The organism is Shewanella sp. MSW, from assembly GCF_007636515.1.
GTDB classification, from domain to species: domain Bacteria; phylum Pseudomonadota; class Gammaproteobacteria; order Enterobacterales; family Shewanellaceae; genus Shewanella; species Shewanella indica.
Genome location: NZ_LVDR01000004.1, coordinates 57,672 through 115,342 on the forward strand (window position 1 = coordinate 57,672; position 57,671 = coordinate 115,342).

Sequence of the window (57,671 nt, forward strand, 5' to 3'; positions counted from 1 at the left end):
CGGATCACCCCGAGAATGGCGCTGTCATCGACAGTGATTTCAGTCTTCTTCAGGCCGTTACGTTCAATCTGCTTCGGCAGCAAGTGCTGCTTGGCAATATTGAGTTTCTCATCTTCGGTGTAACCGCTAAGACGGATAACTTCCATCCGGTCCAGCAAGGGGCCAGGAATATTCATCGAGTTGGAGGTGGCCACAAACATCACGTCGGACAGATCGTAATCCACTTCCAAGTAGTGATCGTTAAAGGTCGCGTTCTGCTCTGGATCCAACACCTCCAGCAGAGCCGAGGCCGGATCGCCACGCATGTCCGAACTCATCTTGTCGATTTCATCGAGCAGGAACAGTGGGTTCTTCACCCCGACTTTGGCCATCTTCTGGATAATCTTGCCCGGCATAGAACCTATATAGGTACGGCGGTGACCACGGATTTCCGCTTCATCACGCACGCCGCCCAATGCCACCCGCACATACTTACGGCCGGTTGCTTTGGCAATAGATTGCCCCAGAGATGTCTTACCTACCCCCGGCGGGCCAACCAGACACAGGATAGGGCCCTTGAGCTGTTTCACCCGGCTCTGTACCGCCAGATACTCGAGGATCCGCTCTTTAACCTTCTCCAGACCATAGTGATCTGTATCCAGCACCTGTTCGGCCTTGGAAAGGTCACGCTTAATCTTGGAGCGCTGTTTCCAGGGCACTGAAGTCATCCAGTCAACATAGCTGCGTACCACTGTGGCTTCAGCCGACATCGGAGACATCATTCTCAGCTTGTTAAGCTCGGCAGAAGCCTTCTCTTTGGCCTCTTCCGGCATGCCGGCTTCTTCAATCTTGCGGCCCAGGCTTTCAAATTCGTCATGGCCCTCATCAAGATCGCCAAGTTCCTTCTGAATAGCCTTCATCTGCTCGTTGAGATAATACTCACGCTGGCTCTTTTCCATCTGTTTCTTGACCCGAGAGCGGATACGTTTTTCTACCTGCAGCAGGTCGATTTCCGCTTCCATCATGGCCATCAGATATTCAAGCCGCTCACCGACCTTGACCATCTCAAGTACAGACTGTTTGTCTGCCAGCTTGAGCGGCATATGCGCCGCCATGGTATCGGCCAGTCTGTCGGCCTCTTCGATACCTGAGAGTGAGGTGAGCACTTCTGGAGGAATTTTCTTGTTCAGCTTGATATAGCCTTCAAACTGACTGATTGCGCTGCGTACCAGCACCTCTTCTTCCTTGTCGTCCAGCGCTTCTGACTCCAGGTAGTGTGCGGTGGCAACAAAGAACTCTTCTTCCTGGGTATAACGTTCTATGCGGGCGCGCTTACCGCCTTCGACCAATACCTTGACAGTGCCATCAGGCAGCTTCAGCAGCTGCAAAATAGAAGCGACTGTACCTACGTCGAAAATATCGTCTATGCCAGGCTCGTCCAGATCCGCATCCCGCTGCGCCACAAGAATGATCTGTTTATCCTGCGCCATGGCAGTTTCCAAACAACGGATGGACTTTTCACGTCCTACGAATAACGGAATTACCATATGGGGATAGACCACCACGTCTCTCAGTGGCAGCACGGGCAATTCGATTCGCGCTTCACGCTCTAGGGTCATAGTTCGATTCCGTTTCAGTTAAAGATTACATTGAGTATATTGGGACGCTTTCCCGGCTTTCAATGGTAAAGATAAAAAAAGGAGCCCCAGTGGACTCCTTAATTTTCAACCTGATAGCTTATTGCTCAGTTATTGGTCACCGGCAGCAGCCTGGGAGTCATTATTCTCGTAGATAAGAATAGGCGCTGACTCACCTTTCACCACAGACTCATCGATAACCACCTTGACCACATTATCCATGGACGGCAGGTCATACATGGTATCAAGCAGTATCGCTTCAACGATGGAGCGCAAACCACGGGCCCCTGTCTTACGGGACATGGCTTTTTGTGCTATCGCCTTGAGAGCGTCATCGCGAAACTCAAGTTCGACATTTTCCATCTCGAACAAAGTGGCAAACTGCTTGGTGATGGCGTTTTTGGGCTCGGACAGGATCTGCACCAGAGCCGCTTCGTCCAGTTCACCCAAGGTCGCAACCACAGGTAAACGCCCGATAAACTCAGGAATAAGGCCATACTTGACCAAGTCTTCCGGCTCAACCTGCAACAAAGTATCTGTGATGGTGGCCTTTTCAGCCTGACCTTTAACCTGAGCGCCAAAACCTATGCCACTACCCACATGGGAGCGCTGCTCAATCACCTTCTCAAGGCCTGCAAAGGCACCACCACAAATAAAGAGTATCTTGGAGGTATCAACCTGCAGGAACTCCTGTTGCGGGTGTTTACGACCGCCCTGAGGAGGCACGGCGGCAACAGTGCCTTCAATCAGTTTCAGCAGTGCCTGCTGCACCCCTTCACCGGACACGTCTCGGGTGATGGAAGGGTTATCTGACTTACGGCTGATTTTGTCAATCTCATCGATATAGACAATACCACGCTGTGCCTTGTCAACATCATAGTCGCACTTCTGCAGCAACTTCTGAATGATATTTTCAACGTCTTCCCCCACATAACCGGCTTCAGTCAATGTGGTGGCATCCGCCATGGTAAAAGGCACATTCAGGAACCGCGCCAGGGTCTCTGCCAGCAAGGTTTTACCGCTACCGGTTGGACCGATAAGCAGAATATTACTCTTGCCAAGCTCCACACCATCTTTGGGGGCGCTGTTTTTCAGGCGTTTGTAGTGGTTATAAACCGCAACAGACAACACCTTCTTGGCCTGCTCCTGACCGATAACATAATCATCCAGATGAGCGCGCAGTTCATGGGGAGTCGGCAGTTTGTCCTGATCCCGATTGGGCGAAATCTCTTTTATCTCTTCGCGAATGATGTCGTTACACAGTTCGACACATTCGTCGCATACATATACAGATGGCCCGGCGATCAGCTTGCGAACTTCATGCTGGCTTTTTCCGCAGAAAGAGCAATACAGCAATTTGCCGCTATCACCGTTGCCTTTGTTGTCACCCATTACTCTACCTCTTTTGCAGTCTGCTCTACTGCCATACACTTAAGCGTCTTCAATCTGAGCATAGCCCAGCCATAAGCAAAAATCAGCTTTAACGTTTGGTCAGAACCGAATCCACCAAACCGTATTCCATGGCTTGAGAAGCACTCATAAAGTTATCTCGGTCAGTATCCCGCTCGATGATTTCCAGTGGTTGGCCTGTGTGCTCGGCCAACATCTGGTTCAGCTTCTGTTTAATCCCCAGGATCTCTTGGGCATGGATAGCGATATCCGATGCCTGGCCCTGGAAACCACCCAAAGGCTGATGGATCATCACCCGCGAGTTCGGCAAACAGTGACGCTTACCCTTGGCACCACCGGCCAACAGGAAGGCGCCCATACTGGCCGCTTGCCCGATACATACAGTGCTGACATCCGGCTTAATAAACTGCATGGTGTCATAAATAGCCATACCAGCAGTGACAGAGCCGCCTGGTGAGTTGATATAAAGAGAGATCTCTTTATCCGGGTTTTCTGATTCCAAAAACAGCAACTGTGCCACGATCAAGTTGGCCATGTGCTCTTCAACCTGACCAACCAGGAAGATCACCCGCTCTTTCAACAAACGTGAATAGATATCGTAAGAGCGTTCTCCCTTGGCGGTTTGCTCAACCACCATAGGAACGAGTGCATTAAGTACTGATTCTGGCGCGTTATGCATCATTAACTTTCCCTAAATAAAAAACGGCCCGCATGAGGGACCTCATACGAGCCATTATAAATGGCGAACAACCAAGCAAGTCAAGCTTAGGTTATGCGCGGCCGGTAGCCTTGTTCATAAATTCTTCAAAAGCGACATCTTTCTTAGTCACTTTGGCTGATTTCAGAACCGCTTCAACAGCTTGCTCTTCCAGAGCCAGGTTGCGCATGTTCTGCATCAACTCTTCGTTACCGTTGTAGTATTCAATCACTTCTTTTGGATCTTCGTAGGCAGAAGCCATGGAAGCGATCAACGCCTGTACACGCTCTTCTTCAGCTTTCAGCTCATTGGACTTGATCACTTCGCCAAGCAGCAGACCGACTTTAACACGGCGCTCGGCTTGTTCAGTGAACAGCTCGGCAGGCAGTTCAGGCATGTTGGCACCTTGACCACCGAAACGCTGCATGGCCTGGCGACGCAGAACGTCAACTTCACCGTCGATCAGCGCTTTTGGCAGTTCGATTTCATTGGCAGCCAGCAGGCCTTCAAGAACTTGTTCTTTCACATTGGCTTTCAGAGCTTGTTCCAGCTCGCGGCCCATGTTCTTGCTGATCTCAGCTTTCAGAGCGTCGATGCCACCATCGGTGATACCGAACAGCTTGGCGAACTCGTCGTTAACTTCAGGCAGGTTGGCGCCCTTGACTTCTTTCACTGTGATAGCGAACTTGGCGGCTTTGCCTTTCAGGTTTTCAGCGTGGTATTCCTCAGGGAAAGTCACGTCGATGTCGAACTCTTCACCGGCTTTGTGGCCTTTAACGCCTTCTTCAAAACCAGGGATCATGCGACCGCTGCCCAGTTGCAGTTCAAAGTCTTCGGCCTTGCCGCCTTCAAACTCTTCACCGTCAACGCTACCAACAAAGTTGATAACCACTTTGTCACCGTCTTCGGCAGCGCGCTCAACCGCTTCGTAAGTCGCGTGTTGCTTGCGCAAGGTTTCGATCATGTTATCAACGTCGGCTTGTTGTACTTCGGCAACAGGCTGCTCAACTTCGATACCGTCCAAGCCTTTGATTTCAACTTCTGGATAAATTTCAAAGGTCGCGGTGAACTCAAACTTTTCGGCGTCAGTGGCACCTGGGGTAAAGGTAGGAGCACCGGCAGGGTTCAACTTCTCGGCAATGATGGCCTCAATGAAGTTGCGCTGCATTACTTCACCGGTAATGTCTTGGCGAATCGCTTTGCCGTAACGCTTTTCAATCACGCTTGCTGGGACTTTACCTGGACGGAAGCCTGGGATACGGGCACGCTTGGCTTCGCGTTGCAGGCTGTCTTTAACCAGTTTTTCGATCTGCTCTGCAGGAACAGAGATGGTCAGGCGACGCTCCAGGCCTTGGGTTGTTTCAACAGAAACTTGCATTGTTTTACCTCGAAATGTGTCTAACGTCCTTTGCAATAGCCGATTGTTTCAACTATTCAGGTATTCGTTTCTTGATCTTTAACTTGACTTAAATGCCCATCAGAAGTGAATTCCGGCACCGGTCGCACATTGTTGATTGTTATCAAGACGCAGCATTATATCGACCGTTCTTAGTGGAGTCGAGCCTCAATGCCACAGAAAAGGGCATAAAAAAAGCGACCTAAGGTCGCTTTTTTTAATTAAAGAGTGGGGTGACTGATGGGGCTCGAACCCACGACAACCGGAATCACAATCCAGGGCTCTACCAACTGAGCTACAATCACCACCGAAAGTGGTACGCCCGGCAGGATTCGAACCTGCGACCATCCGCTTAGAAGGCGGATGCTCTATCCAACTGAGCTACGGGCGCAGGACCTGCAAATTCAATTTGCATCCTAAGCGGTACTGACAATGCTATCCACACTGCCCTTGAAATCTGGTCGGTGATAGAGGATTCGAACCTCTGACCCTCTGCTCCCAAAGCAGATGCGCTACCAGGCTGCGCTAATCACCGAAAATTTTCTCCAAGCGCGGTTACAACCGGCTCGCCTCGAGAACGGAGCGCATCTTAGCCCCTCACCCGACAAGCGTCAACGATTTTTTTAAGCACTTTATCTGCTTGGCGAAATTACGTGCTGCTTTAACGAAATTCTGTGTTCTGAACCCTGTTTGTCCATGACACTCCCAAGCCTCACTGGTAAAATGGCGCCGTTTTCAACATCATCGCGCCATACAAAGGATATCCTACACCTATGACAGCCCAACTAATAGATGGCAAAGCGATTGCGCAATCCATAAGACAACAGCTAAAGCAAAAAGTCGCTGCACGTCAAGCAGCGGGACAACGTATCCCAGGCTTGGCTGTTATTCTGGTGGGTGCTGATCCTGCCTCTCAGGTTTATGTCGGCAGTAAGCGTAAAGCCTGCGAAGAAGTGGGGTTCATCTCCCGCTCCTATGATCTGCCTGAGTCCACCAGTGAAGAAGAACTGCTGGCCCTGATAGACTCGCTCAATGAAGATGCCGCCATAGATGGCATTCTGGTGCAGCTGCCGCTGCCAGAACATATTAAAGAATCCAAGGTCATTGAGCGGATCCGTCCCGACAAAGATGTCGACGGTTTCCATCCTTATAATGTCGGCCGTTTGGCTCAACGGATCCCGGTACTGCGCTCCTGCACCCCCATGGGGATCATGACCCTTATCAAATCTACCGGTATCGATACCTATGGACTGGATGCGGTTGTGGTTGGCGCCTCCAATATCGTGGGCCGTCCCATGACTCTGGAGCTGCTGCTGGCCGGCTGCACCACAACTACTTGTCACAGATTCACCAAAAATCTCGAGGATAAGGTCAGCCGCGCCGATCTTCTGGTGGTTGCCGTCGGCAAACCCGGCTTTATCCCCGGTAGCTGGATCAAACCAGGCGCCATAGTCATAGACGTGGGCATTAACCGTCTAGACAGCGGCCGTTTGGTGGGCGATGTTGACTTTGATATTGCCTGTGAGCGCGCCAGCCACATCACCCCTGTTCCCGGTGGCGTGGGTCCAATGACCATAGCCAGCTTGCTGGAAAACACCCTGTTTGCCGCGGAGCAATATCACGACTAAGGGTAGATTGAAACCAACCTCAGTTTGGTTTCAATTTCAAGCGATAAAAAACGCCGGCTTCAACAGCCGGCGTTTTCGTTTCGATTATTAGCAAAGAAGGATTACTTCTTGCGCCAGCTGGTTCCTTGTGGGCCATCTTCCAGCACCACCCCCAGCTCATTCAATCTGTTGCGGGCAACGTCGGCAGCAGGCCAATCCTTTTCGGCACGGGCACGGTTACGCTCGGCAATAAGCGCTTCGATCTCAGCCACTTCATCGTCGCTGCCCTCGCCTTTGAAGAAGGCTTCAGGTGTAGAGCTGACAATTCCCAAAACATCGGCCAGTTGTTTCAGTGACACGCCAAGGGCCGAGGCGGCCGCCATATCCACGCCCTTGAGGCGGTTGATTTCACGCACTATCTCAAACAGCACAGAGTAGGCTTCGGGGGTGTTGAAGTCATCATCCATCGCCGCCTTGAAGCGCTCAACGTACTCTTCGGCAGGCGCGGCTGTAACACTCAGGTCAAGATCTTTGAGCGCTGTGTAAATTCGCTCAAGCGCGGCTCTGGCCTGTTTGAGGTTGTCTTCCGAATAGTTCAACTGGCTACGGTAGTGGCCGGACAACAGGAAGTAGCGCACGGTTTCGGCATCATAATGCGCCAACACATCGCGAATGGTGAAGAAGTTACCCAGCGACTTGGACATCTTCTCTTTATCGACCATCACCATGCCGGTATGCATCCAGTAGTTCACATACGGCGTGTCATGGGCGCAGCAAGACTGGGCGATTTCATTTTCATGATGCGGGAACTGCAGATCGCTGCCGCCGCCATGGATATCGAAATGCAATCCCAGGTGTTTGCTGTTCATGGCAGAGCACTCAATGTGCCAACCGGGACGACCCGGGCCCCAAGGTGAATCCCAAGTGGGTTCGCCAGGCTTGGACATCTTCCACAACACAAAGTCCATGGGATCGCGCTTATGTTCGTCCACTTCGACCCGGGCACCGGCCTGCAACTGCTCCAGGTTCTGCCCGGAAAGCTTGCCGTATTCAGGGAAAGAAGCAACGCTGAAAAGTACATCGCCATCATCGGCTACATAGGCATGACCACGGGCGATCAGCGCCTCCACCATTTCGATAATCTCGGCAATATGCAGAGTCGCCCTTGGCTCCATATCGGGGCGCAGCATATTCAGGGCATCAAAATCTTGGTGCATCTGGCCGATGAGACGCTCGGTGAGGCTATCGCAGCTCTCGCCATTTTCATTGGCGCGCTTGATGATTTTGTCATCCACATCTGTAATATTGCGCAGGAAGTTAACCTGGTAACCTGCGTAACGCAGGTAGCGTACTATCATGTCAAAGGAAACAAAGGTCCGGCCATGACCGATATGACACAAGTCGTATATGGTGACACCACATACATACATACCCACTTTATCTGGGTTAATCGGTTTAAATTCCTCTTTTTGGCGACTCAGACTGTTGTATATCTTCAACATTGACTTTCTCTTCAACAATATAGGATTAGTGGGTAAAACGAATCTGGCAGTTTAACATTGCCACAAGCTCTTGAATACTGCCCTTTATAGCCGGAGTCGGATAAGTTAGAATCCGCCAACAAAATTTATCCTGAGGATCCGATCATGATTACATTGCACACCAACCACGGCGACATCAAACTGGCGCTGGATAGTGAAAAAGCCCCTCTGACTGCGGCCAACTTTATCAAGTACGCCCAGGAAGGCTTCTATGATGGCACTATATTCCACCGCGTTATCGATGGTTTTATGGTTCAGGGTGGCGGCTTTACCGAGCAGATGTCACAGAAACCTACCAATGCCCCTGTGCGTAACGAAGCCAACAACGGTCTGTCAAACAAGACAGGAACCATAGCCATGGCCCGCACCTCTGATCCTCACTCCGCCACCGCGCAGTTCTTTATCAACGTCAACGACAACACCTTCCTGGATTTCAAAAACGAGTCAATCCAAGGCTGGGGTTACTGTGTATTCGGTGAGGTGGTAGAAGGTATGGACGTGGTTAATGCCATCAAAGGCGTAAGCACTGGCAACCGCGGCATGCACCAGGATGTGCCTCTGGAAGCCGTGATCATCGAGAAAGTGACCATAGCTGACTGATAACTTCTGAATGCGCACTCTCTTTATCGGCGATCTGCACCTAAGTGCCGATCGCCAAGATATCCTCAACGCCTTCTATCACTTCCTCGATACCTGTCTTGAACAGGTCGACGCCCTCTATATTTTGGGGGATCTGTTTGAGGTTTGGGTCAGTGATGATTTGGCTGAGCCCTTTGCCCTGGCGCTGGCCGAGCGTCTCTATGAAGTCAGCCGCACCCTGCCGGTATACTTTATCCACGGCAACCGCGACTTTATGCTGGGGAAAGAATACGCCGCCAAAGCGGGGATGACCTTACTGCCCGAAGTGTATCGACTGGAGCTCTATGGCCACAAGACAGTGCTGCTGCATGGCGACAGCCTCTGCACTCTGGACAAGGCCTACCAGCGTTTTCGCCGGTTTCGCAATATGGCATTGCCCCGCTGGATATACCGCCATCTGCCGAAAAAGACCCGCAGCAATATTGCCGCCAAGCTCAGGCAAAACAGCCAGATGCAAAATCAGCTTAAGAGTATTGAGATAATGGATGTTGAGCCGAGTGCTGTGGATGAACTGTTTGCCAGTACCGGCGCCGAGTTGATGATCCACGGTCACACCCATAGACCGGATATCCATCAATTAGTGGCTAATAGGCAGCGCTTGGTGGTGGGAGACTGGTATGAGCAGGGAAGTGTCTTGAGTATCAGTGCCGAGAACATAGAACTGACCAGCCTGCCTTTTATAGAGAAAAGCCAACAGACCCGACTTTAGTTGAGCTCATTCAGCCCCAGTTTTATCTGTGTGGCTGTGTCGACCCGCATTGAATCTGGCCTGCCCTGATAACCGATAAAACCCTTCCAATCAGTCAGCTGCCGACCCTGTCGGCATCTGCATTTACCTAGTATTGGCGCAACATCGAGTAGCTTAAAGCGGCGCGCCGCTGTGAAACCTGAATTCATCATCCGACGCTAGAATAAGCTCGGCTTCCACCTCGGCAAAATAAGCCACTCTGGCGCTGATATCCTCGCCGGCAATTGCCTCGGCCAATGAAAGATAATCCTGATAGTGACGCGCTTCAGAACGCAGCAGTGAAATGTAAAAACGTTTAAGCTCATCATCGAGCCAAGGCGCCAGCTTGGCAAAACGTTCACAGGAGCGGGCCTCGATAAAGGCGCCCACTATGAGTTTATCTATCAGAGTCGCTGGCTCATGGGTGCGAACATGCTTCATCATCCCCTTGGCATAACGACCGGCGCGGATGTTGCTGTATGGGATATTGCGCGCCAACATCAGCTCCAGCACCTGTTCAAAGTGATGAAACTCCTCTTTGATAAGGCGGATCATCTTGGCGATAAGTTCAGGGCCATGGGTGAACCCCGCCCTGGGTGTCAACTCACCAATCAACTCGTTCTTCTTCACTTCTCTGGCCAGAAATGCCGCCATATCCCTGTCGTTTCGATAAACAAACTCTTCGTAGGGCTTGGCCCAGGTGAGCAACTGCTCGCCACTTTGCTTGTCCACCGCATACTTGCGAACCAAAAACATCGCCGTCTGCGCCGCCTTAAGCTCACAATTACAGTGATCTATCAGCAATTCGGCCAGTCTATGATCCTCTTTGGCAGCTGCTATCCAGCTGTCCGGGGTTTCACAGGCCAGGAATTCTTTTACAGGGGCGAGTAACTGTTGCATTGAGGTCAAGCTTCCACAAGAGTTTTCAAGGCCGCCAAGTCTACCAGCAAGCCAATGCTATGCCCACTGCCTCTCGGCGCGCAAACTTGACGCCCCGCCATTTTTGTTCAATAAATAGACTCAGAGCGGTAAAACGCTCGTCTGCAGTTTGACGAGCAAAAGTCAAAGCGGAATAAGGATAATTATAATGGTATTGAATCACTTAATGGGGTTGTATACCCATCCTAAACAGGAATGGCAAACCATAGAACAAAACCATGAGGCATTGAAAAGTTGTCTCAGTCACCTGCTACTCATTGCGCTCATCCCTTCTATCTGCAGTTATATCGCCGCTGTGCATATCGGCTGGAATCCCGGTGCCGGCGAACCTCTTTTTCTAACGGCCCAAAGCGGCTTCTTTATGTGTGCCGGTATGTACTGTAGCCTGGTATTCGGCGTATTTGCCCTCGCCTATCTGGCCTATTGGATGGGTCAAACCTTTGATGCCCACCCGGACTTTACCCAGTGTCTGGAACTGGCTTCCTATACCGCCACGCCGCTGTTTATGGTGGGGCTGGCGGCGCTTTACCCTGAACTCTGGTTTATTATGGTGATAGGGTTGATAGGTCTTAGCTACTCCGTATACCTGCTGTATACCGGGGTCCCTATCATAATGAACATTCCCGAAGAAAAAGGCTTTATCTATGCCAGCTCTGTTGTCACCGCAGGCTTGGTGCTCCTGGTGGCGCTGATGGCCGGCAGTGTGATCCTCTGGAGCATGGGACTCGGCCCAATACTGCAATAGTAAACGCGGCTGACATGAAAAAGGCGCTCAATGAGCGCCTTTTCTATCTGTATCCTCGAAGTATTAAGCGAATGAATCTCTTAATGCCACAGTGCGGTTAAATACCAGCTTATCTGGACTTGAGTCCTTGCTGTCGGCGCAGAAGTAACCTTCACGCTCAAACTGATAGGCCTTTTCGGCCTCTGCTTGCACCAGACCGGCTTCAACCAGACCATGCTTAACCACCAAAGATTCCGGGTTCAGTACTTCATCCACCGTTTCTGCCGCGGCCGGATTAGCGTCAACGAACAAGCGATCATAGAGACGGAACTCGGCAGGTACAGCGCTGCTGGCTTCGACCCAGTGGATCACGCCCTTAACCTTGCGGCCATCGGCAGGGTTTTTACCCAGAGTCTCAGGGTCATAACTGCAGTATATGGTGGTGATCTTACCGTCAGCGTCCTTGTCGCAACGCTCGGCTTTAATCACATAGGCGTTGCGCAGACGCACCTCTTTGCCCATCACCAGACGCTTGTAGTGCTTGTTGGCTTCTTCACGGAAGTCGGCCGCATCGATATAAAGTTCACGGCCAAAGGCCAGCTCACGATTACCCAGTTCTTCCTTATTGGGATGCACCGGCGCACTAACATGCTCCAACTGCCCTTCTGGATAGTTCTCAATGATCACCTTAACCGGGTCGATAACCGCCATGGCTCTTGGGGCATTGTCGTTTAGCTCTTCACGGATACAGGCTTCGAGCATGCCCACTTCCACCAGGTTATCCTGTTTGGTCACGCCGATGCGATCACAGAACTCACGGATGGAGGCTGGGGTGTAACCACGGCGGCGCAGACCGGCGATAGTCGGCATGCGGGGATCATCCCAGCCATTAACCAACTGACGCACCACCAGCTCGTTGAGCTTACGCTTGGACATCAGGGTATATTCCAGATTCAGGCGTGAAAACTCATACTGACGGGTACGGTTGGGGATCTTGAAATCATCCAGATTATCCAGCACCCAGTCATAGAGGCGACGGTTATCCTGAAACTCCAGCGTACAAAGGCTGTGAGTGATATTTTCCAGCGCATCAGAAATACAGTGGGTAAAGTCGTACATGGGATAGATGCACCACTTATCACCCGTCTGATGGTGATGAGCGAACTTAATTCGGTAGATCACCGGGTCGCGCATACACATGAAAGGTGATGCCATGTCTATCTTGGCCCGCAGTGAACATTCGCCTTCTTTAAACTCACCGGCGCGCATCTTTTCAAACAGCGCCAGGTTTTCTTCAACGCCGGTGTCACGATAAGGGCTATTCTTGCCGGGTTCTTTCAAAGTGCCGCGATACTCGCGCATCTGCTCGCCATTGAGAAAACACACATAAGCCAAACCTTTTTTGATCAACTCAACGGCATAGCCGTAGAGGTTATCAAAGTAGTCTGACGAGTAATGGATATCACCTGCCCACTGAAAGCCCAGCCATTGCACGTCCGCTTTAATGGAATTCACATAGTCGATATTTTCCTTTTCCGGATTGGTATCGTCAAAGCGCAGATTACACTGGCCCTGATAATCCCTGGCAATACCGAAATTCAAACAGATAGATTTAGCATGACCTATGTGCAGGAAGCCATTAGGCTCTGGTGGGAAACGGGTGTGCACATTGGTGTGCTTACCGCTCGCCAAATCTTCATCTATGATATTGCGAATGAAGTTACTTGGACGTACTTCGGTGTCCACATGACTCATGAAATTCCTCTTTGCGAACAATGGCAGTCTAACGAAAAGAGGCATGATCCTACAGATCATGCCCGGTTACAATCCTTCTAGAATAAAAACTGCGGCGCACTTCGTCAAACCCGGCGCCGTGATCAAAAAAGCAGCCTCAAAGGCTGCTTTCTTGCTTGTGACTTTACTCAGTCACTATCTTGATACCCGGAATAATCTCTTGGGTCTTGCGGCCTTTGCGCTTCAGCCACATATAGAAACCAATCAGGGCAAGAACAAAGAAGCTAATCCAAGCGCTGGACTGCAATGGATGCTCGGCAAACGTCGCACCTTGATAGACCACAGTGGCACTGCCGTAAGCCAGTGCAAAGGTCCAAGTAGCCGCGAAAGTAGCCCAACGACTGCCAAACTCATTCACCAATGCGCCCATAGCGGCCACACAAGGGGTATAGAGCAAAATAAACAGCAGATAAGAGAAGGCCGCCAATTGTCCGCTGAACCCTGCCTGCAACGCCCCGAATGTTGACTGATCAACCCCCTGCTCTTCGGCAGCCAGGTTTTTATCTTCAACATGGCCCACAGACAACTTGAGCGGATCTTCCATCACTATGCCGAACAGATTGGCCGGAATGGTCGCCAGCGCCTCGGAGAAGCTGTCCATCAAAGGAGTAAGCTCACCATCACCGCCATCAGCCGTGCTATACAAGCTATTGAGCGTACCCACTACCGCTTCTTTGGCGAAGATCCCTGTCACTATCCCAACCGTGGCCGGCCAGTTGTCTTCCTCTATCCCCATAGGTGAAAACACCGGGGTGATTTTTTGACTGGCGACACTGAGCAGCGATTCCTGGCTGTCTTCATGGCCGAAGCTGCCGTCAACGCCTATGGCATTGATAAAGTTAAGCAGTGTTACTACGACCACAATGGTCTTGCCGGCGCCGAGAATAAAGCTCTTGGTACGCTTACCTGTGCGGGAAGCCACAGCTTTTAGCTTGGGCATTTCATAGCTTGGCAGCTCCATCACCACGGCACTACTGTTCCCTGGCAGCAAGGTATTACGCAACAGTAGGCCTGTGCCTATCGCCGCCAAAATACCTATAAGATAGAGACCGAACACCAGGTTCTGACCTGAGTCAGGGAAAAAAGCCGCCGCAAACAAGGCGTATACCGGCAATCTGGCACCACAGGACATAAAGGGCGCCATCATACCCGTGACGATACGTTCACGTTCACTACCCAGGGTGCGGGTCGCCATGATGGCAGGCACAGAGCAGCCGAAACCAACAATCATGGGCACAAAAGCCTTGCCGGGCAGGCCGATGCGACGCATCAAACCGTCAACCACAAAAGCGGCACGGGCCATATAGCCGGAGCCTTCCAACACAGATAAAGCCAAAAACAGCGCCGCGATAACCGGAATAAAGGTCGATACAGTCTGAATACCCTGACCTATACCACCGGCCAGCAGAGTCACCAACCAGGCAGGAGCACCTATGTTGGTCAGCAAGGCCCCGAAATGATCAACAAACAGTGCACCGGCACTGATATCGAAGAAGTCGATAAAGGCACTGCCCACGTTGATGGCAAACATGAACATCAGGTACATCACCAGCAAAAATACCGGGATACCCAATACAGAATGCAATACCAACTTATCAAGTCTGTCACTCAAGGTCAGTTGACCGTCGGCATTGACAGAACCCTTGTAAACGCGCTCGACAAAGTCAAAACGTGTTGTGGCGACCATGATCTCTATATCTTTGCCTTCGAGTGTCAATTGATCTGTCACTCTGGAGACTTGTTCATCGAGTAAATTGTTTTGACAGGAACCACAACCCAGACCATTAGCCAACATAGCCAAGGCTCGGCCACGACTCAGTTGAGCGTCACTGCCCATAATGGCAGCGACGCCGGTTTCAATAGTGGCATCATACTGCAGCATCAAAGGCGACTCTGAAACCCGCCCTTCCAGCAGTGCTATCACCTGTTCCTTGACCCGCTCGACGTCTTGGGCTTCTCTAGAAGTCACGCCTATCACAGGGCAACCCAATTCTCGACTCATGGCTTGGGTATCGACCCGAATGCCGCGCTTGACCGCCGCATCCATTTTATTGAGTACCACAACCATGGGTATGCCAAGTTCACGCAGCTGCACTGTCAGATACAGGTGACGTTCGATATTGGTGGCATCTACCAGATTGATGATGCCATCGACTTTCTGGCTGGCCAGATACTGCTGGGCAATCTGCTCATCCAGCGAGCAATCACAGTTGTTGCCAGCGGGAAGAAGATCGTAAATGCCGGGTAAATCAGTGAGAAAGACATCATCACCGTTTAGCGAAAAGTGACCGGTTTTCTTTTCAACTGTCACCCCGGACCAGTTACCCACCTGTTGATTGGCACCTGTCAGGGCATTGAACAATGTCGACTTACCGGCATTGGGGTTGCCGACAGTGACACAATGAAACTGCTTAGTCATTGGCCTTTTCCACCTCTATAATCTGTGCCAGATCCTGACGCATGCACAACTTACTGCCGCGGATGTCCAATTCCAACCCGGATCCCATGGGAGCTCGACGGATCAAAGAAAAACGGGTATTTGGAGTGATCCCCATGGACAGGAGCTTGCGTTTGACCACTGCAGGCAGATCCAGATGGCCAACTTCGGAAATCATGGCGCGATCACCGGGTTTCAATTCACTTAACTTCATTGCCTCTACCACTGAAAACAGCATGCAAGCATGCGGGTAATGATTCGATTTTACCTGAAACCGTCAAATAAGAACTTTATCTGGATCAAGCTTTTCAACTGGTAACGATAATAGTTTTCAATTGTGTTGGCTATTATGAGACAAAAGCGCTCGGGAATAAACCGCTTAAGCGCAAATAACCGAAACTGAATCCGGTATTTTTCTGCTTCAGATCCCAATTTCAGCTTAAAGAGCGGCACAACAAAATGTGGCGCAGATCACACTTTGTTGTTTTCTTTTTTAAATCAGCCTTCTTTATACATAAGCATCATTAAAAAGTTATCGCCTTGTCATTTTTTTGCTCTATTCTTTAACATTAGCAATTCAGTAAATTACTGAAGCATGCCCAATAACTATAAATCGGCAATGAACGCGCTCAGGATGGAATGATGAAAATGGATAACTCGAGTAAACCAAACCTTTGGGGGTTGGGTTGCGCTCTCCCCTTATTGTTTTTGTTGGCCTTTGTGGCCGAAGCCACCCCATGGGACGACAAGGATCCGACCGAGGTTGAAGCCATTCTGGATGCCAAGTTTGCTGAAGGAAAATATTCTCCCAAGGGTGCTGACAGCTGCCTGATGTGCCACAAAAAGAACCAGAAAGTGATGGCGCTTTTTGATGGTGTCCACGGCAACCCCAATGTTGCTCAATCTCCGATGGCCGATCTGCAATGCGAAGCCTGCCACGGCCCCATGGGAAAACACAACCGCGGTGGTAAGGAGCCGATGATCACCTTTGGTGCCGACTCGCCGGTACCGACCGACAAACAGAACAGCGTCTGCCTCAGTTGCCACCAGGATGAACAACGCCTGGGCTGGAGTGCCAGCCACCACGACACCGCCGGAGTCTCCTGTGCCAGCTGTCACCAAGTGCACACAGGCCAGGATCCCATCCAGAGCCGTGAAACCGAAGTCGCCGTTTGCAGCAGTTGTCACTCAGAGCAACGTGCCGACATTCACAAACGCTCCGCTCATCCGATACGCACAGAGCAGATGGTCTGCAGCGACTGCCACAATCCTCACGGCAGCTTGGGGGATGCCAGCTTGAAACAGATGACGGTCAACGAAAACTGTTACAGCTGCCACGCCGAGAAGCGTGGGCCCAAGCTGTGGGAACACGCTCCGGTTACAGACAACTGCGCCAGCTGTCACAACCCTCATGGCAGCGTCAACGAAGCCATGCTGCTGGCCAAACCGCCTCAGTTGTGTCAGCAGTGCCATGCCTCCGACGGCCATGCAGCCAGAGCCTACTTCCCGGCCAATGAGCAAACCGGCTTGATGCCCAACGCCTATAACGCCGGCAACTCCTGCCTGAACTGCCACACCCAGGTGCATGGTTCCAACCATCCATCCGGCAAACTCTTGCAGCGATAAGGAGCTGAGTATGGTTATCGAGAAACAGACACAGATGAAACTGTCACTGCTGGCGCTCACCATAGCCTGCGTGATGCAGCCTGCCTGGGCCGGTGGCTATTCGCTGCAACAGGTCAATCGCACCGAGCTTAAACAGGACAAGTGGAGTTGCGGCCAGTGCAAGTTGCCACAGGAAAGCCGCGGCACGCTTGAAGCCGGTGTGGCCTACAATGACGGCGACAATGCTGTGTTTGCCAATACTAGTGGCACAGATGCCGATGGCGCCACCGGGCACCTTGGCGGTGATGTCGTCTTTTATGGTGAGCGGGGTTACCGCACCCACATTGAAGCCGACAAACTGGGCTACGACACCGGCAGCGCTAGCCTGAGCATGGGAAGACCCGGCCAATTTGATATCCGTCTGGGTTATCGCGCCTTGGCCAACTTCGGCCCGGACAATGGCATGAGCCCCTATATTAATCAGGACAACAGACTGATGTTGCCGGACAACTGGCAAGCAGCAGCCCTCACTTCGCAAATGCCTGGGCTTTATGACAGCCTGACAAGTCAGCGACTGGAAATGAAGCGGGATCGCTTCACGCTGGATGCCCATTACCTGGGCAGCTTTTATAAGGCGGGGCTCAATTACCGTCACGAGCAACGCGATGGCACCCGCCAAACCAACGGCAACTTTCTTACCAACTCCATGGCATTGGCCACCCGAGTGGATGACAGTACCGACGAGCTTGAAGCCAAACTCTATTTCAAAGGAAAGGGCTGGCTGGCCGGATTCAATTCGACCCTGAGCCAATACAGTAACGACTATCAGGCACTCTATTGGGAAAACGCCTTCTTTCCCACATTCGGGGCCGCCTATAATGGCCAACTCGCCGACAATCCGGATAACAAGGCATTGAGAGTCGGCGCCGATCTGCAGTTATCCGAGGCCGGACATCAAATATTGATGCACACGGCATTCACCCGCATGACTCAGGATCAGGCGCTGTTACCGGCCACCATCAATGGTCCTTCACCTCAGTTGCCCGCAATCGATGGCGACATGCAGGTCGATGTGCTGGAACTCAAACTCAAGTATGCCGCTCGCCTCAGCAGAGGCTTGTCTGTTCGCGGTGGTTATGACTATCGCGACCGGGAAAACAAGACACAACTTAAAGAGTGGCCGCAGGTGAGCAGTGACAGCTGGCACCAGGGCAGCGCCACGCCCGCGGCCTATGACCACACCCGCCAAAGAGCCGATATCGCCTTCAACTACCGTTTTACCCGCGCCCTGTCTCTTGACGCAGGTTACGAGTATGAGCACCACAGCTATAGCGATCTGGCGCGCGAATCCCTGTTCCAATCCAGCGTGTTTGCCAAGCTGAACCTGCGTGCCAGCCGCGATTGGCAGTTGTGGTTCAAAGGTGAACTCAGTGAGCGCAGTGGCGGCAGTTATCAGACATCCGAGCTGAGCCAAAGCCCCAATAATCCTTGGATGCGTCAGTATTGGCTGGCGGATAGAAAACAAACCCTGTTGCGACTGCAAAACGATTACCGCTTCAGCGATGCCCTGTCGTTCAGCCTGGCGCTGAATCATAAGCAGCAGGACTACGATGAGACGCTTATCGGCCTGGATGAAGTCAGCAGTTGGGGCTACGGCCTCAGTGGCAACTATCAATTCTCAGCCCAGTTTGGCCTCAATGCCTGGCTCAATCAGGACTGGCAGGATACAGATCAAACCGGCTCAGCCTCTTTTGGCCCCAGCGGTTGGTACAGCCGTGCCAGCGACAGCAGCACAGTCGCCGGGTTCGGCATCTACTATAACGAATTGCTGGATAAACAACTGGATCTGGGCTTCGACTGGCAATATTCAAAAGGCGAAAGCGAGACGGATGTCAGCCAGGGGCTCACTCTGGATTACGGCGATTACTATTCACGTCGCCATACCTTCAACGCCTTTGCCAAGTATCACTTCAGCGACAAGATGGCATTGAGGCTGGATTGGTTGTTTGAACACTATCAGGACAGTGACTGGCTCAATCAGGGATTAACCCCGGATAGCATCCCCAACGTACTCAGCTTTGGAGATCTTGGCCAGGACTATAACGCCCACTATCTGGGGCTGACACTGAGTTACTCCCTATAAGAGCAAGAGGCGAAGAGCGATGTCAAAGGAATACACCCCAAAAACTCCCCTGTTTTACCTAGGCGCGCCCCTGCTGACCGCCATGTTGGCTCTCTCAGGTTGCGGTGGTGATGATGGCAACCCGGGAACCCCCGGCGAACCGGGCGGCGAACCGGCAATGAATATCAGTAAGCTCAATATTGAGGTCAAGGAAACGGCCCTCGAAGAGGGCATTACCCGGGTAGATTACCGGGTCACCAATCAGGATGATGAGCCGGTAGTAGGTATCCCCTCAGGACGCTTCATTGCCGCGCAGTTGTTGCCGGAAGGCAGCAGTGGGGCCGGCAACAGCAGTGAGTGGCAGTATTTCACTTCAGAGACCTGCTCCAGCAGCTGTCCGGGCACCTATGTTGACCATAAAAATGGCAACTACTCCTACAGTTTCAGTGCCCCTTTCGACGGTATGAATGAGATAGCTGAAATCACCGGCGCCACCCACAGAGTGGTGATCAAACTCGGTGGTGATACGCTGGCAGATGGCACCGCATTGCCGGTAACCAATGACCATTACGACTGGCAGCCACCTGCGGGTGCTCCGGCCTACAGCCGCAACATTGTCTCCATCGACACCTGTAACAGCTGTCACAATGACCTGGCGTTTCACGGCGGTAACTATAACCAGGTGGAAACCTGTGTCACCTGCCACAATGCCACTCGGGTTAGCAATCCGGAAAACATCTTCCCGCAAATGATCCATGCCAAGCACCTGGCAGGATTCCCCAAACCCTTGTCTGACTGTCAGACCTGTCATAAAGAGGACGAAACCCTCAGCGAACAACACAACTGGTTCCGGGTGCCAACTATGGAGTCCTGTGGCAGCTGTCATAACGATATCGACTTCGTCAAAGGCGAAGGTCACCCGGCGCAAGCGGATAACAGCAATTGTGTCGCCTGCCACAATCCGGATTGGACCCGTGAAGTCCACGCCAATCAGGAGAACCTGGCGGCCCTTGGGCAATTCAAGGCCGAGGTCACCAACGCCAGTGTCAGCGGCACCAGTTTGAGCTTCTCGCTCAAGCTGAGTAACCCGCAGACAGGTGCAGCCTATAACGACAGCGCCGACAAACAGATGTTTGTCAGCGATCTCAGGGTCTACGCCAACTGGGGCACCAGCTTTGATTACGCCACCCGCTCTGCCCGTTCAATTAGGGTACATGAAGTGGCGCCGCTGTCCGGCAGTAATGGTGTCTATCAGTATCAGTTGGATGGACTGACCATTCCCGCTGGCAGTGAAGCCGATGCAGGTACCCTGGCGATTCAGGGTCGCGTCTGTGCCAGCCAAGGCATGCTGGTCGACTGCAGTGACAACGCCGCCAGTGTGCTGGTTATCAAGTCGAGCCACCAGTCATTCAACATGGCCGGGCTCACCACGGCCGGGAGACGCCAGGTGGTCAGCAACGAAACCTGTGGCAGCTGTCATGGCGATCAGCAATTGAACTTCCACGGTGCTCGCAACGACTTGGCCGGTCAGTGTCAGCTGTGCCACAACCCCAATATGCAAGCCGATGCCACTGCTGCCAATCCATCAGCGAGCAGCGCCGACTTCAAACAGCTGATCCATGCGTTGCACTCGGCACGCTACGAAGGATTCGAGACGCTGCAGTTCCCGGGGAACATAGGCAACTGTGCTCACTGCCACAGCAAAGATGAAAATGGCGTGTTGAGTATGGCGCTGCCGCTCAAATCGGCGGTGCAACCCTTGAGCCTGAATGACGGCAGCTTCACCAGCCCCACGGCGGCAATCTGCAGTAACTGCCACCAGAGCGATGGTGCCCGCAACCATATGACACAACAAGGGGCCGTGTTCCAAGGCGCTGAAGCCGATGCCAAGGCAGGAACGGAAAGCTGCGCCACCTGTCATGGGCAGGGTGGCCTGGCCGATGTCACCAAGGTGCATCCTATCGCTCAGTAACAACAATAAGCCGCCCTTTAAGGGCGGCAATAACAGGAAAGAGCCGGTATTTAAACACTGGCTCAGTCGTGCAATCAAAGCAATGCAGGGAAATAATGATGAAAAGCTCAAGACTGGTTAAAGGGCATACCCGCCTGGCATTGGCCACTCTGATGTCGCTGACGCTGATGGCATGTGGCAGTGACGGCAAGGATGGCGAAGACGGTAAGGACGGCGTGATCGGAGTGAATATCGATGCCACTCCGACACTCAAGGTCAAGTTTACCGACGCCAAAGTGGAAGCAGGTAAGGTCACGGTCGACTTTATGTTGACCAACGCCAATGGTGTGGCAGTGCTGGGTCTGAACAAAGACTATGACCTCAGATTTGGTATCGCTCAGCTGACACATGTGACCGAAACCATAGGTGAAGGCGAAGAAGCCAGAGAAGCCGACTGGGGATTCCAATGGCAAGCCTATATCAATAGCCTCAAACAACCATCATCGGTTCCCGATGGGATGGACAACCTCAGTCCATCGCCTCAGTATCAGGCTGGAGTCGAAGCCGCCAGCGCCTGCGAGACCTGCCTGGTCGACAATGGTGACGGCAGTTATAGCTATAGTTATCAGGTCAATATTGCCGAAGTCACAGAGCCGCTGGCCATAGCTTATGATGCCGATGCCACTCAAAGGGCCACGCTGGAACTGAAACTGCCTCAAATTACCGCCAATGCCCATTATGATTGGCAACCGTCCAGCGGCAAGACAGAAGGCATTCAGACCCGCAATGTAGTCACCATAGATGCCTGTTACACCTGTCACCAACCGGACAGCCTGGAGCTGCACGGCGGACGGCGGATAGCGCTGGAAAACTGCGCCTCCTGCCATACTGCGACCTCAGGAGATCCTGAGTCGGGTAACAGCGTGGAGTTCACTTATTTGATCCACGCCATTCACCGCGGCGCAGAACGTCACACCTATGATGCCGACGGCAACGAAGTGCCGGCGCCATACAAGATTGTCGGTTATGGCGGCAGCGTCCACGACTATGGTGTGGTCGGCTTCCCCCGTAAACCGGCTTCAGACTGTAGCGTCTGTCACCAGGAAGGCAGTGGCGCTCCGGCCAATGCCGACCTATTCAAGGCCGAGAAAAGCAATACTGCCTGTGTCGCCTGTCACACGGAAAAACCTTCATCCCACCACTCCAGCACTGATTGTATGGCTTGCCACAACACTGACAATACCTATCACGGTACCGGCAGCGCAGCCAAACGCCACGGTGATGTGATGCAAGCTTACACTCTGGCGGCAGAGCTGAGCGTCAAGGTGTTGGAGGTCAGCAGCAACGCCGGCAAGATGACCTTTAAAGTGCAGGTGTTGGATAAAGACGGTAACGCCATGGAGCAAAGCTTTATCGATCAGAGCAGCCGTATGATAGTCGGCTGGGATATAGACAAGGACTACCCTGCCTATAACGAAGCCTCCTACAGCCAGCGCCGTATTCGTCTCAGTGAAGGCAGCTTTGACGCCACCAGCAAGAGCTATACTCTGACTCCGGCGTTTGATATGCCGGCAAGCCCGGATGGCAAGAGCTTTGAAATCTGGTCGGCACTGGAAGCCTGCTTCAATAACGGCGGTTATGGTGTTGCCGATATTCAACTGACGGACTGCGCAACCGATGGAGTTCGCTCTGTGGCTATCCAGCAGGAGCCCTACCGCTTTGTCTGGGGTAACAATGGTGTCGACAGCAGTATGGATGCCATGGCCCGCCGCGCCATCATAGATCCGACCAAGTGTCAGAGTTGTCATGGCAAGGAGATCCATCACTATGACAATGGCGTCAACTGCCAGACCTGTCATACACCTGATAAGACACTGCGAAATGACGCCGATTATCCCGGCGGAAAAATCCCTTCAAGCTTCGCCTGGAAGGCACACGAGCGTGAGGGCCACTTCCTCAAGTATGCAGGGCTTAAGTCCGGCACTGTGCTGAAAACCGATTGTGCCACCTGTCATGCCGAGTCTTCCGGCAGCGTCACAGGTATCACTCTGGGGCGGTCACCGGATCGCGTCTGGCGTTATGGTGACATCAGCAATGGCGGCGCGGATATCTGGGTTTCCTCAGATGCCGGCTCCTGTTTGAGCTGCCACCAACAGTACCTGAGTGATGCCGCCAAATCGCATATTCAGGCCAACGGCGGTATTCTGGATGGCATGGATGAAGCCGATGTCCGTAACCGTGCCAAAGAGGCCTGTGCCACCTGTCACACCCCGGCTCAGCTGATGAACGCACACGGCAATTAAACTCAACATTGCTACCAAAGGGAGGCTTTTGCCTCCCTTTTTTATGCAGCAAAATTCGTTAAAAACTCTTTCAAAAAACACGTTTTTTTGATCAGGATTAACTTTTTTTGATCTAGCGGTATACCCCTAAAGAAATAGTCGGATCTTAATCACATAACCCATCTAAAGTGACTGATTAATCCCCACCACTTGGGTAGCCTTGGCCTTGGAAAAATAATTCCACACACTTTCCATGGTTGATGAGATTTATTCTTATTTAACCTCTGGTTAGTGATGATTAAAATCACTTGCAGGGAAATATCATGATGAAACGGTTTAATTTCAATGCCGCGACGAAAGCGATGTTGGGTGCCGGTTTGCTGTCTCTGATGCTGGCCGGTTGTGGCAGCGACGGTTCAGATGGCGAACCAGGTAAGCCAGGTCCTGTCGGCACACCTATAAGCAAAGTCAACACGCTGAAATCCAAGATTAATTCCGCGTCTGTAGACACTAACGGCTTCCTGACAATCAACTTCAGCTTGTCTGATGCCAACGGCGCCGCCGTCTTTGGTCTGAAAAACACTGACATAGGTGCAGTCTCCTTCGGCCGTGTCGGCAGCGAAGATGAGATTGAAGGTCTGACCGATAAAGAAGGCCAAGCGAGAGAAATCTGGCTGAGCTACTTTAACAAAGACCAAGGTGATGGCTTCTACACTGGCTCTTCCTACTTCCAGGGTAAAAACTGTGAAGACTGTCTGACCGACAATCAGGACGGCACCTACACACTGAAACTGAACAAAGCCATAGATACTCTGGGTAAATACGACTACAAGGCCGACATGGTCAACGGTATTTATCTTGGCATCAAGACAGCCAATGCAGCCAACGTTAATCTGGTTAACAACAGTTTCTTCTACTGGCAACCCTCTTCCGATACTACTCAGGCCAAACCCAAGCCGATTATCGCCGATGAAACCTGCCAAAGCTGTCACAGACCCGGTCATGATGGCGCACTGGCTATGCACGGCGGCAAACACGTCACTCTGGAAAGCTGTACCTTCTGTCACACCGACTACAACAGCTACATGAAGGATGACAAGGACGAAAATGGCCAAGTGATCGGCAGCCACAAACTCGACGGCTCCATCAAGGGCATGGCACACGAAGTGCACAGTCATGCCTTCTACAACGGTATTTTCCCGCAATCAGCCAGCAACTGTCAGACCTGCCACCAACCAGATGAAAACCTGGCGATGGCCGATGCCTGGAAAGCCGACCAGGATTCCGCAACCTGTCTGAACTGTCACAACAGCCCATATGCCGTGCCTTCCTGGCACTGGGATGCAGAAAACAACCAGATTAAAGAAGACAAACTGAACTGTGTCTCCTGCCACAATGATCCTGATGGTGCCCGTGGTGCCGAGCGCGCTCACTACAGCAACAACGACAGTGCCCAGGCTGCCAAGACCCGCGTCATTTTCAATAGCATGACCTATGATGAGGCCAGCAAGACAATCACGGCCAATATGACGGTCAAACACGGCGACACCAATGTGACGCTGGCGCAGATAGACTCCAGCCCATATAAATATGGCGGTTTCACCAGCGCCATCGTCTTCAACGGCGTGGTCAAAGACGACTTCCTGGTTAATTACCAAAAAGTTGGCTATCGCTATTTCAGTGAAGGCGCCAACGGCAGCATAGATGTCACCTTCAGCGACGGCGACTTTAAAGTAGCCGAAGTCATGGGTACACCTGAGGTCAAAGTGGCCTTGAGCAGCCAGCTGCATGTCTGCTTCGATGGCAAAGGCGCTGTAGCCGACTGCGAGCCAATCGCAGACGGTGTTATCCCTAACTCCGGCCCTTACGTACCATCTGACACGGTTTACTTCAATCTGGATGGCAGCAAAGTCGACAAGACGCCAAGGGTGCAACATGCCGACATGACAGCTTGTCAGCAGTGTCACACTACTGCCATCAAGCACCGTTTCTCCAACGACATCGACGGTTGTGCCTCCTGCCATAACGGAACCAAAGACAAGAAGGGTGACGGCTCATCCAACCTGGCGTATATAGTGCACTCCAAGCACTACCTGTATGACAGCTCAGACAACGGCTTCTTCAAGAAGACAGACTGTCAGACCTGTCACGGTAAAGACGGCTTCTCACTGAAGAAAATTGCCGCCGATGCCGCTCCGGTTGCCTTCGGCAAGACTGACGATGGCACAGAACAGACTCTGGTATCACCACAGACTGCCGCCTGCGCCAGCTGTCACCAGCCGCCATACGGCCTGAGTGAAACCACTATCAACCACATAGTGACCAATGGTGGTGTGATAGGTACAGGCCACGGTGTAGCTGCAAGTGATTATGACGCCCAGAAAGGCCAAGAAGCCTGTTCTACCTGTCATACAGACTCCCAGCTGTTGGAAGCTCACTCCAACTGGGGCTTCAGCCACTAAAACTTAACCCTAAAGAGAGGCTGCGGCCTCTCTTTTTTTATCTGCCAAATTGTTAAAATCGAATTAAAAAACAGCGTTTTTTTGATCGAGATTAAGTTTTTCCTACCAGCTCAAATACCTCTTTATAAATAGAAAGATCCAAGTCACACATTAACACCAGTTATGCAGCTTTTCGGCCCTGCTTGAGTTAGCCTTTTCAAGGGGAAATCCTATTTCCGGTATCGGGTTAAGGGCCAATTACATAATCAATTTGGTTGACTCAAATCAACCACTCCCTAAACCAGATACTTCCACTATTGCAGGGAACAAGATGATGAACGCACAAAAAACCAGAATCGCACTGCTGCTGGCAGCCAGTGCAGCTACTCTGGCCTTAGGTGGCTGTGGTGGCGATGATGGCAACGATGGTAATCCAGGTAACCCAGGCGGCGAGCCGGCTGGCGAAATCAAAGCACTGCATTTCAGCTTTGAGCAGGCCGTTGTCAAAGACGGTATCCCAACGGTTGAATTTACCGTGACCAACGAAGACGATATGCCGGTAGTTGGCCTGCAGAAGTTCCGCTTCGCCGCCGCTCAGTTGCTGCCGGAAGGCGCAACCGGTGCCGGTAACGCCTCTCAGTGGCAGTATTTCGGCAACGAAGACTGCACTGTAAGCAGCAGCTGCGCAGGTACTTTCGTTGACCACAAAAACGGTAGCTACAGCTACACCTTCAGCAAGACACTCAATGAACTGAGTAAAGATAGCATCAGCTTCAACCCTGAGCTGGCTCAGCGGGTACTGCTGCGCGCTTACAACACACCACTGCCTGACGGCACTCTGATCCCCAACAGCAACGCCTTCGTCGACTTCAGTGCCAACTCAGGTGCTGCCGCATACAGCCGCATGCTGGTGAGTACTGATAGCTGTAATACCTGTCACGGTGACTTGGCCGACGTCAAACATAACGGTGGCTATCCTGACGTCAACTATTGCGCCACTTGCCACACTCCTGGTCGGGTTGGTGAAGGAAAAGAGTTCAATGCCCTTATTCACGCCAAGCACAAGGACCTGGGGCTGGATGCGCTTAACAGCTGCCAATCCTGTCACAACGACACCAATGTCGAGCTGACGCCCGATTGGGGCAACTGGTCCAAAGTGCCTACTGCTGCAAGTTGCGGTAGCTGCCACAGCAACATAGATTTTGCTGCAGGCCAAGGCCACAGCCAACAAACCGACAACTCCAACTGTATCGCCTGTCACAACAGCAAGTGGACAGAAGAACTGCATACAGGTGTAACCGCTGATAAGCGCGCCGTTATCGCTCAGCGCGGTCTGGCCGCCGAACTGACCGGCAGCGCCGACAACAGTGCCACTCTGACTGTGACCCTGTTGGACAAGGCCGGCAATGCGCTGGATGCCAACAAGGAACTTGCCAAGATCAAGCGTCTGGAAACCATCACCAACGTGGGCCCTAACTTCCCTGTCATGGGCTACAACGTCAGCCCTGGAAGCGGTAAAGCCAAGGTTGCCAAAGATCTGGTTAAAGACGGCCAGCTGCAGGACGCCGTGACTCTGGTTGACGGCAAGCTGCAATTCACCGTTCAGGATCTGCCTTTCGGTGCCGGTGATGCCGATACCGCCTTCAGCTTTATCGGTCTGGAAATGTGCAGCCAAGGCAGCGAGCTCATCGCCTGCGCCGATGGCGTTGCCACCACCAGCATGAAAGCTCAACTGGCCTTCGGTACCAAGTCAGGTGATGCACCTAGTCACCGTCATATCGACTCAGTGGACTTCGCTACCTGTCAGGGCTGTCACAGTGACACCTTCGAACTGCACAAAGGCCACCACTCAGGCTTTGTAATGACAGAACAGCTGGGCCGCGAAGTAAACGGCAAGCTCACCGTCGGTGTTGATGGCTGTGTGGCCTGTCATACTCCTGATGGTACATACGCCAGCGGTGCCAACAAAGGCGCATTGGAGATGAAACTGCACAAGACCCACATTGAAAAGGCTCACGGCCTGATCGGTGGCAACTGTTCAGCCTGTCACAACGACCTGAATCTTGATGCCTTCAAGAACAAAGGCGCTCTGGCCACCTCAGCAGGCAAGTACACCACGCCTATCACAGCTACCTGTACTTCTTGTCACACTGTCGGTGGCGACTACATGGTACACACCAAGGAGCAACTGGAAGCCTACGGCGCTGTGGTAGATGGTGATTACACCGCTGCCAACCAGGCTGCGCAGCTGGAAACCTGTTTCTACTGCCACAAGCCAACCGCCGCAGATCACACTCAGGTGAAGATGTAATTTGCCCAGGCCGGGGGAGTCCCCTCCCCCGTCTTTCAAGGGTTTGGACAAATTAAGGATGCCTAATATGAGAATCAGCAAAAATATACCAACACTGCTAAGCGCCCTCCTGGCGACGGCAGTGTTATCTTTTGGTATCACCCAGGTGGCTCACGCCTCCAAGTGGGACGCCAAAATGAGCCCGGAAGAAGTGGAAGCTACCTTGGATCAGAAGTTTGCCGAAGGCAGCTACTCTCCCAAGGGTGCCGACTCCTGTCTGATGTGCCACAAGAAATCAGAGAAAGTCATGGACCTGTTCAAAGGGGTTCACGGCGCCATCGACTCCAGCAAGAGTCCTATGGCCGGACTTCAGTGCGAAGCCTGTCACGGCCCTATGGGCAAACACAACCGTGGCGGTAACGAACCCATGATTACCTTCGGTAAGGGTTCAACCCTGGCGGCCGACAAGCAGAACAGCGTCTGTCTTTCCTGTCACCAGGATGACAAGCGTATGTCCTGGAACGGCGGTCACCATGACAATGCCGATGTCGCCTGTGCGTCTTGCCACAGCGTGCATACCGCCAAAGACCCAGTGCTCTCCAAGAACACTGAGATGGAAGTCTGTACCAGCTGTCACACCAAGCAAAAGGCTGATATGAACAAGCGTTCCAGCCATCCGCTGAAGTGGGCACAGATGGTGTGCAGCGACTGTCACAATCCTCACGGTAGCACCACAGACGCCGATCTGAACAAGGCATCAGTCAATGACACTTGTTACAGTTGCCATGCGGAGAAGCGCGGCCCAAAACTCTGGGAGCATGCACCCGTCACTGAGAATTGTGTCACTTGCCACAACCCACACGGCAGTGTTAACGATGGCATGCTGAAGACCCGTGCGCCGCAACTGTGTCAACAGTGTCACGCCAGCGATGGTCACGCCAGCCGTGCCTATCTGGGTAACACAGGCATGGGTTCTCAGGTCAACGACAACGCCTTTACCGGTGGTCGCAGTTGCCTGAACTGTCACAGCCAGATCCATGGTTCCAACCATCCATCCGGCAAGTTGTTCCAACGCTAAGGAGGCGGGAAGATGAAATTCAAACTTAATTTGATCACCCTGGCTCTGCTGGCTCCTGCCAGCCTGGCGATGGCCGCCGACGGTTATGACCTGGCCAATGCCAATACCGAAAAGGTTAAATTCTCGGCCTGGAGCTGTAAGGGTTGCGTCAGTGAAACCGGTGTATCCGGCACTATTGGCGCCGGAGTTGGCTATAACGACTCTGACGATATCCGTTCTGCCAACGCCTTTGCCGCCGAAGATGACTTTGCCGGCAAGGTGGACGCTGACCTGAGCTATCGCGGTGAAAACGGCTATCGAGCCAGTATCGAAGCCGATAACCTGGGGATGGAAAACGGCCGGGTCGATATCAATGCCGGTAAACTCGGGCAGTACAACATCAACCTGAACTACCGTCAGATCCACACCTATAAAACAGACTCAGCCATGAGCCCTTATCTGGGAGCAGGCAGCGGCAACCTGACACTGCCGGCTAACTGGCAGACAGCCGGTGGCAGCAGCGAAATGCCCATGCTGTATGACAGCCTGAGCCCACTGGAGCTGTCGCTCAAGCGCAAGCGCGCAGGCCTGGGTCTTGAATATCAGGGTGAGGAGCTGTGGAGCACCTATGTCACCTATATGCGCGAAGAAAAAACCGGCCTGAAAACTGCGTCCGGCAGCTTCTTCAACCAGTCAATGATGCTGGCCGAGCCTGTGGATTACACCACAGATACCGTCGAGGCAGGGATCAAACTCAAGGGTGACAACTGGTTTACCGCACTCAACTACAATGGTTCATTCTTCAAGAATGATATCCAGACCTTGAGATTCGACAACGCCTTCAACCCAACCTTTGGTGCCCAAAGGGCGGGCTATATGAGCCTGGATCCGGATAACGAGTCCCACACTGTGACCTTGAGCGGCCAATTTTCCCAGAAAGGCGCCGTGGTCAGCGGCCGTTTGTTTGCCGGACAGATGACCCAGGATGAAGCCTTTATCACCTCGGGTTACGGCTATCAATTGCCGCAGGAATCCCTGGACGGCAAGGTCGATATCCTGGGGATGAACCTCAAGGCGGTCAAACGCGCCACCCGCAATCTGCGGATCAGCGGCAGTTATGATTACTATGACAGGGACAACCAGACCCAGATCCAGGAATGGACCCAGATCAGTATCAATAACGTCAGTGGTCGTGTGGCCTACAACACCCCTTATGACAACACCAGTCACAAGGCCAAGTTGGCCATGGATTACCGGATTGCCAACGGCATGAAGTTGGACGCAGGTTATGACTACCGTCGTGATGAACGCAGCTATCAGGACAGGGAAATCACCGACGAGAACAGCGTTTGGGCCCGTTTCAGTCTCAACAGCTTTGAACACTGGAATATGTGGATCAAGGGCAGCTATGGCAAGCGCGATGGCTCAGAGTACGAAGCATCTGAGTGGACCTCTTCCGAGTCCAACAAGTTGCTGCGCAAGTACAATCTGGCCGACCGCAAGCGCACTCAGGTTGAAGCCAGGGTAACTCACAGCCCTACCGACACCCTGACCCTGGATTTCGGTGCCCGCTATGCGCTGGATGACTACAACAACACGGTTATCGGTCTGACTGAATCCAAAGACCTCAGCTATGACGCCAGTATCAGCTATTTGCTGACAGACGATCTCAGCCTGAGCGCCTTCTACAACCATCAGACCATAGACTCAGATCAGGCCGGCAGCAGCAACTTCAGCACTGTCACCTGGACAGGAACCGTGGAAGACAAGGTAGATGTCATAGGGGCCGGTTTGGCCTACGACAACCTGCTGGAGAAGAAACTGCGTCTGGGGCTGGATTACACCTACTCTGACTCGGATTCCAGCACTCAGGTACGCCAAGGCATCACAGGCGACTATGGCGATTACTATGCCAAAGTGCACAACGTCAACCTCTATGCCCAGTATCAGGCTACTGAGAAAATGGCGCTGCGTCTTGACTACAAGATGGAGAAATACGAGGACAACGACGCAGGTAACGATATCGCCCCGGATGGTATCTGGAACCTGGTCAGCTTTGGTGACAACAGCCATGACTACACAGCTCACCTGATCATGTTGAGCGTCAACTACCGTCTGTAATTCTCACTCTTAACGTTCAAAAGCCCGCTTTCGCGGGCTTTTTTATCTCTTCCCGCCTTCACCTCAAACCAACAAGCATTCGGTAAAATTCCTCTTGCCAGCGGCCCTTTTTGCAGCTTACACTGCAAGCGTTACATTTTTGCAACAAATATAACAATTAAGATTATATGACCTGAGGACAATGGCATGAGAATCACTCATACACTACAAGGAATAGCCTTGCTCGCGGCCCTTTCCAGTACCAGCGTGCTGGCCGATGGCATTCGTGCCAGCCTGGAGATGAGCCAGCAGAGCTATAAGGCCAGTGATAACGTGTTGGTCACTGTAACCCTGACCAATGACGCCAACCAGCCGGTAAAACTGCTCAAGTGGTACACAGCCGCTGATGGAGTGGAAGAATCCCTGTTCAAAGTCAATGCCGATGGCCTTGACCGTCACTATCTGGGCGCCCATTTCAAACGCCCGGCGCCCGGCAAGCAGGACTATATCAAACTCAAATCCGGTGAGAGTGTGTCCTATCAGGTAGAGTTGTCCTCACTTTACGACATGAGCAGCAGTGGCAACTACGAGATAAGCTATGATGTCAGTTCGCTGCAACTCTTCTCCCCCAACCCGGGCCAACAAAAGAAGCTGGCCCGCTTAGGGATAGAAGGGATACATTCAGATCCGGTCAGCTTCTATGTGGAAGGCCGTGAATTCAAGTCCGGCGTCAACAAGGGTAAACCCGGCAGTGGCGATGGCAACGCGGCGCCTGACGGTATCAGCTTTACCGGCCGTTGCAGCAATTCCCAACAGAGCGATATTCTGGCGGGACTGGACGCCGCCCGTACCATGGCGGCCGACAGCAAGCAATACCTCGCGAGCAACAACAACCCTTCAAGCTCTGTGCGTTATGCCACCTGGTTTGGCAGCTACAACAGCAGCCGCTGGAATAGCGTCAGCAGTAACTTCAGTGCCATAGACTCGGCCTTGAACAATCAGCCACTCACCTTCGATTGCAGCTGTAAGAAGAGTTATTACGCCTACGTTTACCCGACTCAACCCTACAAGATCTACATGTGTAACGCCTTTTGGAGCGCACCGGTATCGGGCACCGACTCCAAGGGCGGCACCATAGTCCATGAAATGAGTCACTTCAATGTGGTGGCGGGAACCGATGACATTGTCTACGGCCAAAGTGGCGCCAAATCGCTGGCCCTGAGTAACCCGGCCCAGGCGATTCAAAACGCCGACAGTCACGAATACTTTGCTGAAAATACTCCCTTTCAAAATTAAGGAAGCTACAGCAGATTAGTTTACCTTTCGTGGGCCGGTTCCCCCGGCCCACCTCCCTGTTACCTTGTGAGCTTGGGCGGACGGAACTGCCCCTTTTTTCCTCATAGTCTCAGAGCCATCCCATAACGGCCATCAAGCACTTGCAAGCCTTTCGCCTTTAAGCCAATGTAAGGCGCAGCCTTTATGATGAGAATCTATTGATGAAGTTGAAATATCCTTGTGCCTTGGTCGCCCTTTTTCCGCTATCGGCCATGGCCGCACAACCCGAGGGTTTAATGGCCGGGGTGTTTACCATACTGGTGCTGGGTGGTTTTACTCTGGTTAACCTGCTACTGCAGCTGGTTTTTTACTTCAACGGCCAATATAGCCGCCCAGGGTTTGTCCGCAGCCATATCTATTGGGCCTTGCCCATTCCGCTCATGACCCTGTTACTTGTCCTCTGGGATCATGCCTCTGTTGCCGATCTCAGTATGAACTTCGGTCTGGTGTTGATAGCCGTGGCACTGGCGTTATTGCCACTGCAACTGAAAAACTCAGCCAAGGTCGCCGGGCCTCAGGCCGGTTGGCGCTTGCTGGCAACCTCTGCCTTATTGTTGCTGCTGGCCAATATCATCTGGCCACTGACTATCCCGGCGATGCTTATCGCCTGGAGTGCTAGCGATTGGCAACAGCGTAAAGAAAACGGCTTTAAGTTCAGCCGGATAGTGTTAATACTGGCGGCGCTGGGGCTGACATTGTATGAAGGCTTTCAGGCCTGGCAACACTTTTTCGGAGCCTGATTTTCGGAGCCAAGTTTTCGAAACCTAAGTAGGGTCTGATATCCATCAAAAACCAGGAAATATAATGAAAACTGCCGCTCTGCCCAGTGATTTTCCGCTACTCGATGAGGTGCGAGCCTGCACCCTGTGCCGGGATAAACTGCCATTGCTGCCCAAGCCGATACTGCAGGCCCACCCTGACGCCAGGATTTTAATCGCGGGGCAAGCGCCCGGCAGGATAACCCATGAGCGTGGCCTGCCCTTTGACGATGCCAGCGGCGACCGACTAAGGCAGTGGCTGGGGGTGAGCCGCGAGCAGTTTTATGACCCCAGGCTGTTTGCCGTCATTCCCATGGGATTTTGCTATCCGGGAACGGTTGAAAAACAGGGGCGCAAACAGGGTGATATGCCGCCGCGGCCAGAATGCTCAGCCACCTGGCACCCAAGGCTTTTTGCCGCCCTGCCCAATATCGAGCTGACACTGATCCTCGGCAAATACGCCATGGCCTGGCACCTCAAGGGCAGTCCACTGGCCAAGGCGCCTGTCAGTACCGCCGTGGCAGAAGCTGACTCGCTGTGGCCGACAAAACTGGTGCTGCCTCACCCGAGTCCGCGTAATCGCCTCTGGTTTAAACAGCACCCGGAATTTGAGCAAAACCTGTTACCCAGGCTCAGGCAGAGAGTCGCCGAGTTATTAGCACATTAGGGTCTGTTGACCCTTGAAGATGGTTTTTGCAGCATTTGTCGTTTTTTATACCAAACAACGACAAATGCTACCCAAAGGGCTCGGCTAGACGCGCTTTACTCTTTGTTGCAAGGTATTTACCTAGGCCCCTAGGCTGCATACCTTGCGTCGCGATTAAAACGCGTCTAATACGAGCAAAATTCAACCATGAAAGGTCAACAGACCCTAGAGGCTCGCATGTATTTTCTCGACGCCGCGACCGCGCAGCAGATAGTGGATCGCACCATGAATATCATCGACCACAATATCAATGTGATGAACAGTCAAGGGGTGATCCTCGGCTCCGGCGACAAGCAGCGACTCAACAGTGTCCATGAAGGCGCCCTTCTGGCCATAGCCCAAAACCGCACTGTGGTGATAGATGAAGGCAGTCGCCACAGCCTGCACGGCGTCAAACCCGGGATCAACCTGCCGCTGCACTACCACGGCAAGATAATCGGCGTTGTCGGCATTACCGGTAATCCGGCAGAGCTGCTGCACTATGGTGAGCTGTTGAAAATGACTGCCGAAATGATGGTCGAGCAAGCCAACTCCCTCGAGCTGGATCTCTGGCATAAACGCCAGCGGGAAGAGTTTATTCTGCAACTGTTGAAACGTGACAGTTATAGCGAAAGCGATTTTTGTGCCTGGGCCGCCCAGCTGCAGATAGATCTGCAAAAACCCAGAGTTGCCGCCGTGATAGAACTCGCCAAAGGCGAAAGCAAGGCCACTGATCTCAAGGAAATCCAGCGTCTACTCGAGTATCCGCAAAGGGACAACCTGGTGGCCATGACCGCCATGGATCAGTTGGTGATCCTCAAACCCGCCTTTCTCGATGGTCGTAGCTGGGATCCGGCGCTTGAGGATCTGCGAATCGAGAAACTGCTTGCCCGTTTGCCGGCCGACACCCAAGGCCGACTCAAAATCGCGCTGGGGCATTTTTTTCCCGGTGAAGGCGGTATTCGGCGTTCATATCAAACCGCGCTGGAAACCCTGAGATTAGGGAAAAAGCGCGCGCCGGAAAAGACCAAGTACCTCTATCAGGATCACGCGCTGGCAGTATTGTTGTCCGGGCTGGTTAATAGCTGGCGCGGTCAGGAGCTGGCAGCGCCCTTTCGCAAACTGCAGCAGCATGACAAAAAGGGGCTGTTGCTGCGTACACTGAGCGCCTATCTGCAACACTTCGGTGACCAGCAACAATGTGCCAAGGCATTGTTTATTCACCGTAATACCCTGAGGTATCGTCTGGAACGTATCAGTGAGATCACCGGCATAGAGCTGCAAAGCCTGGATGGATTGCTGCAACTCTACCTGGGAGAGGTCCTCAGTCGCCTGGAACACAAATAATTGTGCATACGCACAAAAAACTAGCCACTTTCAGGGGGGAATTCCGTATTTTCCCCTAAAGCCATCACGGCGCGGCAACTGGGATAATAATCGCCAGCCCGCCTTCGCGCCGGCGCCCCAACCCCTACATAAATAACGACCCAATAAGGGACACTTATGAGCCTGGTACTAGTACTATTGGCGGTGATCATCTTTATTGTCATCGCCACCTCAACATTTAAACTACACCCCTTTTTGACGCTGCTGCTGGCGTCATTTATCGCCGCCTTCGGATTCGGCCTGCCCGCCGGGGAAATCGCCAAAACCATCAGTGGTGGTTTTGGAGGTATTCTTGGTTATATAGGACTGGTGATAGTCCTGGGAACTATCATAGGCACAGTGCTGGAGAAGAGCGGCGCGGCCATCACCATGGCCGATGTGGTCATCAAGGTGCTCGGGCAGCGCTTCCCGACTCTGACCATGTCCATCATAGGTTATATCGTTTCCATCCCAGTGTTTTGTGACTCAGGCTTTGTGATCCTCAACAGCCTGAAACAGTCTCTGGCCAATAGAATGCAGGTTTCCAGCGTTGCCATGAGCGTCGCCCTGGCCACCGGCCTCTATGCTACCCACACCTTTGTGCCGCCTACTCCCGGCCCGATTGCCGCCGCCGGTAACCTGCAACTGGAAGCCAGCCTGGGGCTGGTGATTGCAGTAGGCATTCTGGTTTCTGCCGTTGCCGCCTTCGCAGGTTTGCTCTGGGCCAACCGCTTTATGAACACTGAGCCGGATGGCGAAGGCGCCGAAGAGCTCAAGGCTTCTGCCGAAGAATTTGAAACACTCAAGGCTGCTTATGGCAAGCTGCCAAGCCCCTTGGCGGCGTTCTCACCTATTTTTGTTCCTATTTTGCTGATCTGCCTTGGTTCTATCGCCGCCTTCCCTTCCAAGCCCATGGGTGAAGGCATGCTGTTCAGCCTGTTCCATTTCCTCGGCCAACCACTCAATGCCTTGATGATAGGCTTGGGGCTGTCACTCTTGCTGCTCAAGGGCGACAACAAGGTCAAAGAGTTTTCCGATCGTATCTCACAGGGCCTGGCCGTTGCCGCCCCCATACTGCTGATTACCGGTGCCGGCGGCGCTTTTGGCGCTGTGATTAAAGCCACGCCTATCGGTGACTTTATCGGTACTTCACTGTCGGCTCTGGGTATAGGTATCTTTATGCCCTTCCTGGTGGCGGCGGCACTGAAGTCGGCTCAAGGCTCCTCCACAGTGGCGCTGGTAGCCACTTCGGCTCTGGTGGCTCCCATGTTGGGTGATATCGGCCTTGGCAGCGAAATGGGCCGGGTGCTGACCGTCATGGCCATAGGCGCCGGAGCCATGACAGTGTCCCACGCCAACGACAGCTTCTTCTGGGTAGTCACTCAGTTTAGCCGTATGAGCGTAGCCCAGGCCTACCGGGCTCAGACTATGGCGACCCTAATTCAGGGGATCACCGCCATCATCTTCGTCTGGCTGCTTAGCCTGGTTCTGCTCTAAACTCTTCCCTTGCTGCTGCCGGTTTCACCGGCAGCCCGTTGTACAGGAAATCAGATGAAAATAGTGATAGCACCGGATTCCTTCAAGGAAAGCCTGAGCGCCCTCGAAGTAGCCAATGAAATTGAAGCAGGCTTTAAACTCAGGCTGCCGGATGCCGAGTACCTCAAAGTGCCGGTGGCCGACGGCGGCGAAGGCACAGTGCAATCTATGGTCGATGCGACCAACGGTCACCTGGTCGAGCTTGAAGTCTGTGGCCCACTCGGACAAGCTGTGAAGGCCCATTACGGTATTCTGGGTACAGAAGGCACTCATGGTGCCAGAACTGCAGTTATCGAAATGGCGGCCGCCTCCGGGCTGCATCATGTCAGCCCGGCGCTTCGCAATCCAAGGCTGACCACAAGTTACGGCACCGGCGAGCTGATTATCGATGCCATAGAGCGTGGCATTCGCCACTTCATCATCGGCCTTGGCGGCAGTGCCACCAATGATGGCGGCGCCGGTATGGCCAAGGCGCTGGGCGCTAAACTATTGGATAGTGCCGGGCTGGAGATAGGCCCGGGGGGGGCGGCACTCGCGGCCTTGGCAACACTGGACTGCAGCCAACTGCATCCGGCGCTCACTGACTGCCATTTTGAAGTGGCCTGTGATGTGGACAACCCTTTATGTGGCGAGCGCGGCGCTTCGGCGGTATTCGGGCCGCAAAAGGGAGCCACTGAGGAAATGGTCGCCGAGCTTGACGCTGCCCTTGGCCACTTTGCCGATATTCTGGTTCAGAGCGGCTTTGAAGATAAGCGCCTGCAAAGTGGTGCCGGCGCCGCCGGTGGCATGGGACTTGGGGTGATGGCATTTCTGGACGCAGAGCTGCGCCCCGGTATCGACATAGTCATGCAGGCTGTCGGACTTGATGCCAAACTTGAAGGCGCCGCACTGGTTATCACCGGCGAGGGACGCATTGATGGACAAACCATCTATGGCAAGACGCCCATGGGAGTTTTGCGCCTGGCAAAGGCGCGCAACATTCCCGTGATTGGTATTGCCGGCTGTCTGGGCGCGGGTTCAGAGCTGGTGCTGGAGCAGGGAATGAGCGCCATTTTTGATATCATTCCCTCGGCCTGCGACTTGCCCAAGGCGCTGGCCGAAGCCAGAGCCAATCTGCAGCGCACCTCCAGCAATATCGCCGCGCTGCTGGCTCTGCAACTGAATAACGTCAATTGATTTTTCGCGGGTCAACCTCCTTGGCCCGCTGCTTTTTCGCTTCAGTTTCAACTTGTCTGACCGCAATCCTTGCAGTAAAGTGAGCTGCCATTTCAAGACCTGTGCAGACACAGGCAGATACAGTGTGAGACCAAAGCCCAATGACCGCCAGCAAACAACGCCAGGCCACCGCCTCAGAAAACTCTCTGATGCGTATCTTTACCGTGCCCGAAGCACCGGAATCGACCCTGAGCCGCATAGAGCAGGCATTGTCTGAAGATCTCGCCGGTTTCCTGACCCAAAATATTGCCGCGCTGGAAAAGCCCCTGAGTGAAATCGAAAAGGATTTCCAGGCCTTTGAAATCCCGCATCAACCCAGATTTGTTTCTGACTACACTGAAGAGATGATGCAGAATTTGGTGGCGCATTCAGTACACACCGCCGCCCCCAGCTTTATCGGCCATATGACATCGGCGCTGCCCTACTTCGTGTTGCCCTTATCGAAAATGATGGTGGGCCTGAATCAGAATCTGGTCAAAATCGAAACCTCCAAGGCCTTCACTCCCCTGGAGCGGCAGGTGCTTGGGATGATGCATCACCTCATTTATGACCAAACCACCGACTTCTACCACCAGTGGATGCACAGCGCCAATCATGCTCTGGGAGCTTTCTGCTCCGGCGGCACTGTGGCCAATATCACCGCCCTGTGGATTGCCCGTAACCAACTGCTCAAGGCTGACGGTGAATTTCGCGGTATCAATCGCGAAGGCTTAGGCGCGGCGCTCTGCCACTACGGTTGGAAGAGCCTGGCGATACTGGTGTCCGAGCGCGGCCATTACTCCCTGGGCAAAGCTGCCGATCTGTTGGGCATTGGCCGGGATAACATAGTTTCAATCGCGACCGATGCCAACAATAAGGTCGATGTCAACGCCATGCGCGAGGCGGCCACCAAGCTCGCCCGGCAGGGCATTCGAGTCATGGCGATTGTCGGCGTCGCCGGCACCACAGAAACCGGAAACATAGACTCTCTGCCTGAGCTGGCCGAGTTGGCAACCGAGCTCAATTGCCACTTTCATGTCGATGCCGCCTGGGGCGGAGCCAGCTTGTTATCCAGCAAATATCGCCATCTGCTCAAAGGGATAGAACTGGCAGACTCAGTGACCATAGATGCCCATAAACAGATGTATGTTCCTATGGGGGCCGGTATGGTGCTGTTCAAACAGCCTGAACTGGCGCGGGCGATAGTGCATCATGCCGAATATATTTTGCGTAAAGGTTCCAAGGATTTGGGCAGCCAGACTCTGGAAGGTTCCCGTCCCGGAATGGCCATGCTGGTGCATGCCTGCATGCAGATAATCGGCAAGGAAGGCTATGAAATACTGATCAATAATTCGCTGGAAAAGGCCCGCTTCTTTGCCGGCTTGATTGAGCAACACAGCGAATTTGAACTGGTGAGTGCGCCCGAGTTATGTCTGCTCACCTACCGTTGGTGCCCCTCTTGGGCACAAACTGCTCTGAGCCGGCAATTGGCCCAGGGCAATCTTGAAAAGGTCAAAGAGATCAATGGTATTCTTGATGACCTCACTCGTGCCATCCAGAAGAAACAACGTGAACAAGGCAAGTCTTTTGTGTCCCGCACCCGGATCCAACCCGCCCGTTATCACAGAGAAACCGTGACTGTATTCCGGGTGGTGCTGGCCAACCCGCTGACCACAGACACCATACTGGCAGATGTATTAAACGAACAAACTGAGCTGGCAGCTTCTGAAACCGGGCTACTGCAAGTGTTAAAGCAAGCCTGCAACTAAACATTTATTGAGGGCGATGCCGAGTCACGCCCTGCATGCCGTTTTCCCGCGCCCGTACACTTTTAAGCAACCCCACTATCATATCGGTGGCATTCAAGGGCGCATCTGCGGCAAATCCTTAATCTCTATCTTGCCGCTCTGGGTTGACTTGAAAACTGCCGCTTAAATGAACACAGGCAATAAACTCTTTACTCTTCTAAAAATAAACATGTTTACTGCAAGTGCACTCATCTAAGGAAGGTGCGAACAAGTCCCATGTATGCTGTGGGTCGGCTTACGGGCCTGGATGCAAGGCGTGGTTCGCGGCAAATGGCCCTAGTCCTTTGCAAGAAACTCAACATAGCAGACAGGTCTGTAAGCCACACCTGGATTGCCCACTGCTTATATTTCACCTTCTCATACCACGGGCTTTCTCAGGCTCCACTCAATCAACTTTGCTCTGATCAACCGTTGCGAAAACTGCTGCGGATCAAGCACCCAATTGGTGGCAATTTCCCGAACGTTCGCGTCATCCGGATAACATCCCCCTGTAGACAAGCCATTAATATAACAACGTTTAGCGGCTTGTACCTCTGCCTCCGTGGGTTCACCCGCCGAGATGTAGCTTTGGTCATATTCATAAAGCCCGTCATGATACACGGCATATTTTCTTGTTACCTGACCGTCTTCCGCCATAAACCAAAAATTGTATATACCTCCCTGATGGTCACCGAAGCCATAAGTTTTTCCAAATCTCTGGCTTAACCTAGCGGCGAATTCTGAAAGGTTGCGTAGGCATTCATCCAGCATTTCCATACTGTCCCTGAGGCCATACTGGCGAAACGGCAAGCCCCAACCACCAAGGTAGATAAGCCCATCAAGATCCGCGACAACCAGATGTGAAGTTTTCCAGATAAGCTTCAGATCGCCTGCAGAACCAAAATCGCTGATGGACCTGATATCCGCCTCTCCCTTTAGCTGGTCAACGATTCCATCCAGATCTGTGCTTTCTACGACCAACCAAATCATATTGCGATACATCGAAACACTCATTTTTATTCCCTTAAATATCTGAAGGTTTGAAAATTCAGTAGTCCACGGACTTTAGTGACTCAACAATGGGCCGGAACAGTAACAAAACCAAGAGACAAAACAAAGGGACAAAACAAAGAGATTAAAACCGAGATATTAAAATTGATCCCACCATAACTCTTGGTAGATTGCAGGCCGGAGTGCCACGATGAATTCAAAAAAAGTGCCTGATTTTTCCATCAGGCACTTGGGTCGCTTATCAGAGAGTTATCTGTTCCCTTAATGAATAACCACGGGAATACTGGGCAGGATGGTAGAGACTCCATTAGGGGTGGTGATTTCAATCAGCAGACTTCCGGCATCGGCTTGGTCGGCACCTTTCACCATCACACTATACTCCAATGCGCTATTTTGATTGGTTGAGAGTACAGTAAAGTTACCCTTACTCGCCAAACTACCTGCTGAGGTGCTGAAAGTGATACTCGTCCCGGATGGCAAGGGTTGATTATGAAGATCCCCGACAATGATTGATACCGCACCAACGGATTTACCTATGATATCCAAGGTCTGGTTGTCATTGAGGCCGTCACAAACATCCACTTGGTTCTTATCATCAGTACAGCTATCCGTAATTTCAGGAGTTGAAGCAACCGGGTCACTACCCGACATCACCAATACAATAGAAGCCCTGACATTGAGCGACTTGTCGGTTGCTGAGCACCCTTCGTGAGGATTATTACTGTCATCAAGCCGGCAAAGACTACCGTTATAGACGCCATCCGCCCCATCAAAGCTACCGCTATTATTAAAGTCCACAAAAGTCTCTAACTCTCCACCGGTTAGCGCTCTGTCATACATATCATCTTCATTATGGTCGACGAAGGCTTCCGATAAATCAAAGGGACGGCCGGAAACATCTGGTTTACTCTTGAAGTCGTTCCATTCATCAAGGTCGAATCGTCCATTACCATTGAGATCCGGGAACGACTCTTCTCCAATTGCCGTGGCCAAAATAGTTACCCGTCCGCCATAGGGTTGACCAAGGTTATCCAGGGAGGGTTGTTCTCCCCCCCAAAGGGTGTTGCCTGTAGGGCGGGGGTTTTGGCTGGTCCAGGTCACGGTACAAGCACCGGCTGCTGTTGTGCATGAAGACTCAATGACGCCACCTTCTGTGGTAAAGCTAACTGCAGTGCCATCCGGAACCGGGTTGTTGAAAGCATCTGCCAACCTGGCAGTCACTTTGACTTCAACGCCATCATAATTCCAACCTTCCGGGTTATAGTTATCAGCAGAAAGAGAGAAGGAATCCTGATCCGGAAGGCCGGTCGAAATCACCAATTGGCTGGACTGGGACGAAATCAATGGCAAACTGCCATCCACTTCAGCGGTTACCCTGACTGAAGTCGATACGGTTCCTGAATTAATCACAGTTTGGGCTATCCCTTGTGCATTAGTCGTCGCGAAAACAGGATCTATCTCTATACCACCGACGTCTGTATTGAGGGAAAAATTAACTCTTTGATTACTTACAGGATTGTTGTTCTTATCCAGCACTTTAAATCTAACAGTTGACGATTCCGCACCACCCGTGCCTTTTAAGCGGATAGTTTGCGGAGTCGCATCCATGAAAAAGATACTGCCCACACTCGCCGGTAACACATTGACCACAGCTTTGGCCGTCAGTGATTTGCCTCCGACATTTGCACTGATATTGATAGTATCATCACCGACACAGCCTTTGGCGAGATAAGTGCTGGTAGCGACACCATTAACTGCAATAACAGGTGAACTGATTTCCGCTTCCAAAGGCGTTTTACCGGCACAGACTGAAGTAAACATAACTTCGGCAGGCTCGACAAAAGGATTACCGTTATCATCCTGCAATGTCACGCTGACACTCGCTGTACCACCAGCAGAGACAACGGCTGGTGCCACAGCTGCCACCCCATCCTGAAATGGCGAGCCGCTGCCCATAAACACATTGGTTGCACCGACTTTAAATACCAGGGATGTCTCTTCACCGGACAGTAAAGTCGCGGTTGCAATCCCGGCTCCAGGCTGAGTACCGGCCAAGATCTGAACATAGGCCTTACCATTATCTGTGGCCGCCGTATCTATGGGGATTTCCCCCCTGTCACTGGTAAACTTGACAATGGTCTGTTTGGAAATCCCGGTGACATTGGCCACCAAATAGCCCGGCGTTAATGAGGTGATCGCTTCCAAAGGGATTGTACTGTCAGGATTAGCAACAAGCACCAAGGATATCTGAGCTCCCCCGGTATCGGCGCCACCATCACCTTTGGTATTGAATGAGACTTGAGCTTCAGCACCATCACCACTGCCAGGAGTATACCGGGCTGTTACGGTCCCCGAACCCAACTTATCGCCGGGCAAGAGATCTATTCGCACTACACCTTGTGCATCCGAAACCCCACTGTCAGAAGCCAATACACCTTGACCTTCAACGGAGAAGACAATTCTTCCGCCCTGGAATGGCACAGCGTTTTTGCTCAACGTAGCAACCAGTTTCCCCGGTACGGCATTGGAGACTTCCGATAAAGGCTCACCATTGGCATCGGTTAACTTAAGACTAATAGACCAAACACCACCCGCATCCAAGCCACCATCACCTTTGGTATTGAATGAGACTTGAGCTTCAGCACCATCACCACTGCCAGGAGTATACCGGGCTGTTACGGTCCCCGAACCCAACTTATCGCCGGGCAAGAGATCTATTCGCACTACACCTTGTGCATCCGAAACCCCACTGTCCGAAGCCAATACACCTTGACCTTCAACGGAGAAGACAATTCTTCCGCCCTGGAATGGCACAGCGTTTTTGCTCAACGTAGCAACCAGTTTCCCCGGTACGGCATTGGAGACTTCCGATAAAGGCTCACCATTGGCATCGGTTAACTTGAGACTGATGGTATAAGTATCTGTAGGCACAGTCGGCGTTGTGCCATCTCCACCGTCGGAAATACTGCCACCACCACCACAGGCAAATAAAAGAAAACTACATATTAGAGTGAAGCAAAACTTAAACGCTGACTTCATTGTCAGACTCCCTATTACTCAATAATCACAAATTACATTCATCTGTATTACTTATAGAGCAACATTGTATAATTTTCAGTAAACATTTCCACAACATGTGAGCATAACTGGCAATTATCAATATCAATATTTAACCCGCATGCCATTTCCTCAAGAGAGCTTTCTTGCTAGGCTTTAGTGCGCCAAATTACAAAAGTACAAGAATTAAACAGGAAAATTTATGGCATTCACTCCAACCAAGAAAATGGGCCTGACCGGTAAGATCCTTATTGGCATGGCAGCCGGTATCATTGTCGGTCTTCTTCTGAGAGCTTTTTTCCCCGCTGGTGAGCTGGATTCACCTCAAGTCCAGCAAGATCCCTATTTCATCTTTGTGCGGGATTACATCACCGAAGGCTTTCTCAATGTCGTCGGTACTATCTTCATTTCCAGCTTGAAAATGCTGGTAGTGCCCTTGGTCTTTATTTCTCTGGTTTGCGGTACCAGCTCACTCAGTGATCCCTCAAAACTGGGGCGTTTGGGTGGCAAAACCATCGCTTTCTACCTTTTTACCACCGCTATAGCTCTAACACTGTCAATTATGGCGGCAGTGATGATCCATCCCGGCCACAGCAGCATGTCTACCGCAGGCAACAGTTTTGAAGCCAAAGATGCTCCCAGCCTGGCGGAAGTATTGATTAACATAGTACCCACCAACCCGATGCAGGCGATGAGCGAAGGCAATATGCTGCAGATCATTATCTTTGCGGTGATCTTTGGTTTTGCCATCTCTCATGTGGGCGACAAAGGCAAGCGGGTTGCGGCGCTGTTTGAAGACCTCAATGAAGTCATCATGAAAGTGGTCACCCTAATCATGCATCTAGCGCCTTACGGGGTATTTGCCCTTATGGGTAAACTGGCACTGACACTCGGCGTAGAAACTTTCGGTAGTGTGGTCGCTTACTTCTTTGTGGTACTGGGTGTACTGCTGGTCCATGCTTTTGTCACTTATCCTATTCTGCTCAATCTGCTGTCAGGACTGAATCCGTTCACCTTTATCCGTAAGATGCGCGACGTGCAGCTGTTTGCCTTCAGTACTGCCAGTTCCAACGCCACTCTGCCGGTCACTATCGAGACGGCTGAGCATCGCCTGGGCGTCGATAACAAGATAGCCTCGTTCACCTTACCCTTGGGCGCTACCATCAATATGGATGGCACAGCCATCATGCAGGGGGTGGCAACGGTATTTATCGCTCAGGTTTACGGTATCGACCTAACGATTACCGACTATATTACCGTGGTTGTCACGGCCACCCTGGCCTCTATCGGCACAGCCGGGGTACCGGGAGTGGGTCTGGTGATGCTGGCCATGGTGCTCAATCAAGTGGGCTTGCCGGTAGATGGTATAGCACTGATTATCGGGGTCGATAGATTGCTGGATATGGTCCGCACCGCGGTGAACGTCACAGGTGATACTGTCGCAACAGTGGTGATCGCCAAGTCGGAAAATGAGTTCAATGAAGAAACCTTCAACGACCCAAAAGCCGGTAAAACCAATGTCAGCTTCCATAAGGAACACCATACTCCCATGTAAGGAGTAAGCTGAATTCGCTGAAAGCAAAATTCAAAGAGGGCGTCCATTCGGACGCCCTCTTCTATATTAACGGATTTGATTTAACCCATCGAGATAAGCGGAGCCAAACTTAACGCTCCCAGTAGGCTTCTTCCAGGCTATCTTCCCGCTCGGGTAACCCCCTTGATAGGCGCGGACTATGCTGAGCCAACACTTCATAAGCGACCCGGTTGGCATACTTACAGATCTGTGAAAATGAGGAATAACACAAGCCATCGCGCTTATGCTTACTGGAGCCCGGTACATTGGTCTTGTGGAAAGTATTGGCTGCCAAGTCATGCAGGAGTGCAGACAGAGCACCATCACCGGCGCCGTTGGTATTGTGAATTTTCTCCGGCCCGCCCATGTAAGGCGAAATATGGGCATATACCTTGATGGGTTTATCACAATCATTTTTCAATTTCGGACGGGAGAACTCATAACGATTGAATTCAGGAATAGCGCCGGGCAGCAGAGTATGGGCCGTCTCGCGTTTCTCGGCGTCATCGGTATAACCTGCGGTGTAAAGTCCCGAAGCACCCGCAGTCGTCAACACCATGTCACACCATTCAAGTGCCGCTTCACTGGCCAGTAAAGGATCGGCAAATCCGGTCAACGCCTCACCTTCATCTTCATTCATTGCCAGCACAGTCACATATTGGCGAATAAAATCCTGCCACCATTTGGGATCTTCGGCAATCAGGAAACGGGTTCCCAAGGTCAGTACCACAGGTACTTCGGCTTCCTGGGCGTAGCGAATGGCTGTCAGCGCCGCTTCACCTATCTGATCGCCATCACTGGCCCGCATCAGATAAGCGGTCAACACCAAAGCAGAACTGCCCTGGATCACTTCTTTATCGATAAACTCCGGGCTTAACTTGTCCATTGAGCCCTTGCTGATGGCAAAAGTACGCTCACCGTCATCGGAGATCAGGGTAAAGCAGCGACCTATCGGACCTTCAACCGGCTGTAAGTAGTTAAGATCCACCTTGGACGAAGTGTTGCACAAATAGCGGTAGGCATAACTACCTACTTCAATATGCTTGCTCATCACACCAAAGAGCACAGATCTGTCATCGGCCAGAATTGAGTAGTTGTGAATGGTATTACCGATAGTGCCGCCGGCAAACTCATCGCTGACCAACTCACGGCTTTTGAGCTCATGATACAGCTGGTGGGCACTGGCATCATCAATCAGAGTCGAGTTGCCTTTGGGTAAGTTGTAACGCTGCAGCAGTTCATCTTCGACCTTGGCTTCGATATCCACCAAAGTTTGATCTATACCTGAAATCCAGGTGCTGAAAGGCTGTGGCTGCTGAGTCAACTGCGCCAGCAAAGGATCACGGGTTTTGACCGGAAAATAGTGTTTGGATTTACGCTGACCGGGAAATTTCATATTGGGCTCTCATTTTCATCGTCCCTGAGTAGTGTACCGTTTGGGTACACTTTCCTGATAATGATCTTAAGTCAGGCTGACGGAGCTGCCAGCGACCACTTTAAATGGCGGCAGATTCTATCACAAATCCACCGCCACACCAGTGTACGCTAACGGGCTTGATACCAATTTTCAGTGTGAAACTTCACCAACTCGGCCAAAAAACACATATGAGCCGATTGCGCATTGAGACAAGGGATAAATTGATATTGTTTCCCACCGGCTTCAAGAAAGCTTTCGCGGCCTCCTTGAGCTATCTCTTCCAGTGTTTCCAGGCAGTCGGCGGCAAAGGCGGGACTCATAATATCGACCGAATGAACCCCCTGTCCCGGCAAAGATTCGAGCAGCTCATCGGTATAGGGCGTTAGCCAAGGCTCCTTGCCAAAACGGGATTGGAAGCACAGCTGCCATTCACCTTGCCCCAGGCCAAGCTCGGTGGCCAACAACTTAGCCGTGGTTTCACATTGACTGCGATAAGGATCCCCCTCCTTAATGTAACGCTCGGGCACCCCATGAAACGACATCAGCAGCCTTTGTCCCCGCCCTTCTCGCTGCCAATGGGTACGAACACTATCGGCCAGGGCCTGAATATAACCTGGCTTGTCGTGATAATCTCGCACAAACCTCAGTTCAGGCAGATTGCGCTCCATTTTCAGTGCTGCGGCAACACCGTCAAACACGCTGGCCACAGTAGAGCAGGAATATTGAGGATAAAGAGGCAACACCAGCACCCTGTCAACTCCGGCATTTTTCAGCGCCGTCAGGCCATCACTCAAGGACGGACTGCCATAACTCATCCCCAGCTCAACGGGAACGGTTACGCCCGTTTGCTCCCGAAGCAAATCTGCCAGAGCTTGTCTCTGCTGTTTACTGACCACCATTAAAGGTGAGCCTTCCGCCTGCCAAATAGATTGATACAACTTGGCGACTTTCGCCGGACGGGTATTGAGAATAATACCTTGTAACAGGGGTTGCCACAGCCAGGGGGACAGATCCACCACACGTTGATCGCTGAGGAACTGTTTCAAAAAAGTACGTACTGCCGCTTTGGTTGGCGCAGCGGGAGTACCCAAGTTAACCAAAAGCACACCGAATGGAGGACGGGTATCCTGCACTGTATTATTCCTGTTCCGAGAGAGATGGCGCCAAGTTAACACCGCTAAAACCATAAAAAAAGCCCGCAATTGCGGGCTTTTTTCGATTATGAGAACCGGTTCTGATAATTAATCAGCCCAGCGCCTTCACAATGGCTTCGCTGACGGAAGCAACGCTTTGGGTACCGTCGAATTTACTGTACTTGGTATCACCCTTGGCCGCCATGGCACCATAGTAATCCACCAGCGGCATGGTCTGTTCGTGATAGATGCCCAGGCGCTTGCGTACTGTGCTCTCTTCATCATCCGGGCGGATAACCAGTTCTTCACCTGTTACATCATCCTTGCCGTCTTCTTTTGGCGGATTGAAGACCACATGGTAAACCCGGCCAGAACCAGGATGCACCCGGCGACCGCTCATACGTTTAACGATTTCTTCGTCCGGTACATCAATCTCAATCACATGATCAACATGGATACCGTTAGCCACCATGGCATCAGCTTGTGGAATAGTGCGTGGGAAACCATCCAGCAGGAATCCCTTGGCGCAGTCGTCCTGAGTAATGCGCTCTTTAACCAGACCTATGATCAGCTCATCTGAAACCAATTGTCCGGCGTCCATCACCTTCTTGGCTTCCAGTCCCAAAGGCGTACCTGCCTTTACGGCTGCACGCAGCATATCGCCGGTTGAGATCTGTGGAATGCCATACTTTTCCATGATGAACTGAGCCTGGGTACCTTTACCGGCACCAGGGGCGCCCAATAGGATAATGCGCATATCAAGAGTCCTCTTTTCGCATTGATATTCTTGTTAGGGCGGCGATCTTCGCACATCTGGCCGCCCATGAGAAGGCCTTTGGCTTCGACTTTAGCCACAGAAACGCCAAAAAAACCTGACAGCTCTGACCTGTTAAAAGCGGTCAAAACCGCTCAGGCAGAGGCTTGGCCTGCCAAGCTTAACTCTATCAGTAGAGTAAACTATAAAGCTTGCGACGATAGCTGCTCGCCAGTGTATTCCCCTGACCAAGGGCTGAAAGTATCGTCAGAAACTGCTGTTTCAATTCACCATTACCGGCGTTGAGATCTTGCTGCAGTTGGGCAAAAAGCAACTCCAGGGCCTCTTCATCCCTGTGCGCCTGATGCAGTGCCGTTGCCAGCTTGCCAAGTAAACCCAGGTCTCCCGGAGCTGCTTCGAGCGCTTGTTGCAAAGAACGGATTTCCGGCGTATCAGCCGCCTCTTCCGCCAACTTGAGTTTGGCCTGCAAACTGGCGTAATAAGCATCCTGATCTTCAAGCTTGATGCCGGCAAGCAGGCTTTTGGCAGCGGCAATATCACCGCTTAACAGGCATGCATCAGCATAAGGCAAAGCCACCTCGGCGCCATTGTGCTCGCCATAGGCTTCCTTCAGCAACACCAGGGCTGCGGCGGCATCGCCTCCGGCGAGTAATTCTCTGGCGTCAGCAAGTTTCAGCTCCCAGGCGGCAGGCAGATGTTTATCCAGCATGACCTGAATTTGCGACTCGTCCTGCACCCCGGCAAAGCCATCAACCGGCTGGCCCTGACTGAGCAACAAAGTGGTCGGCAAGCTCTGGATCTGGAAATAGGAGGCGATTTCCATTTCAGTTTCGCAGTTGACGGCCGCCAGCAGCAGTTGCCCCTGATAACGGTTTGCCAATGTTTCCATGGTGCCGAGTAGCCCCAGACTCTCCGGGCTTTGCTGCGCCCAGAAGACCAACGCGACCAACTGTTGTTTCGAGGCTTCCACCACCTGTTGAATGTTGTCGCGGGTCAGTTCGATACGTGTTTCCATAGCAATCCTTGTTGGATGGTCGGGCTATACCCGAGTAAAAAAGGGCCATAAAGGCCCTTTTTTGATTGGCTTACTTAAGGTTGGCAAGCAACATCTGGTTCATCAAGCGGATAAACTCAGATGGGTCAGCCAGGCTGCCCTTTTCTGACAGCATTGCCTGTTGCAACAACAGGTTACTCCAGTCAGTAAAGCGGCTTTCATCCGTCTCGTCATTGAGTCTGGCCACCAGCGGGTGCGTCGGGTTCAGCTCAAATGTTGGTTTGACTTCCGGCACCTGTTGGCCGGCGGCCTGCATCAGCTTGATCATCTGGCTCGACATCTCGCCTTCACCGGCCACCACACAGGCTGGAGTGTCGGTCAAACGCGTGGTCACCCGTACATCCTTGACCTTATCACCCAGCGCCTCTTTGATACGCTTGAGCAAAGACTCGGATTCGGCCGCCAGTTTTTCCTGTTCGGCCTTTTCATTCTCATCTTCCAGCTCACCGAGATCCAGCTCACCGCGAGTCACAGAGTGCAGCGCCTTTTCCTTGTACTCTGTCAGGTGGTTGATGAGCCACTCGTCGATACGGTCAGACATCAACAGCACTTCGATGCCCTTCTTACGCAGCAGCTCCAGATGCGGACTGTGGGCCGCCGCCTCATAGCTGTCGGCAACAATATAGTAAATCTTGCTCTGACCTTCCTTCATGCGGCCGATGTAATCATCCAGCGATACAGTTTGCGCCGCAGTGTCATTGTGGGTCGAGGCAAAACGCAGCAAGCCGGCCACACGCTCGCGGTTGCTCCAATCCTCTGCCGGGCCCTCTTTCAGTACCTGGCCGAACTCAGCCCAGAACTGCTGGTACTTGTCGCTGTCGTCTTTAGCCAGTTTCTCCAACATGCCCAGCACCCGCTTGGTAATGGCCGTGCGCATGGCTTGGGTCACCTTGTTGTCCTGCAGTATCTCCCGGGAGACGTTCAGCGGCAGATCGTTGGAGTCGATAAGACCTTTGACGAAACGCAGGTAAGAAGGCATAAACTGCTCGGCGTCATCCATGATAAATACGCGCTGAACAAAGAGTTGCAGACCCTGCTTGCGATCCCGGTTCCAAAGGTCCCAAGGCGCCTTGGAAGGAATGTACAGCAAGCTGGTGTATTCCTGCTTACCTTCAACCCGGTTGTGACTCCACAGCAGAGGATCGCTGAAGTCATGGGAGATATGCTTGTAAAACTCCCGATATTCTTCATCGGAAATCTCAGACTTGTTGCGGGTCCAAAGCGCGGTGGCCTTGTTCATCACTTGCCATTGACCTTCAGTCGCCGGAATTTTTTCACCATCCGGGCCTTCGGACTCGGGCGAACCTTCCTGCCACATCTCTACCGGAATGGAGATATGATCTGAGTACTTGGTGATGATAGAGCGCAAACGCCAGTCATCGGCAAACTCTTTTTCCTCTTCGCGCAGATGCAAAGTAATCTCGGTACCGCGGCTATCTTTAACTATGTTTTCAACGGTAAAGTCGCCTTCACCGGCAGACTGCCACTGCACGCCCTCATCGGCCTTGTGACCGGCGGCGCGGGTTCTCACTGTTACCTTGTCGGCCACAATAAAGGCCGAGTAGAAACCCACACCGAACTGGCCAATCAACTGCGAGTCTTTGGCGGCATCGCCGGAGAGGTTTTTGAAGAATTCTGACGTGCCTGACTTGGCAATGGTACCCAAATGCTCGATAACGCCGTCACGGGTCATACCTATACCATTGTCTTCAATGGTAATAGTGCCCTTTTCCTTATCAGTACTGATACGTACCCTGAGCTCGCCATCACCTTCATAAAGCGCGTCGTTGGTAAGCGCCAGATAACGCAGTTTGTCGGCGGCATCGGCGGCATTGGATACCAATTCACGCAAGAAAATCTCCTTGTTGGAGTACAAAGAGTGGATCATCAAATGCAAAAGTTGTTTGACTTCAGTTTGAAAACCATGAGTTTCTTGATGTGACATGAATAGCTTCCCTTGTTTATCGCAATAGGTTAAACCAACTTGAGTTGTTTAATTAAATGGGGATGCGATTTTCAAATTCAAGGGCGGGATGACACAGACCGATAACAGCCGCAGAAAAAATAGCCCGAAGTGAACTCTGAAAATAGTCCAGCACCAATTGCCGTTTTCCATCTGTGTCGAAAATATGCAATCTTTGTCCGCTTTGTCCGGTTATCGTCTGGAAACCCCTCTCAGGAGATATCATGATGAAACGACTCAACTATGCTAATGCTGCGCCACAAGCCTTGGAACTTCTATACCAACAGGAACGCTACTTCCACCACCAATTCAGTTCATCGAAGACCATGTCTATAACCATCTGGGAACTGGTCAAACTCAGAGTCTCACAGATTAATCAATGCGCCTTTTGTATTGACATGCACAGTAAAGACGCGCTGAAGTATGGTGAAAAAGCCGAACGAATTTTTGGTCTCAATGCCTGGCGGGACATGCCTATTTACAGCACTGCGGAAGGTATTGCCCTCGGTTGGGCCGAGCAACTGACCGCAGGTTTGGGTGTCAGCGATGAAGAGTACCAACAGGTGCTGGATTGTTTCGGCCCTCAGGCGATGACAGATTTGACCATAGCCATCAATGCCATCAATAGTTGGAACCGTATCGTTAAAGTATTTAAACCCGAGGTCGGCAATTACCAGCCCAAGTGATTCAGGTTGCGTATGGACTTAAAACTATTTTCCCCCAAAGGCAATATCGCAGCAGATATTCAAGCTATATGGTCTGTTGGCGTATCGACAGGGCATAGGGAGCCAATTGTTCGATTACTGCTGGGCGACGCCGGCAGCGGTATCCTGTTCAATTTTGGCCCAGAGGTGTTTTTTGATGGGATATGGCATCCTCCGGGGATTATTTTGTTGCCTACTAGCCAGACTTCCCAAAACATCATCATGCCGCCGGGGACCCAAATGGCAGGCATCCGCTTTCATCCAGCTATGGGCTATCAATGCCTGGGAAAACGCTTCGACAACCCTGTCCGTAGTGAGCGGGAAACTGATATCCATACTCTGCTTAGCCCACTATATTTGCAGCTCTGTGCCTGCAGTGGCCACTATCCCCGCATCCGCACCATGTATCAATTTACTCGGCAACATATCGTCAGCCGTAGTGAAAGCCATCAAAGGGTCAAGGAAATCCTCCGGCATACACACCACAAGCATGCCAAAGAAACCACTTTGGGATTACGTCAAATAGAACGCCACTTCCAGAGCTGGATGGGGATGACCCCTAAATATTATCAACGCGTTATTCGGGTCAAGCAGGCAATGGAACAACTCCGGCTGGCACCATCAACATCACTGGCCGAACTGGCAGCCGACTTTGGCTTCGCCGATCAGGCACATATGACCCGTGAATTTCGTACCTTGGCCAATATCACGCCGAAACATTACGCCCGCCGCTACTTATTCAACGCTCTGCAGGCAAAAAATAGCCCCGCATAAGCGGGGCCGGTATATTCACAGAAGGCTCATTAAAGCAAACTTCAGAGCGGCAATCGCCCATTGAACGACAATGCCAGAGTGGTGCTGTCGACATATTCCAGCTCACCGCCTACCGGGACTCCATGAGCGATACGGCTCACCTTGACCTGGTAGCGATGGGCGATATCGGCAATAAAATGCGCGGTAGCATCACCTTCCACTGTCGGGTTAGTGGCCAGAATAAGTTCGGCAATCTCACCTTTGGCAAGATGCTCTTCCAGTAGCGCCAGTCCCAACTCTTCGGGTCCGACACCATCGAGCGGTGATAGATGCCCCAGCAATACAAAATAGCGGCCACTGAAATGCCCACCGGCTTCAATAGCCAATACATCGGCCGGCGTTTCAACCACGCAGATGGTATCGGCATTGCCGCGCCGCGGACTGGCGCAGATGGGACAAAGCGTTTCCTCAGTGAAAGTACGGCAAGACTGACAATGCCCCACCTCTTTCATGGCCCGCTCCAATGCTTCAGCCAACTTAAGTCCGGCTTTACGCTCGCGCTCAAGCAGTTGAAACGCCATCCGCTGTGCCGATTTAGGGCCGACACCGGGCAGACAGCGCAGCGACTGGATCAATTCATCAACCAATGGGCTGAATTTCATCTGTTATTCCGACTCAGAATGGCATCTTCATGCCAGGAGGCAGCTGCATGCCACCTGTCACTTCGGCCATCTTGGACTTTTGGTTTTCTTCAACACGACGGGCTGCATCGTTGCAGGCCGCGGCGATCAGATCTTCCAGCATCTCTTTGTCGTCTTCCAGCAGGCTGGGATCTATCTCGACTTTGCGAACATTGTGGCTGCCGGTCATGGTGACTTTCACCAAGCCTGCGCCTGACTCACCTGTGACTTCCATGCGGGCGATCTCTTCCTGCATTTTGGCCATTTTTTCTTGCATCATCTGGGCTTGCTTCATCAGGTTGCCCATACCGCCTTTTCCAAACATAGCTTTATCTCTTCAATTCAAGTTGTGAGTAACAGGTCAAAGTTGGCTAATCTTACTGAAATAAACCCGCTTGGCAATCCAAGAGTCGCATTGAACGGCAATCTTATGAAGCGGGTAACATCCACCGGCCCTAGGGCGCCTTGTCTGCAATCAAATTAGCCCTTTGACTGAGCAGCTCAGGGGGGTAGCCGAGAGTATCCTGATCCAGTTCGGCCCCCATATGACTAACAAGCCATTGAATATTTTCATCATTCATCAATGAAGCATGAGCTCCGCTCAGGAGTTCCTGATGAAAACGATGACGAATTTCCAACGGCGTTTCCCGTTGGTCATCTACTCCTACGACAATCTCGGTGCGGCAAGGTTTCCCAAACAGTTTGGAAAGCGCCTCTTCGAGCTGTTTGATGGCCGAATCTGCCGCCAAGTGTTTCTGATCCGGCTTGAGTAACAAAGGTAGCGGTTCAGCTATCCTCTCACAGACTGAGTTCACCGCCAGTTGCCGTACCCGGCCGCCTATATCCAGCGCGGACATCAATTTATACCAATAGAGATCCTGTGGATGACCGCTGGGCAGAGCATGGGCAAAGACATCCGCGGCCCCTGGGTGAGGTGCTAAGCCCGGTTCGGATGCGGGCTTAGCCTCGGCATTTGCCACTATATTTAGACTTGGCTGCTGCCCAATCGCTTTGGCAGGCTCTTGTACCGGCTCATCTATCGTCTGTGGTACAGCGTCCTGTACTGTCTGCGGCGCAGTATTCTGTGGCTCAGGTTCAGGCACAGACTCAGGTTCGGCTTGTGGGAAAGCCGCATTTTGAACCGTTTCACTGCCTTCCATCATCTCGCGACCCGCTGCAACCGCACCCTCTGGAGCATCTTCCCATGGTGGCCTGTCTTCCTTGAGCGCCGCAACATGACTTGGGCCAGATCCGAAAGGCATTTCCCCGGCGACAGGAGTTTGCGGTTCTGCTCCGGAGGGCCCCGGGCTGTTTTCTGGCTCAAGGCTGTTTTTCGGCTCAGGGCTATTGCTCAGCTCAAGACCATTATGCCGCTCAGGGTTGTTTTCTGATTCTGCTGCCGCTTCAGGCTGAGTGGCCGCTACAGCATCGGACTCAGGAGCTGCGGCCGCGCTGCGGCGCTCCGGCAAAGGCTTTTTTTCTTCACCGTCCTTGGGGCTGGCCGCCTCTATATCGCTGAGCAGCAAATCCCGGGTGGCAAGCACCTGATCGAGCAGATCATCACCCAAGATGTCATCGCTGGCAGATTCTATGTTGGCATCGGCAGGCACTGACTCGCTTGATGGCTTACTTGGCAGCGATACTTCGGAGGCACTCTTGTCGGCAGCGGATGGCATCTGACCGTCCATCGACATCTGCTGCTGATAAAAATCCAGGCTGCTATCCTGCGCTTCACCTTGTTGTGAATAGCTCATGGCAGCGTAGAAGTCATCCTGGGACTGCTGCTCATCGTTAATAGCCGAGGTTTCAGCTTGTGAAACAGGCTGGTGAGGCTGAACTGCAGTCGTTTGCTCTGCCGGCAGAGACTCGATCACTTTAACTGACTCAACTGCCGCATTTGCTTCAACCACAGCTGTTTCAGACGAATTCATCTGTGAAGGGGAAGCTTGCAAAGGCACAGAGACCTCACTCCGAAACCCCATGCTACCGGCCTGGGATAACAGCAGCGCTTGTTCGGCCAATAACGCCTGCTCACCCGCATCTTCGCCCTTATCGGCAGCCGTCTGCGAGTCAACGCCACTCTGCTGCGTCTCAGCCACCGAGCTTACCTGTGTTGGCATCTTGGCAGCTTGCGGCTTCTCGACTTGCGCTTCGACAGCATGGCTGGTAACAGATTGAGCAGAGGCGGCTTGAGGCTTTATCTCATCGGCGTTACTGCTTGCCACAGTTTGATTCGGCGCCCTTGCAACTGCAGCTGCACTATTGCTGTTATCCAAGGCAGATAGATCGGCGACTTCCCCCCTTTGCCAGCGTTTGGGCGGCGTTTCCGGCACAAAGGCAACGGCTCTGAGTAACGCCATCTCCAGCCCTGACTTAGGGTCCGGCGCATAAGGCAGCTCCTTGCGACCACTGAGCAGCAACTGGTAATAGAGCTGCACCTGCTCGGGGGCGAGGTTTTCAGCATAATGGGTAATTTGAGGACCAAACAGCGACAGATTAGCCGCCGCCGGCGCAAACTGGCTCAGGGTTATCTGATGCAAGAGCTCCAGCAGGCTACGTAGCACTTCGGCGGCATCGGCGCCAAATGCCAGCACCTTGGCCACCTCCTGCATCATTTTGGCGATATCACCTGTAAGGAGCGCATCAAACAGCGCCAGCACCTGGCGCTCATCTATGGCGCCGAGCATGGTTTGAACCTGCTCCAGCATCACTTGCCCGGCCCCAAAGGCGATGGCCTGATCGGTCAGACTCAGGGCGTCACGCATACTGCCGTTGGCGGCTCGCGCCAAAAGCGTCAGCGCAGAGGTTTCAAACTTGAGGCCTTCGCTTTGCAAAATATGCTGCAACTGGCCGGCCATCTCAGTCTGATCCAGGCTCTTCAGGTTAAATTGCAGGCAGCGGGACAGCACTGTCACCGGCAGCTTTTGCGGATCTGTGGTGGCCAGCAGGAATTTGACGTGCTCTGGGGGCTCTTCCAGTGTTTTGAGCAGTGCATTAAAACTGCTGCGGGACAGCATGTGCACTTCGTCTATCAGGTAAACCTTGAACCGCCCCCGGGTCGGGCGATACTGAACATTGTCAAGCAGTTCGCGAGTATCATCTACCTTGGTACGGGAAGCGGCATCGACTTCAATAAGGTCGACAAAACGCCCCTGGGCAATTTCCTGACAGGCACTGCATTGGCCACATGGCTTGGCGGTGATCCCGGTTTCACAGTTGAGCCCTTTAGCGAACAGGCGCGCCAAACTGGTCTTGCCGACGCCGCGGGTACCGGTAAACAGATAAGCATGGTGCAGTCGTTGCTGACCCAGGGCATTGGTCAATGCATGCAATACATGTGATTGGCCGACTACCTGATCAAAACTGGCAGGCCGCCATTTCCTGGCTAGTACCTGATAGGACATGAAACTCCCCAAAATCCATAAAAATATCTTTGCGGGAGCAAGCTCCGCGGATCGTAAAACAATAACATGAGGTATAACTTCATGCTACCGAGATGACCCGCAAAGCGGCAGG

General features: G+C 52.4%; 41 protein-coding genes and 3 tRNA genes (1 of these 44 only partly in view). 22 read left to right on the forward strand and 22 right to left on the reverse strand.

All coding sequences use genetic code 11. From position 1 onward, the window contains the following. From lon to AYI96_RS05125, 7 genes are all read right to left on the reverse strand, one after another. On the reverse strand, window positions 1-1,598 hold the 5' portion of the coding sequence (gene lon / locus AYI96_RS05095; protein WP_144361121.1) for an endopeptidase La. 760 nt of this gene lie to the left of the window's left edge; the window shows 1,598 of its 2,358 coding nt (coding positions 1-1,598); the start codon lies at window positions 1,596-1,598; its stop codon lies beyond the left edge, outside the window. 129 nt (window positions 1,599-1,727) lie between these two features. After that, window positions 1,728-3,008, reverse strand: a complete 1,281-nt coding sequence (clpX, locus tag AYI96_RS05100) for an ATP-dependent protease ATP-binding subunit ClpX (protein WP_039033888.1) — start codon at window positions 3,006-3,008, stop codon at window positions 1,728-1,730. 88 nt (window positions 3,009-3,096) lie between these two features. Continuing rightward, on the reverse strand, window positions 3,097-3,705 hold the full coding sequence (clpP, locus tag AYI96_RS05105) for an ATP-dependent Clp endopeptidase proteolytic subunit ClpP (RefSeq protein WP_039033912.1): 609 nt from the start codon (window positions 3,703-3,705) through the stop codon (window positions 3,097-3,099). A gap of 91 nt (window positions 3,706-3,796) precedes the next feature. Then, window positions 3,797-5,101, reverse strand: coding sequence for a trigger factor (tig, locus tag AYI96_RS05110; RefSeq protein WP_039033887.1), 1,305 nt, complete (start codon window positions 5,099-5,101; stop codon window positions 3,797-3,799). 247 nt (window positions 5,102-5,348) lie between these two features. Next, window positions 5,349-5,424 (reverse strand) — tRNA-His (locus AYI96_RS05115). A gap of 9 nt (window positions 5,425-5,433) precedes the next feature. Further along, window positions 5,434-5,510 (reverse strand) — tRNA-Arg (locus tag AYI96_RS05120). A gap of 67 nt (window positions 5,511-5,577) precedes the next feature. Next, window positions 5,578-5,654 (reverse strand) — tRNA-Pro (locus AYI96_RS05125). Window positions 5,655-5,892: 238 nt separating this feature from the next. On the opposite strand from AYI96_RS05125, the gene folD reads away from it, so the two are divergent. Further along, entirely contained in the window at window positions 5,893-6,747 is an 855-nt protein-coding gene (gene folD, locus AYI96_RS05130) for a bifunctional methylenetetrahydrofolate dehydrogenase/methenyltetrahydrofolate cyclohydrolase FolD (protein ID WP_144361122.1), read from the forward strand. Between the two features lie 101 nt (window positions 6,748-6,848). On the opposite strand, the gene cysS is transcribed toward folD, so the two are convergent. After that, window positions 6,849-8,228 carry a cysteine--tRNA ligase gene (gene cysS / locus AYI96_RS05135; RefSeq protein WP_144361123.1) on the reverse strand — a complete coding sequence of 460 codons (1,380 nt, stop codon included), beginning with the start codon at window positions 8,226-8,228 and terminating at the stop codon, window positions 6,849-6,851. A gap of 144 nt (window positions 8,229-8,372) precedes the next feature. Between cysS and AYI96_RS05140 the strand changes: the two genes are divergently transcribed. Both AYI96_RS05140 and AYI96_RS05145 read left to right on the forward strand, forming a co-directional pair. Continuing rightward, window positions 8,373-8,867 carry a peptidylprolyl isomerase gene (locus AYI96_RS05140; protein WP_039033884.1) on the forward strand — a complete coding sequence of 165 codons (495 nt, stop codon included), beginning with the start codon at window positions 8,373-8,375 and terminating at the stop codon, window positions 8,865-8,867. A gap of 10 nt (window positions 8,868-8,877) precedes the next feature. Next, window positions 8,878-9,615, forward strand: a complete 738-nt coding sequence (locus AYI96_RS05145) for a UDP-2,3-diacylglucosamine diphosphatase (RefSeq protein WP_071476455.1) — start codon at window positions 8,878-8,880, stop codon at window positions 9,613-9,615. 153 nt (window positions 9,616-9,768) lie between these two features. Here AYI96_RS05145 and miaE read toward each other — a convergent pair whose 3' ends face one another. Beyond that, a complete protein-coding gene (gene miaE, locus AYI96_RS05150; protein WP_071476456.1) occupies window positions 9,769-10,533 on the reverse strand; it encodes a tRNA isopentenyl-2-thiomethyl-A-37 hydroxylase MiaE in 765 nt (254 codons plus the stop codon). A 187-nt stretch (window positions 10,534-10,720) separates the two neighbouring features. On the opposite strand from miaE, the gene AYI96_RS05155 reads away from it, so the two are divergent. Beyond that, window positions 10,721-11,317 carry a Yip1 family protein gene (locus tag AYI96_RS05155; RefSeq protein WP_039033881.1) on the forward strand — a complete coding sequence of 199 codons (597 nt, stop codon included), beginning with the start codon at window positions 10,721-10,723 and terminating at the stop codon, window positions 11,315-11,317. 63 nt (window positions 11,318-11,380) lie between these two features. On the opposite strand, the gene glnS is transcribed toward AYI96_RS05155, so the two are convergent. The 3 genes from glnS to AYI96_RS05170 all read right to left on the reverse strand — a co-directional run bounded on the left by glnS (window position 11,381) and on the right by AYI96_RS05170 (window position 15,741). Next, a complete protein-coding gene (gene glnS / locus AYI96_RS05160) occupies window positions 11,381-13,051 on the reverse strand; it encodes a glutamine--tRNA ligase (RefSeq protein WP_039033880.1) in 1,671 nt (556 codons plus the stop codon). 163 nt (window positions 13,052-13,214) lie between these two features. Continuing rightward, window positions 13,215-15,509 carry a Fe(2+) transporter permease subunit FeoB gene (gene feoB, locus AYI96_RS05165; RefSeq protein WP_144361124.1) on the reverse strand — a complete coding sequence of 765 codons (2,295 nt, stop codon included), beginning with the start codon at window positions 15,507-15,509 and terminating at the stop codon, window positions 13,215-13,217. Further along, on the reverse strand, window positions 15,502-15,741 hold the full coding sequence (locus tag AYI96_RS05170; protein WP_039033911.1) for a ferrous iron transport protein A: 240 nt from the start codon (window positions 15,739-15,741) through the stop codon (window positions 15,502-15,504). The genes feoB and AYI96_RS05170 overlap by 8 nt, the downstream gene beginning before the upstream one ends. A gap of 428 nt (window positions 15,742-16,169) precedes the next feature. Here AYI96_RS05170 and AYI96_RS05175 point away from each other — a divergent pair, with 428 nt between their 5' ends. The 15 genes from AYI96_RS05175 to panP all read left to right on the forward strand — a co-directional run bounded on the left by AYI96_RS05175 (window position 16,170) and on the right by panP (window position 40,017). Then, window positions 16,170-17,153 (forward strand): DmsE family decaheme c-type cytochrome, encoded by a 984-nt coding sequence (locus AYI96_RS05175; protein ID WP_039033877.1) that lies wholly within the window; start codon window positions 16,170-16,172, stop codon window positions 17,151-17,153. Window positions 17,154-17,163: 10 nt separating this feature from the next. Continuing rightward, window positions 17,164-19,275 (forward strand): MtrB/PioB family decaheme-associated outer membrane protein, encoded by a 2,112-nt coding sequence (locus AYI96_RS05180; protein ID WP_039033876.1) that lies wholly within the window; start codon window positions 17,164-17,166, stop codon window positions 19,273-19,275. 19 nt (window positions 19,276-19,294) lie between these two features. Further along, window positions 19,295-21,226 carry an OmcA/MtrC family decaheme c-type cytochrome gene (locus AYI96_RS05185; RefSeq protein WP_071476461.1) on the forward strand — a complete coding sequence of 644 codons (1,932 nt, stop codon included), beginning with the start codon at window positions 19,295-19,297 and terminating at the stop codon, window positions 21,224-21,226. Window positions 21,227-21,321: 95 nt separating this feature from the next. Continuing rightward, window positions 21,322-23,508, forward strand: coding sequence for an OmcA/MtrC family decaheme c-type cytochrome (locus AYI96_RS05190; RefSeq protein ID WP_162206702.1), 2,187 nt, complete (start codon window positions 21,322-21,324; stop codon window positions 23,506-23,508). A gap of 302 nt (window positions 23,509-23,810) precedes the next feature. Continuing rightward, complete coding sequence (locus AYI96_RS05195) at window positions 23,811-25,949, forward strand: OmcA/MtrC family decaheme c-type cytochrome (RefSeq protein WP_144361126.1); 2,139 nt, start codon at window positions 23,811-23,813, stop codon at window positions 25,947-25,949. A 310-nt stretch (window positions 25,950-26,259) separates the two neighbouring features. After that, the gene (locus AYI96_RS05200; RefSeq protein ID WP_144361127.1) at window positions 26,260-28,239 is read left to right on the forward strand and encodes an OmcA/MtrC family decaheme c-type cytochrome; all 1,980 of its coding nucleotides are present in this window, start codon (window positions 26,260-26,262) and stop codon (window positions 28,237-28,239) included. Between the two features lie 58 nt (window positions 28,240-28,297). Beyond that, on the forward strand, window positions 28,298-29,296 hold the full coding sequence (locus AYI96_RS05205; protein WP_039033873.1) for a DmsE family decaheme c-type cytochrome: 999 nt from the start codon (window positions 28,298-28,300) through the stop codon (window positions 29,294-29,296). A 12-nt stretch (window positions 29,297-29,308) separates the two neighbouring features. Further along, on the forward strand, window positions 29,309-31,396 hold the full coding sequence (locus AYI96_RS05210) for an MtrB/PioB family decaheme-associated outer membrane protein (protein WP_039033872.1): 2,088 nt from the start codon (window positions 29,309-29,311) through the stop codon (window positions 31,394-31,396). A gap of 186 nt (window positions 31,397-31,582) precedes the next feature. After that, window positions 31,583-32,671, forward strand: a complete 1,089-nt coding sequence (locus AYI96_RS05215; RefSeq protein ID WP_144361128.1) for a M35 family metallo-endopeptidase — start codon at window positions 31,583-31,585, stop codon at window positions 32,669-32,671. Between the two features lie 200 nt (window positions 32,672-32,871). Further along, entirely contained in the window at window positions 32,872-33,450 is a 579-nt protein-coding gene (locus AYI96_RS05220; RefSeq protein ID WP_071476466.1) for a hypothetical protein, read from the forward strand. Window positions 33,451-33,514: 64 nt separating this feature from the next. Then, window positions 33,515-34,135 carry a uracil-DNA glycosylase family protein gene (locus AYI96_RS05225; RefSeq protein WP_144361129.1) on the forward strand — a complete coding sequence of 207 codons (621 nt, stop codon included), beginning with the start codon at window positions 33,515-33,517 and terminating at the stop codon, window positions 34,133-34,135. Window positions 34,136-34,351: 216 nt separating this feature from the next. Continuing rightward, window positions 34,352-35,500 (forward strand): sugar diacid recognition domain-containing protein, encoded by a 1,149-nt coding sequence (locus AYI96_RS05230; RefSeq protein WP_039033869.1) that lies wholly within the window; start codon window positions 34,352-34,354, stop codon window positions 35,498-35,500. A gap of 156 nt (window positions 35,501-35,656) precedes the next feature. Next, window positions 35,657-37,015: a GntP family permease gene (locus AYI96_RS05235; protein ID WP_025886739.1), complete on the forward strand. Its 1,359-nt coding sequence runs from the start codon at window positions 35,657-35,659 to the stop codon at window positions 37,013-37,015. Between the two features lie 54 nt (window positions 37,016-37,069). After that, the gene (locus AYI96_RS05240) at window positions 37,070-38,230 is read left to right on the forward strand and encodes a glycerate kinase (protein WP_144361130.1); all 1,161 of its coding nucleotides are present in this window, start codon (window positions 37,070-37,072) and stop codon (window positions 38,228-38,230) included. A 140-nt stretch (window positions 38,231-38,370) separates the two neighbouring features. Continuing rightward, window positions 38,371-40,017 carry a pyridoxal-dependent aspartate 1-decarboxylase PanP gene (panP, locus tag AYI96_RS05245; RefSeq protein WP_144361131.1) on the forward strand — a complete coding sequence of 549 codons (1,647 nt, stop codon included), beginning with the start codon at window positions 38,371-38,373 and terminating at the stop codon, window positions 40,015-40,017. 396 nt (window positions 40,018-40,413) lie between these two features. On the opposite strand, the gene AYI96_RS05250 is transcribed toward panP, so the two are convergent. Next, window positions 40,414-41,049, reverse strand: a complete 636-nt coding sequence (locus AYI96_RS05250; RefSeq protein WP_039033865.1) for a hypothetical protein — start codon at window positions 41,047-41,049, stop codon at window positions 40,414-40,416. 258 nt (window positions 41,050-41,307) lie between these two features. After that, window positions 41,308-44,085, reverse strand: coding sequence for an Ig-like domain-containing protein (locus tag AYI96_RS05255; protein WP_186300016.1), 2,778 nt, complete (start codon window positions 44,083-44,085; stop codon window positions 41,308-41,310). Between the two features lie 220 nt (window positions 44,086-44,305). Here AYI96_RS05255 and AYI96_RS05260 point away from each other — a divergent pair, with 220 nt between their 5' ends. After that, a complete protein-coding gene (locus AYI96_RS05260) occupies window positions 44,306-45,658 on the forward strand; it encodes a dicarboxylate/amino acid:cation symporter (protein WP_039033863.1) in 1,353 nt (450 codons plus the stop codon). Between the two features lie 109 nt (window positions 45,659-45,767). Here the strand turns inward: AYI96_RS05260 and AYI96_RS05265 are convergent, their stop codons facing one another. From AYI96_RS05265 to htpG, 5 genes are all read right to left on the reverse strand, one after another. Then, window positions 45,768-47,072, reverse strand: coding sequence for an inosine/guanosine kinase (locus AYI96_RS05265; protein WP_144361132.1), 1,305 nt, complete (start codon window positions 47,070-47,072; stop codon window positions 45,768-45,770). Window positions 47,073-47,221: 149 nt separating this feature from the next. Continuing rightward, entirely contained in the window at window positions 47,222-48,226 is a 1,005-nt protein-coding gene (gene hemH / locus AYI96_RS05270) for a ferrochelatase (protein ID WP_260852950.1), read from the reverse strand. Window positions 48,227-48,338: 112 nt separating this feature from the next. Continuing rightward, window positions 48,339-48,983 (reverse strand): adenylate kinase, encoded by a 645-nt coding sequence (adk, locus tag AYI96_RS05275; protein WP_039033860.1) that lies wholly within the window; start codon window positions 48,981-48,983, stop codon window positions 48,339-48,341. Window positions 48,984-49,170: 187 nt separating this feature from the next. Next, window positions 49,171-50,016, reverse strand: coding sequence for a tetratricopeptide repeat protein (locus AYI96_RS05280; protein WP_039033859.1), 846 nt, complete (start codon window positions 50,014-50,016; stop codon window positions 49,171-49,173). A 70-nt stretch (window positions 50,017-50,086) separates the two neighbouring features. Continuing rightward, entirely contained in the window at window positions 50,087-52,000 is a 1,914-nt protein-coding gene (gene htpG, locus AYI96_RS05285; RefSeq protein WP_039033858.1) for a molecular chaperone HtpG, read from the reverse strand. 242 nt (window positions 52,001-52,242) lie between these two features. Between htpG and AYI96_RS05290 the strand changes: the two genes are divergently transcribed. After that, window positions 52,243-52,704 carry a carboxymuconolactone decarboxylase family protein gene (locus AYI96_RS05290; protein WP_144361134.1) on the forward strand — a complete coding sequence of 154 codons (462 nt, stop codon included), beginning with the start codon at window positions 52,243-52,245 and terminating at the stop codon, window positions 52,702-52,704. Window positions 52,705-52,962: 258 nt separating this feature from the next. Then, complete coding sequence (locus tag AYI96_RS05295; protein ID WP_186300018.1) at window positions 52,963-53,496, forward strand: AraC family transcriptional regulator; 534 nt, start codon at window positions 52,963-52,965, stop codon at window positions 53,494-53,496. A 41-nt stretch (window positions 53,497-53,537) separates the two neighbouring features. On the opposite strand, the gene recR is transcribed toward AYI96_RS05295, so the two are convergent. From recR to dnaX, 3 genes are all read right to left on the reverse strand, one after another. Next, entirely contained in the window at window positions 53,538-54,137 is a 600-nt protein-coding gene (recR, locus tag AYI96_RS05300) for a recombination mediator RecR (RefSeq protein WP_039033855.1), read from the reverse strand. A 13-nt stretch (window positions 54,138-54,150) separates the two neighbouring features. Next, on the reverse strand, window positions 54,151-54,480 hold the full coding sequence (locus AYI96_RS05305; RefSeq protein ID WP_025011505.1) for a YbaB/EbfC family nucleoid-associated protein: 330 nt from the start codon (window positions 54,478-54,480) through the stop codon (window positions 54,151-54,153). A 130-nt stretch (window positions 54,481-54,610) separates the two neighbouring features. Continuing rightward, window positions 54,611-57,559 (reverse strand): DNA polymerase III subunit gamma/tau, encoded by a 2,949-nt coding sequence (dnaX, locus tag AYI96_RS05310; protein WP_144361135.1) that lies wholly within the window; start codon window positions 57,557-57,559, stop codon window positions 54,611-54,613. Window positions 57,560-57,671 lie beyond the last annotated feature (112 nt).

Bases quoted from the DNA above. Each gene is read 5' to 3' on its own strand.
- recR (WP_039033855.1), bottom strand. From the start codon at position 54,137: ATGAAATTCAGCCCATTGGTTGATGAATTGATCCAGTCGCTGCGCTGT.
- AYI96_RS05295 (WP_186300018.1), top strand. From the start codon at position 52,963: ATGGCAGGCATCCGCTTTCATCCAGCTATGGGCTATCAATGCCTGGGA.
- AYI96_RS05155 (WP_039033881.1), top strand. From the start codon at position 10,721: ATGGTATTGAATCACTTAATGGGGTTGTATACCCATCCTAAACAGGAA.
- AYI96_RS05230 (WP_039033869.1), top strand. From the start codon at position 34,352: ATGTATTTTCTCGACGCCGCGACCGCGCAGCAGATAGTGGATCGCACC.
- miaE (WP_071476456.1), bottom strand. From the start codon at position 10,533: ATGCAACAGTTACTCGCCCCTGTAAAAGAATTCCTGGCCTGTGAAACC.
- AYI96_RS05215 (WP_144361128.1), top strand. From the start codon at position 31,583: ATGAGAATCACTCATACACTACAAGGAATAGCCTTGCTCGCGGCCCTT.
- dnaX (WP_144361135.1), bottom strand. From the start codon at position 57,559: ATGTCCTATCAGGTACTAGCCAGGAAATGGCGGCCTGCCAGTTTTGAT.
- AYI96_RS05205 (WP_039033873.1), top strand. From the start codon at position 28,298: ATGCCTAATATGAGAATCAGCAAAAATATACCAACACTGCTAAGCGCC.
- tig (WP_039033887.1), bottom strand. From the start codon at position 5,101: ATGCAAGTTTCTGTTGAAACAACCCAAGGCCTGGAGCGTCGCCTGACC.
- AYI96_RS05240 (WP_144361130.1), top strand. From the start codon at position 37,070: ATGAAAATAGTGATAGCACCGGATTCCTTCAAGGAAAGCCTGAGCGCC.
- AYI96_RS05305 (WP_025011505.1), bottom strand. From the start codon at position 54,480: ATGTTTGGAAAAGGCGGTATGGGCAACCTGATGAAGCAAGCCCAGATG.
- AYI96_RS05290 (WP_144361134.1), top strand. From the start codon at position 52,243: ATGATGAAACGACTCAACTATGCTAATGCTGCGCCACAAGCCTTGGAA.
- AYI96_RS05280 (WP_039033859.1), bottom strand. From the start codon at position 50,016: ATGGAAACACGTATCGAACTGACCCGCGACAACATTCAACAGGTGGTG.
- AYI96_RS05185 (WP_071476461.1), top strand. From the start codon at position 19,295: ATGTCAAAGGAATACACCCCAAAAACTCCCCTGTTTTACCTAGGCGCG.
- AYI96_RS05180 (WP_039033876.1), top strand. From the start codon at position 17,164: ATGGTTATCGAGAAACAGACACAGATGAAACTGTCACTGCTGGCGCTC.
- glnS (WP_039033880.1), bottom strand. From the start codon at position 13,051: ATGAGTCATGTGGACACCGAAGTACGTCCAAGTAACTTCATTCGCAAT.
- AYI96_RS05250 (WP_039033865.1), bottom strand. From the start codon at position 41,049: ATGAGTGTTTCGATGTATCGCAATATGATTTGGTTGGTCGTAGAAAGC.
- AYI96_RS05255 (WP_186300016.1), bottom strand. From the start codon at position 44,085: ATGAAGTCAGCGTTTAAGTTTTGCTTCACTCTAATATGTAGTTTTCTT.
- AYI96_RS05195 (WP_144361126.1), top strand. From the start codon at position 23,811: ATGATGAAACGGTTTAATTTCAATGCCGCGACGAAAGCGATGTTGGGT.
- AYI96_RS05235 (WP_025886739.1), top strand. From the start codon at position 35,657: ATGAGCCTGGTACTAGTACTATTGGCGGTGATCATCTTTATTGTCATC.
- AYI96_RS05200 (WP_144361127.1), top strand. From the start codon at position 26,260: ATGATGAACGCACAAAAAACCAGAATCGCACTGCTGCTGGCAGCCAGT.
- panP (WP_144361131.1), top strand. From the start codon at position 38,371: ATGACCGCCAGCAAACAACGCCAGGCCACCGCCTCAGAAAACTCTCTG.
- clpX (WP_039033888.1), bottom strand. From the start codon at position 3,008: ATGGGTGACAACAAAGGCAACGGTGATAGCGGCAAATTGCTGTATTGC.
- feoB (WP_144361124.1), bottom strand. From the start codon at position 15,509: ATGACTAAGCAGTTTCATTGTGTCACTGTCGGCAACCCCAATGCCGGT.
- AYI96_RS05175 (WP_039033877.1), top strand. From the start codon at position 16,170: ATGAAAATGGATAACTCGAGTAAACCAAACCTTTGGGGGTTGGGTTGC.
- folD (WP_144361122.1), top strand. From the start codon at position 5,893: ATGACAGCCCAACTAATAGATGGCAAAGCGATTGCGCAATCCATAAGA.
- adk (WP_039033860.1), bottom strand. From the start codon at position 48,983: ATGCGCATTATCCTATTGGGCGCCCCTGGTGCCGGTAAAGGTACCCAG.
- AYI96_RS05225 (WP_144361129.1), top strand. From the start codon at position 33,515: ATGAAAACTGCCGCTCTGCCCAGTGATTTTCCGCTACTCGATGAGGTG.
- AYI96_RS05190 (WP_162206702.1), top strand. From the start codon at position 21,322: ATGATGAAAAGCTCAAGACTGGTTAAAGGGCATACCCGCCTGGCATTG.
- clpP (WP_039033912.1), bottom strand. From the start codon at position 3,705: ATGCATAACGCGCCAGAATCAGTACTTAATGCACTCGTTCCTATGGTG.
- AYI96_RS05265 (WP_144361132.1), bottom strand. From the start codon at position 47,072: ATGAAATTTCCCGGTCAGCGTAAATCCAAACACTATTTTCCGGTCAAA.
- AYI96_RS05140 (WP_039033884.1), top strand. From the start codon at position 8,373: ATGATTACATTGCACACCAACCACGGCGACATCAAACTGGCGCTGGAT.
- AYI96_RS05145 (WP_071476455.1), top strand. From the start codon at position 8,878: ATGCGCACTCTCTTTATCGGCGATCTGCACCTAAGTGCCGATCGCCAA.
- AYI96_RS05210 (WP_039033872.1), top strand. From the start codon at position 29,309: ATGAAATTCAAACTTAATTTGATCACCCTGGCTCTGCTGGCTCCTGCC.
- htpG (WP_039033858.1), bottom strand. From the start codon at position 52,000: ATGTCACATCAAGAAACTCATGGTTTTCAAACTGAAGTCAAACAACTT.
- AYI96_RS05260 (WP_039033863.1), top strand. From the start codon at position 44,306: ATGGCATTCACTCCAACCAAGAAAATGGGCCTGACCGGTAAGATCCTT.
- AYI96_RS05220 (WP_071476466.1), top strand. From the start codon at position 32,872: ATGAAGTTGAAATATCCTTGTGCCTTGGTCGCCCTTTTTCCGCTATCG.
- AYI96_RS05170 (WP_039033911.1), bottom strand. From the start codon at position 15,741: ATGAAGTTAAGTGAATTGAAACCCGGTGATCGCGCCATGATTTCCGAA.
- cysS (WP_144361123.1), bottom strand. From the start codon at position 8,228: ATGTTGAAGATATACAACAGTCTGAGTCGCCAAAAAGAGGAATTTAAA.